The sequence below is a fragment of the Tardiphaga sp. genome, assembly GCF_044336785.1.
Taxonomy (GTDB): Bacteria; Pseudomonadota; Alphaproteobacteria; order Rhizobiales; family Xanthobacteraceae; genus Tardiphaga.
Genome location: NZ_JBIIOT010000021.1, coordinates 1 through 57,671 on the forward strand (window position 1 = coordinate 1; position 57,671 = coordinate 57,671).

A 57,671-nucleotide genomic window follows, 5' to 3' on the forward strand; every position below is an offset into this window, starting at 1 on the left:
GGTCATGATTGTAGTGTTCGACAAAGTCGCCGATCTGCCGTTCGAGATCACCGGGCAGATAGTAGTTGTCGAGCAGAATGCGGTTCTTCAGCGTCTGGTGCCAGCGCTCGATCTTGCCCTGGGTTTGAGGATGATACGGCGCGCCGCGTACATGCTGCATGTCCTTTCCCTTGAGCCACGTTGCCAGATCGTCCGCGACGTAACTCGATCCGTTGTCGCTGAGAAGTCGGGGCCGCTGTCTGACGTTGACGTGATCCAGACCAGAGGCTGCCAGCGCCCGATCGAGCGTGGCCGTGACGTCTGAGGCACACATCGTAGGACCAAGCCTCCAGGCGACAATGTAACGCGAGAAGTCGTCGAGCACCGTCGATAGTTAGTACCAACCCCAGCCAGTGATCTTGAGGTAGGTGAAGTCGGTCTGCCAGAGCTCGTTGATGGCGGTGGTTTTATCCTTGAACTCGTTCGCCGCCTTGATCACCACATAAGCCGGACTGGTGATTAGGTCGTGCGCCTTCAGCAGTCGATAGACCGAAGCCTCAGAGACAAAGTATTTTCTCTCGTCGGTGAACCGCACGGCCAACTCTCGCGGCGATAGTTGCGGAAGTTCCAGCGCCAGGTCGATGATCTGACCGCGGACGTCATCCGGGATACGATTCCAGACCCGATCCGGTCGAGAGCGGTGATCTGCCAGGGCCTCAATGCCGCCCTCGCGGAAGCGATCGTACCACCTATAAAATGTGGCACGGGGGATGCCGAGCTTGTCCAGCGTGCGTTTGGCCGGCAAGTGCGACTGCTCCACCAACGCGATGATCTCGGCTTTCTCGGACGCAGGGTGCCTCATGCCTCGTCCTCCCCATCCCCGTTCATGCTTTTTTTAAGCAGATGGTTTTCGAGGGTGAGGTCGGCGACAACCTCCTTCAAGGCCGAGGCCTCACGACGAAGGTCTTTAACTTCGCCGGAGGTGGCGGCGCGGGCCGTGTCGCCTGCCAATCGGCGCTTGCCAGCTTCCAGGAACTCCTTGGACCAGCCGTAATACATCGAGGCGGCAATGCCTTCGCGGCGGCAAAGCTCGGAGATGTTCTCCTCGCCACGCAGCCCCTCCAGCACAATGCGGATCTTCTCCTCCGCCGAATAATGCCGGCGTGTCTGCCGTCGGATGTCCTTCAGCACTTGTTCTGCCGACGCTTTGCCCGGCCCGGATTTCTGCTTCATCTTCGCTCCTTGCGGCTACGATGAACCAGAAATCCTCCCTTCGTGAAGTCCCTCAATTTGTCTCAAGAGTGCTGACGGGGAACAAAGGTGCCGTATACATTCTGGAGTTACTGGCGAAACCGCTTCGAGCGAGATGCCGGACTGCGGATCGACCATCTGTTGCTCGACCCTTCGCTTGCAGCGCGCCTGAGCAGCGCTGGCGTGGATCGATACGTGCGCGAGGCTCCGGAAGCAAGCGACCACGCGCCCGCATGGATCGTTCTGCGCTAGGCAATCGCTCGCGGAACACGACACCCTCCATGCCGTTGGCTATGAAACAAAGGAGCGTCTCATGAGCAACAAAACCCTGAGCGAAATCGCAAAGGACATGGCGGGTATCGATATCGCCATTCTCTCGACCCACACCGAGGGCGGCCAGATTGCCAACCGGCCAATGAGCAACAATGGCGACGTAACCTATAACGGGACGTCGTATTATTTCACCTACGAGCAGGCTCGCGTGGTCTCCGATATCGCACAGAATCCGAAGGTCGCTTTGGGATTTTCGTCCGAAGGCGGCATATTCTCTGATGGTGTCTATGTCGCGGTCGAAGGTGATGCCGAGCTCATTCGCGACAAGACGGCATTCAAACAGCATTGGACATCCGATCTCGACGAGTGGTTCGACCGCGGCGTAGACACGCCAGGCATTGTGCTCATCAAGGTGCGTGCGAAGCGCATTACGTATTGGAAGGGTCGGGAAGAAGGGGAAGTCACGCTTTAGCGAACAATTTCATTTCGGAAGCTTGATAGCCGTCGAAGATTTTTACGTCGGGCGGGGGGCTGACCGACATTAACGTGTCGGCAGCTCCGCTGGTCCGGGCTCGATTGGACTGTGCAGAGGGTTTTAGCCTGCTAGGCGCTACTTAAAGAGCCGCCGCGATGATCGTATCGTGCGCGACAACAACATTAAGAAACAAGCGCACGCGCTGGGAACGGGTCAGATTGCCACGCGTACCGATGCGTTGCTGTCGCGGCGAGAAACCGGCAAAATCGTCGCGTCCACCATCTCCGTTACGGCCGGTTGGCACCCAGCGCATGCAAGGTCCAACGAACAATGTCGGACTTGGTTCACCCCATTCGGAACTAGGGTATCCGGGCATCGTTCATCTTTCGGATCAAAACGGAGAAGGACGTATGAAGGGTCAAATTGTTTCCAACGACGATGGCGTAAAGACCCATGTGGTCGTGCTGGAAACGGGCGAGGAAGCATTTGAGACGCTCACGAAATATGTCAACGACGCCGGCATTGAAGCTGCCTCGGTGACGGCGATTGGCGCATTCGAGCGCGCGACGGTCGCATTCTATGAATACGAGAAAAAGAATTACAAAAATATCCCGGTCGCCGAAGCAAGCGAGGTTCTGAGTCTTCTCGGCGATGTCGCAGTAGATGATTCAGGCAAGGCCAGCCTGCATCTTCATGCGGTGCTTGGCTTGGCCGACGGATCTGTCCGCGGCGGGCACTTCGTTAAGGGCACGGTGCGGCCAACCCTCGAGGTTGTTGTGACGGAATCGCCAGCATGCCTGCGGCGCAAGAAAAGGGCCGAACTCGGCCTTGCTCTCATCGACCTTCAGGAGAGCCGCGCCTGAGCCATTCCTTGAATCTGTGATGTGTGTTTTCCGTACGGCTGTTGATGCTTCATGCCACAACGGTGGGCTTTGGCGGATGGGCCGTCCGGGGATGATAGTCGTGCAGATAGGTCCCAAGCGCGTTTGCGATGACGCCATCATCAGTGGCGGCTTTGAATAACATTTCCTGAGCCTCCGGAGGCAACTGAGGCCAAACCTTCAAAGCAGCACGTCCAAGTAGAATTGAAATCTGGATGTCGTCCATGGTGCATTCCCTGGTCGTGCTGCAGCGGATCCGGTCGGTCTTAAAGAACTTTGTCCAACGTTATCGGCAAATCGCGCACGCGCTTGCCTGTAGCATTGAAAATGGCATTGGCGACCGCCGCACCGACGCCAGTGATGCCGATCTCGCCGATCCCGCGCGCGCCCATCGGTGTGTGTGGGTCCGGCTCGTCGGTCCATATCACCTCGATCTCCGGCACATCCATATGAACCGGCACGTGATATTCGGCCAGCGACGGGTTCATGATGCGGCCTGATCGTTCATCGAACTGAGCTTCTTCCATCAGCGCCAGGCCGAGGCCCATGACAATACCTCCGCGGAACTGGCTCGCAGCCGTCTTCGGATTGATGATGCGGCCGCAATCGAACGAGCCTAGGAAGCGGCTTATCCTGATCTCCCCGGTCACAGTGTTGACGCGTGCTTCACAAAACATCGCGCCGTGGCTGTGCATCGACCAATGCTGGATTTCCATCGGCATCGGAGCCTCGGCTTCGACGGTGACTTCGTCGCGCTGCGCGCGTGACAGGATCGAAGAATAGCTCTCGCGCCGATCGGGATCGGCAAGGGCGCAAAGAGCTCCGTCCATGCCTCCAATCTCATTTGGCCTTAGACCAGCGAGCGGCGAGTCGTTGCCGGCGAGCTTCAACAGCTCGGTCAGGAGGGCACGATGCGCGGCTGCAACGCTGGCGCCAACCGCTGCGGTCTGCTGTGAGCCACCCGCGAGCACGACGCCTGGCAGCGTCGTGTCGCCATAGCGGAAATCGACCTGATCAAGCGACAGGCCAAGCCGGTCCGCTGCGACCTGCGTATGTGCGGTCGCAGTTCCCATGCCCATCTCATGCGCCGCCACGGACACAGTCGCGCGCCCATCGGAATGGACCGTCATCCGGGCCGCGCCGCCGGGCATGCGGTAGTAGGGATATGTCGCTGTCGCGCAACCGAGGCCGACCAGCCACTCGCCGTCCTGACAGGTCCGTGGCGTCGTGCTTCGCTCGTCCCAACCAAATTTGGCGGCACCAGTACGCCAAGCCTCGACGATTCCGCGTTGGGAGAATGGAAGACCCATGGTCGGGTCTTCCTTCGGCTCGTTGCGCAACCGAAGGGCGATCGGGTCGATGCCGAGCTCGGCCGCGAGTTCATCAATCGCGCTTTCGAGCGCAAAGGTGCCGACGGCCTCGCCGGGGGCACGCATGAATGTGTTGGCGACCATGTTGAGCTTCACAGTCTCAACCTCGAGCTTGAAGCTCTTGGCCGCGTAGAGGCTACGTGTGGCGACAATAAATGGTTCGGTCATCGTATTGTGCGGCGTCATGGCCGTCAGACCGGTATGGATGATGGCGTCGAATTCGCCATCCTGTTGGGCACCGATGGCGACGCGTTGCTCGGTGATCGCTCGACCGCCGACGGTGCGGAAGACGCCTTCGCGCGAGAGCACCACCCGCACCGGGCGTTTCGCCACTTTCGCAGCGGCGGCGGCCAGAATTTGATGGCGCCACAATGTCTTGCTGCCAAAACCACCGCCTACGAAAGGCGATGTGACCTGAACCTGTTTTTCGTCGATTCCGAATACCTTGGCCAAGGTCCAGGCCGCATGCGCGACCGCCTGCGTCGCGTCGTGAATGCGCAGTTCGTCGCCGTTCCAAACGAGCGTTGCCGCATGGAGCTCGATCGGGTTGTGATTGTGGCCAGGGGTCCGGTAAACGGCGTCGGTCTTGACGGGGGCAGCGGCAAACAGCTTCTCGGCATTCTTGATTTCAAGCTTGAGCGGCTCGCCCTGGAACTGGCCTGGCTCAGCACCCTTCGCACGTGCTTCTTCCAGCGAAGTAAACCCTGGCTCCGCCTCATAGCGTATACGGATCAGGGATTCCGCATAATCTGCCTGTTCCTGCGTCTCGGCCAGCACAACAGCTACGGGTTGCCCATTCCAATGGATGCGGTCGTCCTGCATCACCGCGAGATCATCGCCACTCGCCGCTTTTGCATCGGTGCCGAAAGCTGGTGCGTGATGAAGGCGTGGCGCATTCAGATGGGTCATGACGAGAACGACGCCCGGTGCGGCCTCTGCCTCGGTAGTGATGATCTCGGCGATGCGGCCGCGCGCAATGGTCGAGAAGTGGATCGCGGCATAAGTCAGGCCCTGCATGGGGTACTCGGCGGCGAATTTTGCCTGACCGGACACTTTCAACGGGCCGTCGATCCGGGAGACCGGCTTGCCAATGTGGCCATGCTTCGCATGGATCAGCGGATCCGGCTCACCGCCGGGCATCCAGCTGTCGGGAGCAAGCGCAATGCCTCTTTTCATTAAGGTCTGAACGGCGTCCTGAACCAGGCTCATTTTGCGGTCTCCTTGTTCGTCGCGAGCTTGACGAAGGCATCCACGATGACGCGCTTTGCCAGGTCGATCTTGAAGGCATTGTCATGCAGGCCCTTGGCCTCTGCCAGTTCGGCCTCGGCGGCGTCGCGAAAGGTGGCATCCGTTGCCGGTCGGCCTTCCAACGCCGCTTCTGCGGCGTGTGCACGCCAAGGCTTGTGGGCAACGCCGCCAAGCGCTAGCCGAGCGTCGCGGATGATCGAGCCGTCGAGCTCCAGCGCCGAGGCGACGGAGATCAGGGCAAACGCGTAACTCGCGCGGTCACGGACCTTGCGGTAATTCGAGCGCACGGCGAAGCCGTTGGCGGGCAGGATAACAGCTGTGATGAGGTCGCCCGGCACGAGCACGGTCTCGATCTCAGGCGTATCGCCTGGCAGACGATGCAAATCGGTCAATGACACCGTTCGCGCGCCGTTTTGACCCTGTATTTCGACCGACGCATCCAGCGCCGCAAGCGCGACGCACATATCCGATGGGTGGGTGGCGATGCAGTGCGACGAGGCGCCGAGGATTGCGTGATAGCGGTTAAAACCGCCAATGGCGTCACAACCGTCGCCGGGTTGCCGCTTGTTGCAGGCCGCTGCGTCATCATAGAAATATGCGCAGCGGGTTCGCTGCAGCACGTTGCCGCCGACCGTGGCCATGTTGCGGATCTGCGCCGACGCACCGGCGAGAATGGCCTGGCTCAGCATCGGATAGCGGTCTCGTACACGCCGATCCGCAGCGACCGCAGTGTTTGTCGCGCCGGCGCCGATCTTTAGGCCGCCGTCATCAAGATCTTCGATCTCGCCCGACAAGCTCGTGACATCCACCAGCAATGTCGGGCGGGCGATAGTCTCTCGCATGAGATCGACAAGATTGGTCCCGCCGCCGAGGAAACTGGCACCGGTGCGCCCGCCCAATGCGACGGCTTTTTGCGAGTCAGAGGCGCGCTCATAGAGGAAAGGGGTCATTTGGCGCGCTCCCGGGCTTCTGCCTTCGTGCTGCGCGCGCCAAATGTTTCACTGATGGCGTCCACAATCCCGTTGTAGGCACCACAGCGGCAGATATTTCCGCTCATGCGTTCGCGCAATTCGTCACTGGTGAGCTCGATGGTCTCGGCATGGAGGTCTTCGGTGACGTGGCTGGGAATGCCACGTTCGAGTTCGCTGGCCATACCGATCGCCGAGCAGATTTGCCCGGGCGTGCAATAACCGCACTGAAAACCGTCATGGGCGACGAAGGCTTCCTGCAATGGGTGCAGCGATCCGGGCGCGGACAGGCCCTCGATGGTCGTGATCGATCGCCCCTCATACTGAACGGCAAGGGCAAGGCAGCTATTGATGCGCTCGCCGTCAACGAGGACAGTGCATGCGCCGCACGCACCTTGGTTGCAGCCCTTTTTGGTGCCGGTGAGGTCGAGGTGATCACGCAGCAAATCCAGGAGCGACGTCCGGATATCGACCTCGGCTGCGAGCTGACGCCCATTGATTGTGAAACGCATGAGTGTCTCCGCTAAAACATATCGACGGCAGACATGCCGCTCTGCATCTGCAGAATAAGACGAAGATCGAGCAGCTCAGTTCCAGGGCAACGACCACAGGAGCGCTACGGCTGCTGCGGGATCGCGGCGTTGGCGTCGATCAACTGCTGATCCCTGAGCGCCGCCCAGAAATCAGGCGCAATCTTGGTTTGCATTGAATTGTAGTTTTCCGATACCTGCTGCGGGCTTCGTGCGCCCACCACCAACGCGACGGCCACATCGGGGGCGGCTGAGAACTGCAGTGCGGCGGTGCGCAGATCGACGCCGAAACGCGCCGCAACGGCGCGAATCTTTTCGCGTTTGTCGATGGCTGAGACAGGGATCTTGAAGTTCTCCGCACCGTAGTTGAAACGGCCGCTCCCCGACACGAAGCCAGCATTAAGCGCGGAACCGATGACGAGGGAGACCTTATTCTCGCGTACAGCTGGAAAGAGCTCGTTCACGGCCGTGGCATGATCGATTAATGAATACTGCCTCGCGCAGAGGCAAACATCGGGGTCAGCATCTTCGAGGACTTTCAAGATTGGCTCAGGTGTATTCACGCCGATGCCCCAGGCCCGAATGATTCCTTCGTCGCGCATTTTGGAGAGTGCCGGAAACGCGCCCTTGCGCGCGATTTCGTACTGCTCTTCCCAGCCATTCGGGAAGTATGCGAAGTCCGGCGAGATGTCGTGCACAAAGGCGATGTCCAGGGCATCCACACCGAGGCGCTGCAGGCTATCCTCGATTGAGCGGCGGACGCCATCGGCGGTGTAGTCAAACACCACGTCATTGGGGGAGTCGGAGAACGGGAAGATCTCCGCATGCCTGTTGGTCTTCGACGCCTTGAACAGTTTTCCGACTTTGGACGAGAGGATGTAGTCACTTCTATTCTTATTGTGGAGGAAATGGCCAAAGCGACGCTCGGAAAGGCCGAACCCGTACCATGGCGCGACATCGAAGTAGCGTATTCCAACGTCCCATGCCGCATCCAGAGTGGCTTCGGCTTCTTTGTCGGTATGTTTGTTAAACTCGTTTCCGAGTGAAACGCCGCCGAGGCCGAAGCGAAACTCGGGTTTGAAAATCTGCTGCGCACGATTGGGCATTGGTCGAGACCTTGAGTGAACATGAATATTTTGACGAGCCAGCCGTCACATTTAGGGCAGGGCAGGGACGATCAGGCCACAGGATCCGCCGATGAAATGCGGACCGGCACGCCTTTCGCTGCTGGCGTCTTCGACATCTTGTCGTGGTACCAGAGCGGAATTAGTGGATTGGCCTCCGGGTAGTAGGCACCGAGGCAACCACGCGGCAGATCGAACGGCGTGACCACAAGACCATCAAGACGCCGTTCGATTCCATCATCGGCATCAGAAAACAACGAGACCTTCTGTCCAGACACCAGATCGTGGCGCCGGATATCATCGGGGCACATCAGGAGCACGTCGCGCGTGCCTTCAATGCCGCGCAATCGGTCCGACATGCCATAAATGGTGGTGTTGAACTGATCGTTAGACCGCATGGTGATGAGGCGAAAACGACGATCCCTGTCTGGTACGCCCATCGACGTCAGCGACTGCGGACGCGTGAAGTCGGCCTTGCCGGATTTGGTCAGCCAGATGCGGTCGCGCACCTCGTTGCCGCGGTAAAAGCCGCCGGGCGTGAACATGCGCGCGTTGAAGTCCTTGAACTGATCGGGATAGGTTTCCTCGATTAGGTCTCGAACCTGGGCGTAATCGGCCGTCCAATCGTCCCAGGCCACGGCGGCATTGCTCGGCAGGGTCGCTTTTGCGATGCCTGCAACGATGGCAAGCTCGGACCGCAGCATAGCGCTGGCCGGCGCACGGTGGCCGCGGGATCCATGCACGCAGCTCAAGGAGTCTTCCATGGTCACGGTTTGCGGGCCTCCCGCCTGCTCGTCGATTTCCGACCGGCCGAGGCAGGGAAGGAGATAAGCGACACGACCGTTGATCAGATGGCTGCGATTGAGCTTGGTGGCAATCTGGACTGTCAGCTGCATGGTCGGCCAAGCAGCTTCCATGCGCTCCCGTTCCGGAATGGCGCGCAGGAAATTGCCGCCGAGTCCGATAAAGGCTTTCACGCTGCCGTCGAGAATGCCTTCGCAAACCTCGACTGTGTTACGGCCCTTGTCGCGGGGAGCCTTGAAGGAGAAACGTTTTTCGAGATGGTCGAGCGGCACCAGCTCGGGTTTTTCAGAGATGCCGACGGTACGCTGTCCCTGCACATTGGAATGCCCACGTACGGGCGAGATGCCTGCGCCTGGACGGCCAAGATTGCCGCGGAGCATCAGCAGGTTGACCAGCATTCCGATCGTCTGCGCGCCGTGAACATGCTGAGTGACACCCATACCGTAGACGCCGATCACATTATTGGCGTTGCAATAGATCTCCGCGGCTTCCGCAAGATCATCGCGGCTCAAGCCGGATTCGCGCTCGATATCCGCCCAATCGGACGCTGTCGCCTGGGTCACGAAGTCGTCGAAACCGTGCGTGTGTTCAGCGATGAACGCTGCATCGAGCACGCGTTGGCCCGCGCCATGGGCCAGTTCGTCCGCTGCAAGCACATGTTTGATAATGCCCATGATGGCGGCGATGTCACCGCCCGGACGGACTTGAAAATACAGGCTGGAGAGCTTGGTCGGCTTGCCGATTGTCATCTGAATCGGGTTTTGTGGATCGACGAATTCGATCAGGCCCTTTTCACGTACGGGATTGAAGGTGACGATCTTGCAGCCGCGCTCGACGGCATCCTTGAGGGTGTGCAGGAAACGAGGGCTATTCGAGCCGGTGTTCTGGCCAAAGAAAAACAGAGCGTCGCAATCGTTGAAATCCTTCAGAACGCAGGTGCCGACGGGAGAGCCGATGACCTTTTTTAGACCAACCGACGTGGTCTCGTGGCACATGTTCGAGCTGTCGGGCAGGTTGTTGTGGCCGTACAGGCGCGCGAACAGCGCGTAGAGATAGGCGGTTTCCAGGCTGGCACGCCCGGATGCGTAGAAGGTCGTCGATTTCGGATCGAGAGCCTTCAATTCTTCTCCGATAGCGGCAAAGGCATCGTCCCATCGCACCGGCACATATCTGTCGGTTTTCGGGTCGAGGCGCATCGGATGTGTAAGGCGCCCAGTCTGCTCAAGATCAAAATCGCTCCATCCGCGCAGCTCACTCACGCTGTGCTGTGCGAAGAAATCAGGATCGCAACGGCGTGACGTTAGTTCCCACAGCGTGGCCTTGGCGCCGTTTTCGCAAAACTCTAGTGGGTGCGGGTGCTCCGGTTTTGTCCACGCGCATGATACGCACATGAAACCGCCTGGCTTGTTTTGGCGGGCGAGCGTTTCCAGCGCGGCGGGCGTCGCCCATTCCTTGCCGAACACGCTTGCAATGCCGCGGAGCGAGCCCCAGCCGCCGGATGGACCGTCATAAGCAACTTCTTCAAGAGAGGAATCTTCCATGGGCGCGTGCTTCCGGGTCAATGCCGGTGACTCAGGCTGGGTGCCGGCTGGTCCGGCCGCGAGGCGCTTTCAGCTTCCGAAAGTGAGGCGGATGGTTCATGGAAAGGACAACCATTGAAGCGCGAGCGAAATTCCGCGGAATGGCGGTAGGGTGCGCGGCGGGCGCGATTGATATTGCCAAGCGACTGATGTGCGGTGATGCCGGTCCAGACGCTGAAACGCATCTTTTCATCCACCGCCTGAACGAGTTCGGGGCTCCAGCTATCCTGCGGGCGCACGTGGATTGTTGCCACACGCTGAAACGGAGCGTTCTGCTCGTCCCATTTCACCGTCGGATCTTCGACGGGCTGCTTTTCTAAATCGCGGCAGAGCTGCACGCGAAACTCCCAAGTACCGTCGATCGCATGCATTTCCTGCTGCACGGTTTCGCGGATCGCATTTGGGCGGTCCGATGCGTCGATAATCTTGCCGGTACGTTCGGTCAGCGATGGCGATATGGGAGCAATCGAAAACTTGGCGATGTAGTCGCCATAGCGGAATGGCGTCGTGCTGTAATAGGTCTCACCCAGTGGGTCCACATTCGGGGCACCACCGAGGGAGTTGACTGCGGGACTTTCGATGCCGACAGCACCCAATGCTGCATTGACGCCGCGCAGGACCGCGGAGAGCGTCTGTTTGGTGCCTTCGAGACGGTCGGTCGTTTTGGCCAGAAGTTTCAGGTTGCCAAGGAATTTGTCAGCCGTCGGGGCCTGGAAGATCGGCCCATTGACCATGACGAAGTCCTGGGTTTCGCCTTCGGCGCCGGGAAGGCGTTCGCCGCCGACATCGAGCACCTTCATCGCAAGTCCGCGAGGCAGGCTAATGTCGTCGGGAAGGATATCGCCGGCGTTTGTGGATAGCCGCAAATAGACTTGGTGCTTGCCCGTGGTAGCAAACAGACCTTGGGCAAGTTCCGGCGCGAGTCCATCGTCCACGACCATTTCGCCGATGAGAATACCGTGCGACTTCGCGTGGACGGATCTGACTGCGTGCCCGTAGTCTTTCGATGTTCGGTCAAGGATCACATCGAAGGTCTCGATCAATCCCTGAACTGTTTCCTGCTCGTCCGGCTGGATGGTTTCAACATTAGCGGTGAAGCGCAGCGGCGGGCCCAGGGTCATCGAACACTCCATCAGGCGAGCCGATGGGCTCACTTTATGTGGAGCAAACGCCGGAAACTTAAGAAGGTTTCTAGATTGCGTGACAGACGCGAACTTTCCATGAGTAGCGATGTCAGCGGCAGCGATTGTTGCACTACCGAGGTGAGGAACACCCTATGACAAACCCGGATATCCAGCTGATTTGAGAAGGCGAGCGAGATGCGCGGCATTCGAAGCGAGCATCGAGGTGGTCTGGACTGTCTTTTCAAAGGGCTTTTGAAGGTCGTTGTAATCGACCGATGCCATCGCTTCACCGACCCAATAAGTCCCGCCGCCCGCCGGAATCGTAAAGCCGACATCGTTGAGCGCTTGAAAAATCTCCGCATGCGAATGATGGGCACCGTCTTCATTGCCAACCACGGCGGCGATGGCGATTTTGCCAAAGGAAGGCATGCGGCCGTTGTCGTCCGTCTCTTGCAGGAAAGCGTCCATGCGTTCGAGGACGCGCTTAGCTACGCTTGATGGCTGGCCAAGCCAGATTGGGGGACCGATGATGAGAATGTCCGCCGCAAGAACTTGTGCACGCAGCGCTGGCCAGTCGTCACCTTTGCCTTCGTCTGATCTTACGCCTGGCAGGATATTGTAGTTTGCCGCGCGAATCGATGTGCCGGTCACGCCGTGAGCCTTTAATGCCTCGAGCAACTCGCCGATAAGCTTCTCGGTCGAGGAAGGGGCGTTACCGCTTTTCAGCGTGCAGTTGAAGGCCAATGCGGTGAGAGCAGTATCAGTCATGCAGATCTCACGATGGTCAACGTGTCGGGGGTGCTCGAACTTCACCATCAAGAAGAACGAAGCCGCGCTTTGGGCGCGGCTTCGATGATTACTTCTTCATTCCGTCTTTGGACATTCCGTCCTTCGCCATGCCGTCTTTCTTCATACCGGTGGTTCCCGACATCCCATCTTTCTTCATCGAGTCCTGGCGATCAACAGCTGTGCCGGTGCTGGTCGTTCCTGGTTGATTGACGCCGGCGCCGGTCGAGCTGGGCTGTGGAGCGCTCGGATTTGCGCCCGACTGGGCGAACGAAGCAGATGCTGTGAGACCAAGAATTGCGACTGCGGTAATGAATGTCTTCATATTGTTGTTCCTCCGGGCGAGATGCCGCCGCTTTAAGTCGCAGCTAGAAGCGTCGTTCCGTTTCACTGCCACATTTGGAAATTGAATTTCGTGATCAGGTCGATTCACGGGATGTTGGGTTTGCAGTCGAGTTGCTCAACGCAGAGAGCATGGACATGCCCGGATGATGACCGCAGCGCACAGCCCGGAGGCATCAGAAGTGCTGATCAGCCGGTGGTGGCCAAGGAGACGACGAACAATCATAGAAGCGCGGAATAGGTTTGAGCTGCGCGCGGCAGTCCCGGCGTGGCGATGTGGCGATCGAAATCATGATCCCACCGCTTGATCTGCGGCTTCACGGGCTTTCTGGCCGGTTTTTTTGACGGTCTTTTCTCCGACCTTTTCAGCGGCCGCCCGTGCCTCGCATTTGGTGCGGATGTCTTCGAGCTCCTCATCGGTAAGATGCTCGATGCCTACGAAGGAGTTGTGGGCAGCGCTTGTCCGGATCAGTTCGTCTAGCTTGACCTGGATGGCGGCGCTGTCGCGGTTTTGAGAGTTCTGGATCAGGAACACCATCAAGAAAGTGACGATCGTCGTCCCGGTATTGATGACGAGTTGCCAGGTGTCGGAATACCCGAAAAATGGACCTGACACGGCCCAGACCACCACAACGGTCAATGCGATCACGAAGGTCGATGCCCGCCCAGCGAGGAGCGATGTTTTATTGGCGAGATCTCCAAAGAACCGCGCAAAACCCTGCACATGTTGATCTCTTGCGCCGTCGGGCATAACTGTGTCCTCTTCTAGGGTGCGACATTCGACCACATGCGAGGCAGGCAAGGAAGGTAATTTTTCACCTCGCAATGTCGGGTGGGCGACTTCGGCACTCGTTGGCCCTTGTTAGTTTCGAGATTTGAGCGGGAGATACGATGCCGATCACAAAGCCCTGGACCCCAGATGATGTCGCTAAACTCACTGCCTTGGCTGAGACGGGCGCCAGCTTGATGCGAGCCAGCGCGGCGTTGGGCAGGAAGACATCCGCGGTGCAAAAGAAGGCGCGAGAAATCGGCAGGCCACTCGCTGGCGTCCGAAAGATCAAAGCAGGCCTACGCGCCAGTGGAGTTATCGACACTAGACAGAAATAGTGTGTCGCCTGGATCGGTCTCAGGCAGTGACAAGATGCCGATTGTCATGTGCTATCAGGCGTGCGGTGATTTCGATGATGGTCTGCGATAGCTTGGATATCGTCCTGAATTTGAGGCGCGAGAAGTGATCGACAAATCGGCGGAACGCACACTGCGCGACCGTGAGAATGAGCTTGCCGAAGTTCAGCGGATAGCGAAGGTCGGCGGGGTTCTCGTCGATCTGAGAGACGGTTTCAAAAATCGGCGCTCGCCAGAATATTTGGCGATCCACGGGCTGCCGGCGGATGCTGTCAACGAGAGCCACGAAGACTGGGTGAGGCGCTTGCACCCGGACGATCGCGAGCGTGCTGAGATCCAGTTTCTCGACGTACTACGCGGCGAGGCGGAGCGTTATTCATCCGAGTATCGCATCATTCGTCCTAACGATGGCGAGGTTCGCTGGATCGCCGCGGAAGGCCGGATCGAGAGGGATGCGGAAGGGCGCGCAATTCGTATGATTGGCGCGCATATCGATATTACTGAACGTGCCCTCTCTCGCGAAATGTTGAGAGAAAGCGAGGAGCGTTTCAGGCTGATCGCCGATAGTGCTCCCGTGCCGATCTGGGTTACCCAGATGGACCGGACAAGAAGTTTCGCCAACCGCGCCTACGTCGAGTTTGTCGGCGTTCCTTACGAACAGGCGCTCGCCTTCGATTGGCGCACGATCTTGCATTCAGATGACATCGAACGCGTCGTGAAAGAAAGCATTGCGGGCGAGGCGTCCTTAAAGCCGTTTGTCTTGGAGGCACGCTATCGACGTTCCGATGGCGAGCTCCGATGGATACGTTCGGAATCGCAACCCCGTTGGGATCCGGCTGGCAGGCACATCGGGTTCATAGGCGTGGCACACGATATTACGGCCGCGAAGCAAGCCGAGATCGACCTGCGCAGTGTCAATGACCGTCTCGAAACGTTGGTTGGCGACCGTACAAGCCAACTTCGCGCTCGTGAATCTCAGCTTCGCGCAATTCTTGAGACAACGAACCAGCATCACGGCTTGCTCGATCGGGCCGGACGGCTGTTATATGCCAACGCCACCGCGCTGACGGCTGCGAATGTCGCCCTTGAGGGCGTCGTCGGCAGGGCGTTTTGGGAAGGCCCATGGTTCACGGCAACGCCGGGGGCCGCTGAAGTCGTCGAGCGTGCGTTCAATGTAGCTATTGGTGGGAAGACTGCGCGGAGCGAGATTGAACTCCAGCTGCCTGTCGGGAGCCGAAGCTTTGACCTTGCGCTGCGACCTGTGAGCGACGAGACCGGCCAGATCACAGCGGTTCTTGCCGAAGCAGTCGATACGACGGATCGGCGTTTGAATGAGGAAGCTCTGCGACAGGCCCAGAAGATGGAGGCCGTAGGCCAGCTGACTGGCGGCGTTGCCCACGACTTCAACAATCTACTCACCATTATCAGGTCGGCGACTGATTTCCTTCGTCGTCGTGATCTTCCGGAAGAACGGAGACGTCGCTACGTTGATGCGATTTCGGATACGACTGATCGTGCGTCGCGCCTGACAGGTCAACTTTTGGCGTTTGCGCGACGACAGCCATTGGCGCCCGTGACGTTTGACGTAGCTGCCCAAGTGGCGAGCATCGCCAATCTGATCCGACCGCTTGTCGGCAGTCGCATCAATATCGAGGTGGACGCCTCGCCTGAAGAGCTGTTCGCCAATGCGGACGTCGGTCAATTTGAAACGACGCTGGTCAACCTTGCAGTCAATGCCCGAGATGCCATGAACGGCGAAGGGCGCCTTCTCGTATCGGCATATCCTGCAAACGAGATTCCTGCTGTCCGATCGCATGGGGCCAAGCCAGGCGACTTTGTGGCCGTTTCGATTGAGGACTCTGGAACCGGAATTGCGGCCGAGCTGCTGCAGACGATCTTCGAGCCTTTCTTCACGACAAAGGAAGTCGGTCGCGGAACGGGGCTCGGACTCAGTCAGGTCTTTGGATTCGCCAAGCAGTCCGGCGGTGACATCTTGGTCAACAGCAAGTTGGGAGAGGGGACCGTCTTCACACTATATCTCCCGCGCTCTCAAGCTCTCTCTGTAGCACCTCCTGCGACTGCTCAGCGAGCCGATCCGGCGAGCGGTGTAGGCCACCGAATTCTTGTCGTCGAAGATAATGCGGATGTGGGGACTTTCTCGACCGAGTTGCTCGAAGATCTGGGTTACGTGACGGAGTGGGCAAGGTCTGCCGATGCTGCTCTCGATCTGCTTGCCAAAGACGAGTTTGTATTCGATCTCGTCTTTTCCGACGTGATCATGCCTGGAATGAATGGCGTCGAACTTGCGACAGTAGTTCGGAATAGATATCCGGGATTGCCTGTCGTCCTAACGTCGGGCTACAGCAGCGTTCTGGCAGAAAACGCGCATCGGGGCTTCGAGCTTGTTCAAAAACCGTATTCGGTAGAGGTTTTGTCTCGTGTTCTTCGGCGCTCGATTGCGGACCGGCGCGGTATGACCGCCGTCTCCAATGGAGAAGCATGAGCAGTTGCGATCGGGGAATTCCGACGTCGTCAGGCTAGTGTCTACTAGCTACGTCCAGAGCGGTCAGCATGTCGGTCGATAGATAGGGTTTTGGCAGGAACACCGAATTCGATGGCATTTCACCAGCAACCGGACGGTGTTTGCCACTCGCCACTACGATGCTGAGCGGCGGCCACCGATCTTTGACAACGGCTGCCAAACGCAGACCATCCATAGAACCCGGCATATCGATGTCGGTAAAAAGCAGATCGACATCTTCAGTATGTTCTAGGGTATCGATCGCTTCATCTGCTGATGCCGCTGTTAACACCGAGTGACCGGCGTCACGCAAAGCATCTTCAACCCACATCATGATGAGGAAATCGTCCTCAACAACCAAGATCTTCATTCATTCCCCCCTCCATCCCGTCACCAGAACCGGATTATTTGGGCATCGTTCCAGTTTCAGGTGTTTTTTGTCGCGGCACACCTCTTAAGGGAACCCATCATGGTTATGCGCGGGTACTTCTAACGGCACAGAAATGTCCCGCCTCGTTGTTCTGAAACGCCCGCACAAACTCTGCGTTAGAGAACGTCCTCTTGGGTATAGCTATTCTGAAGGGTATTATTTTACGTGAGCACTGGCGAATTGCATTCTTGGAGCCGTGAAAATCTGGAGGCCGAAGTGGCTCTACTGCGCGCTGCGCTGATTGAGGCAGGCGTTGATCCTTCGCACTTCAAAGGTAGGTTTATGGGAGTTAGTTCCCAGTGTGATGGGGACGTGGCGGAAACACCTGATGCGAAAGCGCAGCGTCCTGACAATCAACACCCGGCATTTGACCAGCGACAGGCAGCACAGCGGTTCGAACGAAGCGAAGATGCTTCGCAAAGCCTAATTGACGCGCTGAATGCCAGTCGTAAAGCTCTTGCAAGTAGTGAAGCCCGACAGCGCGCAATTTTCGAAAGCGCTGCAGATTTCGCAATGATCATCACAGATCCCGCCGGTATCATCACCGACTGGAATCCAGGTGCCGAGCGCGCGATGGGGTGGACCGCTGCAGAGATGCGCGGGAGGGATGCCTCGCGCGTCTTCACACCGGAAGATCAAGACGACGACCGTGTGTCGTACGAGATGCGTCAAGCGCTCGCCGAGGGGCGAGCGTCGGATGAACGTTGGCATATGCGGAAGGATGGCCAGCGCTTTTGGGCTTCCGGCGAGATGATGCCGCTTTTTGACGGGGGCACCCATCTCGGTTTCGTCAAGATCTTGCGCGATCGCACCAGTGAACACTTATCAGGCGTCACTCTGGCCGAAACGCAGGAGCGTTATCGCCTTGCTGGCAAAGCCACCAACGATGCAGTCTGGGACTGGGATTTAACAAATAATCGCGCTCACTGGAACGAATCTCTCGAACGAACCTACGGACACGTGCTCACGCGCGCCGAAATGACCGGTGAATGGTGGATTTCCCAGATACACCCTGATGACCGGTCTCGTATCGATAGCTCCATTCATGCCGTTATCGATGGAAACGATGATGCTTGGACGGACGGATACCGTTTCCGACGATCTGACGGCTCGTACGCCGAGGTTCTTGATCGGGGACATGTTATCCGCGACGCCGATGGCCGAGCTGTTCGGATGATCGGCGCGATGCTCGATCTTACCAAGATGCGAAGCGCTGAGGCAGCGCTCAGCCGGAGTGAAGCGCGGTTTCGTACTGTGCTAGAAACAATCGATGTCGCTTTCGCAATTGTTCAGGTCAAGTTCGATGCTGATGATCGGCCGGTAAATTATCGATTTGTCGAGGCTAACCCAGCTTTCGAAAGGCAAGCCGGTGTAAATCTGCGCGGGAAGTGGGTGACCGAGTTTGCACCGGACTTGGAGCGTTTCTGGTTCGAAACGTATGGCCACGTGGCCAAAACTGGTGAACCGGCTACATTCGAAAATTATGCAAAGAATTTTGAACGCTGGTTTGATGTGCGTGCGATTCGTGTTGGCGAGCCGTTTGAACGGCAAATCGCAATCTTGTTCAACGATACGACAGAGCGACGCTCCGCTGAGGAACGGCTGCGTGCCAGTGAAGCATTGGCGCGGGAAAATGTTGAGCGAGTTCAGTTGGCCCTGGCTGCAGGTGCCATCATTGGGACTTGGCATTGGGACATACCCAGTGATCGCTTTACGGTTGATGAGGCCTTCGCCCGAGCCTTTGGCCTTGATCCCTCGCTGGGCCGCAAAGGCTTAAGCCTTGAACAGGTGGTCGCGACGGTTCATCCGGATGATCAGAAAGACTTGGCGGCGGCGATCGGGGAGGCGGTTGCACGCGGCGGAGCCTATGCCCATCAATATCGAGTTCTGCGAACGGATGGCGAGTATCACTGGATCGAGGCAAACGGTCGTATAGACCACTCTCCGGAGGGTAAGCCGATCAGCTTTCCCGGTGTGTTGATCGATGTCGCGGAACGACGCGCTTTGCTTGAGGAGCGCGATCGGGCGCTCAACGAACTGCGTGAACTTAATGAAACTCTAGAGCAGCGCGTCACGGAGCGTTCAAGTGAACTCTTGAGAGCAGAGGAAGCACTTCGCCAATCGCAGAAAATGGAGGCAGTTGGGCAGCTGACTGGTGGCCTCGCGCACGACTTTAACAATTTGCTGGCTGGCATATCTGGAGCGCTTGAACTGATCCAGACCCGCTTGGCGCAGGCGCGGTAAACGACGTCGAAAAATACGTTTTTGCCGCGCAGGGGGCGTCAAAACGGGCAGCAGCTTTGACGCACAGATTGCTCGCTTTTTCCAGGCGTCAAACTCTTGACCCCAAACCGACGAACGTCAATTCGCTGATTGGCGGCATGACTGACCTTATTCAGCGTACAGTGGGTCCGGCCATCCAAGTCGAGACCGTCGGCGCTTCGGGTCTTTGGCCAGCGCTGGTTGATGCCAGCCAACTTGAAAATTCTCTTTTGAATCTGTGCATCAACGCGCGTGATGCGATGCCGGATGGCGGGAGGATCACGATCGAAACCGCCAATAAATGGCTCGATCTCGAAGCCGCCCGAGCCCATGACGTACCGTCCGGGCAGTATCTTTCCTTGTGTGTCACCGATACGGGAACGGGCATGTCACCCGACATCGTGGCGAAGGTATTTGATCCATTCTTCACAACTAAGCCGATCGGGCAGGGCACCGGCCTTGGATTGTCGATGATCTACGGTTTTGCCAAGCAGTCCGGCGGTCAGGTGCGCATCTATTCAGAGCTTGGGCACGGCTCCACGATTTGCATCTATTTGCCGCGTCACTATGGCGATGCGGAAACCGCCGGCGACATGCCTAAGATCCCGATCGAGTTTGCGCGTGAAGGTGAAACAGTCCTCGTGGTTGATGATGAACCCACGGTGCGTATGCTGATCACTGACGTTCTGAAAGATCTTGGATATGCGGCCATTGAAGCGGCTGACAGCGCCTCAGGGCTCAAGGTTTTGCAGTCTGATGTGCGGATCGACCTGCTGATCTCCGACGTCGGTCTTCCCGGTGGCATGAATGGCCGGCAGATGGCCGATGCCGGACGCGAGCGCCGCCGCGATCTCAAGGTGCTTTTTATAACCGGCTACGCAGAAAATTCCGCAATTGGAAACGGCCACCTCGCACCGGGGATGGAAGTGTTGACCAAGCCTTTCGCGGTGGACGTGCTGGCTGCAAGGATCCGTGAACTCTTGTCAAAATGAGTTGGCCCGGTCGCACCACGATCTGCGGTTTTCGATTATGTCGAGCGCTCTCGCGCGTACAGAAGGATATGATGAACCCAATCAGGCGAGCGGACCGATGATACTTTTGGTCGCCTTCGGCGCGTTGATCCTACTGACAGCATGGCTTCCGATGGTCTTGAAGGAGGCACCGCTCTCGCTTCCGATCGTTTGTGTAATGATCGGATCGCTCGCGTTTTGGTGGGCACCCGAGCTCAAAATACCAAATCCCGTGACCCGCCTATCGGTGGTAGAGAAGGTCACCGAACTCGTCGTCATCATCTCGCTCATGGGCGCTGCCCTCAAGATCGATCGTAAGGTCGGATGGCGCACTTGGATGATCACTTGGCGATTGCTGCTGGTCGCGATGCCGCTGACGATCGCAGCGTTGTGGGGAATGGGCTACGTGTTTCTCGGTCTGTCTGGGGCATCGTCGCTTCTGCTCGCAGCCGCGCTGGCACCGACCGATCCGGTCCTTGCCAGCGATGTTCAGGTGGGCCCGCCCAAATCAGGCGAAGAGGACGACACGCGTTTCGCTTTGACATCTGAGGCGGGTCTGAATGATGGACTGGCATTTCCATTCGTCATGTTGGCGATCGCTATGACGCAGACTCACCACGCCACGATGGATTGGGCAATGCGTTGGTTTGCAATTGACGTTCTGTGGCGCCTTGGTGTGGGCGTCGCCGTCGGGGCCGCCCTTGGTTACGGTTTGGGATGGCTAGTCTTTCGCATACCAAATCGCGCGAAACTGTCGCGTACCGGCGATGGCTTTGTAGCACTTGGTATAACCATCATCGTTTTCGGTGTTTCGGAAGAGATCCATGGTTATGGCTTCGTATCAGTGTTCGTTGCCGGATTGGCGCTACGAGCGGCGGAGCGCAACAATCAATATCACCAAACCCTGCACGACTTTTCTGAGCAACTCGAACGGTTGCTTATGATGATTCTTCTGGTCATGTTCGGGGCCGCTATTGTCTCGGGCGATTTGCTGCAAAAATTGACCTGGAGTTCGATCGCCTACGCACTCGTTGCGATCGTGGTCGTGCGTCCCATTTCTGCATGGTTATCGCTTGTTGGCACTTTGTGCCCGCCCATCGAAAGAGCCGCAATTAGTTTCTTTGGCATCCGCGGCATAGGTTCGGTCTATTATCTTGCGTTTGCGCTACAGAAACCAGGTTTCGATGAAGCCGAAATCTTGCTGAGTACAGCTGCTCTCATCATTCTCATATCAATCGTACTCCACGGAATCACGGTTACGCCTGCCATGGGCTTAATTGATCGCCGGCGACAAAGGGGCACGACCGAACGCGAAACCAGGCGCATTGCTGAGTCTACGCGTCGCGAAAGCAAGTAAAGACGCTCGCCTATGCGGCGAGCGTCTGGTCTAATCTACTTGTCTGGATGGCCCGAGCCGGGTGGAGTGGTTTTCGGGGCCTTGCCATCTTCGATCCTGCCCTCGTTACGAAGATCACGGCCTTCCTGGGCCTTCTTCTTGCTCTCCGGATCCTTGCCATGCTCGTAGAGCTCTTCCTTCACAAAGCCGGCACCTTCTTTGACTTTTCCTTCGACGCTCATAGTGACCTCCGGTTTTTCCATGTGGGGACGTGCAACGTCGTGTTTTGTGATTTGATCCATTGGGAGGCACGGGAACTAAGCGAGAACCGGCAGGTTCATCAGCGACAAAACCCAGGGAGGCGTAAAATGAAAAAGTTTCTCTCCGTCCTTGCCGTCGCCACGATCGCTGCGGGATTGACCGTGAGCGTCGCGGACGCTAAGCCGCGCAAATCGTCATCGAAGATGATGAGCACCAAGGCTGGCGGCACGAATAGCGCTAATTCGATGGGTGGCAAGAATAGCCCTGCGAGCAATGCCAAGGGCTCGGCCAGCTCGGCCGGAGGCGGCGAAAAGTAATTGGCAACAGCTGTAGGAAGACAGTTCTGATCGCCCAGGCTGGTGCCTTCGCTGGATTTGGTGGCCGAAGGGAAGCCGACCAAAGCTCTCTCATACCGCAGGGCCATCACAAAGGTGGCCCTTCTATTGTTGGCGCACACTGAGCTGCAAGAAACGTCATTTCTGTCTTGATGCCGCTTCTCTATTCAGACGCTCGCTCTTCAATCGCTCGCGGTTCTTGTCGAATGCTTGTTTTCCAACGCTTGCTCACTTAGCGCCGCTGTCTTTGGGATACCAGGCTTAAAGGCGGCTTCGGCTTTCGCTGCATTAGCCAACTTGTCGCTTGATATTCCATTCATCGCTTGTTCCGATCTTTCCGCACTTCGCGAAACTCTGACGGCCCTTTCAGTAGGCGGTGCTTACGCGTCTCTTGTTCTGCCACAGTGGCGGATCTGTCCGACATCCGATCAAGTTGATCTCCCGCGAGCTGCGCCGATTTTGAAGAAGTCGCAGATCTCTTCGCACGCGCCGGATCTACGCCAGCAAGAGCAATTGCAACGAGTCGTCGTATTGCCTCTGGACGAGACAAGCCTCGTTCTTCCTGGCTCGCGATCCATGAATCGACCTGCGCCAACGGCTCATTTGCCATTGGGACGGCGACAACGGTGCCTTTTGCTGCCTTGGTTTTCGGCTTATGCGGCATCACGTGTGGAAGAAGGTTAGGAAAATGATCGCGAATGCCACGATCGCCAATCCCAGGCTTGCCACCAGCACGTTTCTAACCGTCGGTCCGCGCTCAGCGCCCCGTGCTTTCGTTGCTGACTTCACTGGAATTGTGTCTTGCTCAGCCATCGCCGGTTCTTTCATGGAAGAGGCCGCCCGGGATTTATGTCGGGCGGCCTCTTTGACGACTGCTGTTTCCAGATCCACCGCCACACAGTAAAGCGCGCTGGGACGTCAACGTTCCAAGGCAATCTCGGCGACATCTGCGTGACGTCGGGACAGACTTAATTTTGTTGAGTAGGCGAGATGGCGGCGCATCACTTAGTGCCAGACTTTAAGCGGCCCATCACGAGTTGGGAGAGCACCGGCTGGACGGGAAATGCTAATGGTGAGGGCAACCTGCGTTGGCTGATCTTTTCCTCTCACGGCTTACGGTCGAGAATAATCGGCTGACCCCGACCGCGAAGAAGATAGCGTACCGTCTCTTCGCATGCTCCGCAGCGGAACGAACGGATCTCACCTTTACCCTCGGAATCCTGTTTGATTGCAATAAGATCACGCCTGTGGCTACAAGCTGGGCACGGAACTAGGCTCGCGGATGACACGTTTCACTCTATAATTGTTATATCAAATCTATACTTTAGTCTACGGAGGGCAACTTGAGGTGTCCGTCCGCTACCGGACATAGCGCCGCGTGACGTCGTGTTAAATTCCCTACTGTATCGAGAGAGCTTCACCTGAACAGGTGAGAGGCATCTCGGTCGTTGGTTGGAAGGATGGCGCAAATGCCTCATCCAGAGTTCGACATCGCGCCCCGCGGTGAGGGCTACATCATCGAAGTGCGATGGCCGGATAGCAACATTGAACAGATGCTGGGCCTATTCAGCACAGAGCAAGCCGCCCAAGACTGCCTGGCCTCCGAAAGTTTCATTCGATGGTTGCGAGAGCGATCGCTGAACCGGCGTCAGGACATCGACGAGTAGCGCCGCCGCTTCGATTCGGGCGAGGTCAGGGCGCGTATGTCCTGCTCAGTTCGCTCAGAGTAAAAAGCCGAGTCTTACGGCCGGGCTTTCTTTCCATACGTTTCGATACTTACCAGCTCACTTGCCCATCCAGGCGCGCTCGATACCGCCGCCGACGGTGCAGCCACTGCGGCTATCGCGACTGCTGCCAGCGAATTTCGCAACGTTCGCTGGAGCCGAAGGCGAGGCAAGACGGCTCTTCCACGGACAACTCGCGGGGAAGGAGAACAGCCTGACGCCGCCGCGTAAGCAATATGTGTGGTTAAGTGCGAGCAAAGACCTCGTTCAACGGCGTGATGTGAGTGGAACTTTGGCTGTCTCTGCCGTGTTCGAGGTAATAGCGCAGGCCAACTGAGAGATATTATGCCCAATCCGCATCCAACCCCGCCCCCAAAGGGTACGAGCAAGTTTTTTCTCCTGGCCGGCGTTGTCGTCGGACTGGTTGTCATCGTCGCGTTCATAGGCATGAACGCACAGCACGCTCAGGATTCAAAAGCTCAGCAGAGCGGGCAGGTGAAGCCGAGCGAGACGCCGATGCATGAGAAAGACCTCGGCAAAGCGCCGGTTCAACCGAAATGAGCCAAACGTCACCTGTCGGCGTGACAGCACACGATTTGCCATTGCAGACGCAGGATTTCCAGACCCCCGCGATACTGCTGTCGGGCAATGTTGACTACGACATGTACAAAAACTTCCGGGCGCAGCTTGATGCAGCGCTCGATAGACCGCTGGTCGTTGTCGAAATTTCCACCTTAGGGGGAGATCCGGAAGTTGCCCGCATGATGGGCGAAGATATACGCTTTCACAGCGAGATCTTTCCCGATCGGCACATTGTCTTTCTAGGCAAAGCAGTCATCTATTCGGCGGGCGTGACCTTCATGAGCTTCTTTGCACGGGAGAACCGCTACGTCACCCGCGGCAGCCGGTTGATGATCCACGAGCGCAAGCTGAGCAAGACCCTGACCATTGATGGGCCATTGACCATGTGTCTGGCGTCTGTTGAAGCGACCTTGAACGAGATCAAATGCTCGATTGCCATCCAGAATGAAGGTTTTGAAAATCTCATTCGTGGGTCGCAGATCGCGATGGACGATCTTCTGTTGAAAGCGCCCAGCAACTGGTACCTTGAAGCTCAGGAAGCGCAAAAGCTCGGCTTGGTCCGCGCCGTTCTTTAGCGCGGATCAGCAGAGAAGAACGTGTCACCTCCCTAGGATGGCGAAAGCGTCACCCAGACATCACCTCGATTGAGGGATGTCAATGTCGCTACGTCTCAGCAGATAATCTAGCCCGCCAGTTCTGAACCAGCGATAGCCGTAGCCCTCCAGCATGAGGTGATGCTTGCCGTGATCGTCAGCGTGGCTGTGGCTTTCGGACAGCAAGTTGATGAGATGCAGATCCCGCTCGTCGTCCAGTCCGATGGCAAGAGTGACCTCGCGCGGCTCCTCGTTGAAGTTGTGGACGAATACAACCGAATTGTTGCGCCAGTCGTAGCGGATTGCCAACACAGACGGATCGCGCGTTGCAACAATCGCAAAATCGCCCCAACCGATTTCAGGCACTTCCTTGCGCATTCGGATCATGCGCTCTGTCCAGTTCAGCAGTGAATCCGGATCGCGCCGCTGCATGGCGACGTTGACATGATCGTAGCCGTAAGGCCCTTTGTCGATGACCGGGTTTTTCGAGCGCTCGCTTTTTGTAAAGCCGGCGTGAGGCTCGGTTGACCACTGCATGGGCGTGCGTGCGCAATTGCGTTCGGGGAGGGTGAGATCGTCGCCCATCGCGATTTCGTCGCCGTAACGCAGAACAGGGGTACCCGGCAGTGTGTACATCAGGCTGTAGGCGAGCTCGAGACGTCTGCGGTCACCGCCTAGCATCGGAGCGAGACGACGACGGATGCCCCGGTCGTATAGTTGCATCGACTTGTCTGGACCAAACGCCTCAAAAACGATCTTCCGCTGTTTTTCGGAGAGGCGACCAAGGTCGAGTTCGTCGTGGTTGCGCAGAAATAGTCCCCATTGTGCGGTAGCCGGCCGGGGTTTTGTGACTTTCATGGCTGCCGCCAGCGGACGGGCATCGCCCGCAGCCAGCGCGTAGAAGAGATGCTGATTGACGTGGAAGTTGAACATCATGTGCATCCGGTCACCATCGTCGCCGAAATATTCCATGTCGGTTTCCGGAAGCACATTGGCCTCTGCCAGCACGATCGCATCACCCTTGCGCCACTGCAGAAACTCGCGGAAGACGCGCAGCATATCGTATTGCTCGACCGGCTTGTTTACCTTGGGTCCTTTGGTGGCAATGATGAAGGGCACCGCATCCATGCGAAAGCCGGATACGCCAAGCTGTAACCAAAAGCCCATGATCTTGAGGATCTCGGCCTGGACGTGTGGATTGGACGTATTGAGATCAGGCTGAAAGTCGTAGAACCGGTGGAAGTACCACGATTTCGATGTCTTATCGTGAGTCCAGGTTGTCTTCTGCACCCCTGGAAACACCATGCCCTTGTTCGCATTGGCCGGTTTTTTGTCTGACCAGACGTACCAGTCCCGATAGGGCGACTCTTTCGAGCTGCGCGCGGCCTTGAACCATGGATGCTGATCAGACGTATGATTGACGACGAGGTCGATGATCACGCGGATGCCGCGCTGATGGCAGCCATGGGTGAATTCAACGAAGTCGCCTAGCGTGCCGTAGCGTTTATCGACGCTGTAATAATCGGAGATATCATAGCCATCATCTTTGCCCGGGGATGCCTGGAAAGGCATCAGCCATATAGCAGTAATGCCGAGGCCGTGCAGATAGTCGAGGCGCCGCGTCACTCCCCGGAAGTCACCGATCCCATCGCCGTCGGAATCCATGAAGCTGCCGACTGACAGGCAATAGAAGACAGCGTTTTTGTACCAAAGGTCATCGATCATGGAGCACCTGTTAGGGCATGAAGACGCTCAATGTTTGCGCTAACCCCTATGTTCCACGACGGAACAGTGAAGTGCCGATGGGCACTCGCGTCTACGAGCCGCGCCGACGCGGCAAGTGTTCCTTGACATTCTCTCTGCGATTGAACAAAAAGTGAACATTTGTCCGATGGAGCTTAGAGAAGTCATTCACCAGACGCGACCTGAGCCCCACGCTGGAGCCGTAGCGGCAATCGATGAGTTTACCAAAACTTCCGACATATTATTATCTCGACCATTTCACGGAGATGCTCGGCTTCGTCGCGAAGGCTTATGCGTCGATACTGACCGAAGAGCATCATCGCTTCTCCCAATGTTTTCGTCGGATGTCGCGCGACGCGCAGTGTCTTCTTGTGCGCATGATCAATCGACGCGGCATGGTCTTCAATCGCGATCAATTCAGATATGCTGAGATTGGAGATACGCAGGCCGCATTGAACGAACTCGCGGCCATTGGGCATGCTCGTTCTCTCCTTGTGCAGGATTATGCGGCGTTGTTGTCGCGCCTTCCGAAGGCCCAGCTTCTGGCCTCAGCCAGGAGCGCCGGCTATTCGGATGCTCGCTCGTCATGGTCGAAACCCACGCTGATCGCGTTTTTCGTTGAACGTGTCCCGTTCGACGTTGCGATCGAATATTGCGACGGTGAGCGGTTTGTGGTGTTGGCCAACACCGCGCCGATCGATTTCCAGCTATATCTCTATTTCGGCAAAACCGAGGTCGATCTGAAGAACTTCGCGCTCCGTGATCTCGGGCTGCTCAGAACCAACGGTGCGACAGGTTTCAGCGCGCGCTTCGAGGATGCTGAAGAAGCGAGGGCCTGCTTCTACTACAGTCAGCTGGCGGACCGTATCGAGGAGAAAGGCCTCGACGTTTATCAGCAGGCAGCCGATGCAATCCTCACCGGACCGTCTTGCCCGACGGACTATGCGTCGGAGCTGCGTGGCCGTATTGCATGCCGTGTTGGCCAATATTTCGAGAAGTTCGGCGATCTTGATCTTGCAAGAAGGCTATATCAGGCCAGCGATTCCGCAGATTGTCGCGAGCGGTTGGTGCGGATCATTTATGCCGCGGGTGAGAAAACCGAGGCAGAGGCGCTCATCCGGCAGATGATCGACGATCCGGTGTCGGACGACGAGTTTACATTCGCCACGGATTTTCATGCGCGCAAATTTGGTGGCCGCCGAACAGGCGCATGCACCGAAATGCTGCGAGCTGCGGCGACAATTTTGATCGATGATGCCCATCGCGGCAATCCGGAAGCGGGCGTTGCGGCTTACAAGCGGCGACAGGGGTTCCGCGTGTTCTTCGCGGAAAACACCCTCTGGCTTTCGTTGTTCGGCCTCATGTTCTGGGATGAACTGTTCGAAACCGATCAGCTGAACAGCGGTTTTGACTGGGTGCCGCGCTGTCTCAAAGACGGCAGCTTTGCCCATCGCTTCGCGCCTCAAATCGAGGCCAAGCTGCAAGCTGTTCGGTCCGGTTCGGCTTTGAGCTTCGTTCTGAAGTCAGTTGCAGCGAGATGGGGACGACCGAACGGTCTCTTCGCTTGGGATCACGTCAGTCTCGAAGCCCTGCAACTGCTTTTGACGGGTGTCGATCTCGCGGGACTGGCGAGCATTATGGAAGCGATGTGCCGAGATTTCCGCTCAATGCGTGATGGCTTCCCGGACCTGATGCTTGCGAAAGACGGCAAAGTGTCTTTTAGCGAGGTAAAAGCCGAGGGGGACGTAATCCGTCGTAACCAGCTGACCCGTCTTCGACAGCTCGGCAAGGCGCAGATCGCTGTCGAGATCGACCGCGTCGGCTACAGCTTCGATCCTGATCAGGACTATGTTGTCGTGGACGTCGAGACCACGGGTGGAATGGCGTCGTATGATCGCATCACCGAGATTGGCGCCGTCAAGATCCGAAACCATCAAGTCGTTGGCGAGTGGCATTCCTTGGTCAATCCGCAACGGTCGATACCTGCGCGCATCGTGCAACTGACAGGAATCACGAACGCGATGGTGCGCGACGCCCCGGTATTCGGAACGGTCGCAGATAGCTTCATGGAGTTCATGGCAGACGGCATCTTCGTCGCGCACAATGTGAATTTCGACTACGGGTTCATATCCAGCGAGTTCGAGCGGCTGGAGCGTCGCTTCAGATGTCCGAAGGTGTGCACGTGCGCGGGTATGCGGAAGACACATCCGGGTCTTGAATCCTATGGCCTCGGCAACCTCAGTCGCGTCTTCGACATCGATCTGGAAAGCCATCACCGCGCGCTCAGCGACGCACGAGCGGCCGCCGGCCTTCTCAATCTCATGAACGCAAAGCGGCAGAAAAGTCTTCTCGACGATCGCGCCGCTTAGTGGGCGCGCCGCACAAATGCAGGCTGCGGTCCGGTCCAAACCTCGCGCGACGAACACAATCTAGCCGATTTTCTTCGTTAGCTGAGTGACTTAGCGAGCGGGGTCCGAATTTTAAGAGCCGGATCCGGGGGGCGCACGCTGGCCACCACATTTCATGACTTTTGAAACGGGACTGACCCATGCCCCTTTCCGCGCCTCGTGTCACCGCGCCTGTCGCTTCGGTATCCGCAATTCTCTCCAAGGGCGTCGCCCGCCTCGAAGTGACCCTGCGGTTGACCACTGCCATCCTCGCTCTCGCTGCCGGCGTCTATACGTATCTCGGCGTCCGCGAACTTCTAAACGGCAGCCCGACGACAGTGTTCTTCGCCGCCGTCATCTATGCGGTCGCCGTCTCGGTTGGCATCTATGCCTTCTGGGTGTTCCTGATGCACTTCATGCCGCATGTGGTCGACCGCCGGGGGCGCGCGCTGATGTTTGGCTGCATGGCGCTCGGCTCGCTCATGATTGTGGCCATGTCGTCCTGGCTCAACGCCTCGGCACTGGCCGGCGCGGCGGCGGTTCAGCAGCATCTCGCCATTACTGTGCAGAATTACACCCGCGATCTCGACACGGCGAACAGCAACGCCATCGCCGCGCAGAGCCTGCTGCCGGATATCCAGCTTGCGTCGTCGCGGTTCGCCAAACTGGCAGATGCCGAGCGCACCGGATCGCTGACGGGCACGTCGGGTTCCGGCACCGTTGTGCAGCTCCTGACCCAGATGTCCGGCCAGCTCGAAGGGCTCGGTCAGGAGGTTCAAAACTCCGGCAAGCGCGTCTCCACGCTGTTCGAGCAAGGCGGCAAGCATCTCGCCAAGATGCGCGAACTGATCTCCGATCGCGGCCCGATCGCAAGCCGCAGCGATGCATTTGCCACCGAGTCGCTGGCGCTGATGGGCGTGATCGCCAATTTGCAGCAGACCTCGGTCGCGCCCGCAGTGAAACGCGCCGCGACCTCACTGACCTCCGGCTTCATCGCGCCCGCTGCTGGCGGACGCGGTGATCTCGCGGACCGACAGACTGCTGTCGTGAGCAAGGTCGAAGGATCGATCGCGGCGCAGGCCAACTCGCTGGCTGACGCCGCGGACAAGATCCTGGCGCTGCCGAAGATCGAGCCGGTGCGCTTCCAGGCCATGTCGCCGGCGGAAGCCGTGCTACGCTATGCCAGCGACTTCATCCCGAGCTGGGCCGGCGCGATTTCTATCGACCTGATGCCGGCGGTGCTGGTGCTGATCCTCTGCGTGGTGCATGCTGCCATCCGCCGTGAAGGCGCTCCCACCGTTGCTGTGAGCGAGATGACCGTTGGCGAGATGATGGCGGCATTGCAGATGGCCAAGGAAGTCGCGGCGGCGCGCGAGGGCACCCCCAATCCGGTGCCGCCGGATGAGCCTGCGCGCGTCTCCGAAGTCGCCAGCGACGAGAACGTTACCCCGCTGTCCACCGCACGTCAGGGCAAGTGAGCGTCATGGGACGCACCACATTGCAGCAACGGTTCTCTGCGTGGCTCGCGGACTATCCCGACGACGCAATCCTGCGAACAATTTTTCGCGGCGTCGTCGGCGTCACCATCGCGGTCCTGGCGCTTGATCTCGCCGGCATGAATGACTTGTTGAAGCCGACAGACCCTGCATCGTCGCCAGCAGATACCAAACAAGCAACGCCTGGATTGAGCGTGCCGGCGATATTGGCACCGTTACTTCCGGGCAACGATCGGCGCGGCGTACCGATGCCACAACCGGATGGGGCGCTTGCCAAGGCGATGACCTTCGAACTTGTTGGCGGCGGACGGCTATTGGCCACGGGGATGATCACACCCGGTGTCTCGGAAGCGTTTGCCGCCGAGATCGGCAAGCGTGGCGACTATGTAAAGACGGTCGTGCTCAACTCGCCGGGCGGATCCGTCGGCGATGCCTTAGCGATGGGCCGGCTGATCCGCGAAAGGAAGCTGGCCACCGAGGTCGATGCCGGCAAGCTTTGCGCTTCGTCTTGTCCCTTGATGTTCTTCGGGGGTGTCGAGCGCCGTGCCGGCGACAAGGCGGCGATCGGCGTGCATCAGGTGTTTTCTCCCAACCAGCCGGATCCGATCGCTCCACGCGACGATATGAGCGATGCGCAGCGCATTTCGGCACGTTGTCAACGCTACCTTGGCGATATGGGGATCAATCTCCAGGTGTGGGTGCATGCAATGGAAACGCCGAAAGACCGACTGTTCGTGTTCAAACAGGACGAGTTGAAGAGCTTAAACATTCTGACCATGGCGCCGGCTGCCGATTCCACGTCTCTGCCAGTCGGGAGAACCCGTTCGTAAGTGACTTCCGAATGTGCGCCGCTGAAGTAGCTATTCTTAGCTCCGACCGAACACTTCGAGAGGGGCGAAAATCGCTGATCGCGTTTTGATGCGTCCCTGCATAATAAGGGAAATTCCCTGATCAGTTTCCAGGGAAATTTTCAAAATGGCGCTTAGAGGAAGCCAAAAATGGTGGCGACAGGGGCGCGGCCTCTGCTGCTTAGCGCATTTTCCCTGTAAAATTCCCTGTTTGCAGTGAAAATCTCTGGAGACAGTTTCGAACAGCACTCCCGCCCCAGCCAGGCAGTCCGGGCGTTTAGCCGGATCGCCGATCTGACAAGAAAGGCCGGTATTTGGCTGGCTTCCGTATATCTGGATAAGTCTCTGGCTTGCGTAATCTGCCCTGCGCTCCGCCAAACTGCCGAAAGTCTCCGGCCGGCAGTTCAGAAATTACCATTTTGGTGAGATTGCGGGTGGAGACATGGTTCGATGCCACTGCCGCCCGACCTTTGCACTCAGTGCTGGCCTTGCGCTGACGTCACCGTCTCGAAGCTATTGCTCGCTTCCATCTGGACCGACCGCGCCTCTCAGGCAACCGAATATCGCAAGGGGCGTGGCTGCTGGCCAAAGACGCTGCGCATATCCATTCGCCGCTAGGCGGCCAGGGTCTGAACCGCGGACTCGGCGACGCGATGAATCTCGGCTGGAAGCTCGCCGCAACGATCAGAGGAGGTGCTCCGGAAGGCTTGCTTGACAGCTATGCGCAGGAACGGCATCCGGCGCGGCGCGCAGATACTCGATTGGTCACGAGCCCAAGCCGCAGTCATGCGGCCGAGCGCTCCTGCGCGATTGAAGCCATCATCCGTGACCTCATGGATACACGCGACGGCACAACCTATTTCGCCGGACGGGTGTGGGGTGTCGGGATCCGCTATGATCTGGGCGGGCACCATTCGCCAGCCGGCCGCAGCGTGCCGGACTTCCAATTGGGCAACGGCGATAGGGTCAAACGGCATCTGCGAACGGACGTGGCTTTCTGCTTGATAGCAGGTCCGACGTATCACTGATGGCGCTCTTGGCCGCTGGGGCTGTTGCATCGACTATGTCGCACAAGACGCGACAGACGCGCTCGGCGCAAAGTTTGCACTCGTCAGGCCCGATGGCGTTACCGCCTGGGCGACCGGAAGGGCGGCCGATCTCGGTGAGGCCGCCTTCATTGTAGCGCGGTGGTTGGGCAAACCCACGCAACACGTGAGCCCCTGGATATCGCTCTCTTGCGGTATGCATATAAATGCCAGAATGCGCGATGGCAGCTTCTGGAGCTAAGCGGACGAAGAAAGTTAGGCAGTCGGCTATGAGGCAAAAGTGCGGTGGAATGTCGGTGGAACATGCCGAAGGGCTTCGAGCAGAAAGTTCCGCTGCGTGAGACGCTGGATCAAGAAAAAACTAAAGTTCAAATCCAGTTTGACGAATTTGCCTATCAGCTATGCTGAAGGACACGTTAAAGAGAGCGGTCTCCATTCGACTGCGACACTTCGCGCCAATGATCGAAGCACCAGACGAGTGAGATCAGTTCATCGATGAACTGGTGTTTCTGGTTGGTATTTGGTTCGGGGAAGCGCCTTGGTCGATAGTGTTATTTTCTACGGTAATATTATCCCTCTTGATCGTGATAATCACCGTCAACTCGCCTTCGATGTCGCTGACAACCGCTTCGGCTTCGCGGCAGGTTCGCATGTCGTGCCGGCGGTATTCGACGAATTCGTCGCTGCGGCTCCACATCTGCCGATCGTTTTTTTGCCGGGCGTGGGTGCGCCGGTGCCAGTGTTCCTTGTCGGGCTGCGTTCGGGCAAGAATGCGCTGGTGAACGAAGGCCGATGGCAGGGCAATTACATTCCAGCCTATCTGCGCCGCTATCCGCTGATGTTCGGCGAGATCGAAGGCCGCGACCCGATCACCTGCATCGATCAGACTTATGCGCTGCCCGAAGGCAAAGAGGGCGAACGTATCTTCACTGATGAAGGTACCGAGCGCCCGGTCCTCACCGACCGCATCAATCTGATGAATGAGTTCTTCCTCGCCGCCAAACGCGGCGAGGCTGCGATGGCGACTTTGGTGCAGCTCGATCTGCTGCGACCGGTCACCATCGATGCGAAGTTCGAGTCCGGCGAGACGCTGGCCCTGCACGGCATTCTCACCGTGGATGCCGGGCGGCTGAACGAATTGTCGGACGAGGATTTTCTACGCCTGCGCAAGGAAGGTCTCCTGCAGGCGATCTACGCTCATATTTCGAGCCTGACTGCGATCGACGCCATTCGAAAATTGAGCTGAACGACGCTGTTTGGGCGAGACGCGCGCAAACGCTTCTCGCTTAACGGTCCCAGTTTCGTAGCGGTTCACCGCCCGCGAGCACGGCTTGCGCGCGAACGGTGGCGCGCGCCAGATTGCCGAGAAGAAACGATATGATTGCCAGTGCTCATCGTGCCAGCCGCTCCACGCGCTCCCGCCGGTTGTCGCTGATGCGCGGCGCATCCTGGCTGCCGCTGGCGGCGATGGCGTTGGTGTCCTACGCACCGAAGGCGCATGCGCAGGCGGTCAATCTTGGCGGCATGCAGGCGCGGATGCCCACAGCGCCGCAGGCGCGTGCCACGGTCCCCGCCGGCGTGCAGCGTCAGTCGCCCGGCAACAGCATCGTGACCGATGGGCAGACCGCGACCAATGTGCGCGTCAACGGCAGCACGACCACCATCACCACCCAGACGATGAGCGGCGGCAACGCGTTCAATTCGTTCAAGACGTTTTCGGCGGCCGAAGGCAACACCGTCAACCTGATCGTGCCCGATCAGGCCGGCAAGCTCGTCAACATCGTGCGCGAGGGCCAGGTTAATATCCAGGGCACGCTGAATTCGTATCAGAACGGCCGCATCGGCGGCAATGTGGTGTTCGCCGACAGCTACGGCCTCGTGGTCGGGGCACGCGGCAGCGTCAATGTCGGCAGCCTCACCGTCGTCACGCCGAACAAGGCGACCATCGATGCGATGATCGTGAACGGCAAGGTCAATGACGGGCTTGTCGCGCGTGTGGTCACCGGCGACGTGCCGCTGTCGCCGGATGGTTCGGTGGTCATCAATGGCCGCGTCAATGCCACGCAATCGATCAAGATCACCGCGACTGATATCAAGATCGCAGGTTCGTTGCAGGCCGCACAACGCGCGGCGGAGCAGCGCGCGCAGTTCAACGCCACCGTCAATACCAAGGGCTGGAAGGGCGGCGGCCAGCTTGTCGCCCATGGCGGCAGCATTTCCATCAGCGGTGCCAATAGTGTGGCGATCTCCGGTACGGTGCGCGCCGGCGCCGGTCGCAGCGGCGCCGGCACGATTTCCGTTGCATCCGGTAAATCGGTCCATGTCACCGGTTCGCTCAAGGCCAACGGCGCTGCCGGCGTCAATGGCGGCAAGATCACCGTAACCTCGGGCGGCGATATCGCCATCGGCGGCACCGCAAAGATGAGCGTCGCGGGTGTCGGCAAGAATTCCAATGCCGGCGAGATCATCGCCAAGGCCGACAACAATCTTGCGGTGGCCGATGGCGCGAAGTTCAGCGCGGCGGCCGGCAGCACCGGCAATGGCGGCTTCGTCGAGCTCAGTGCGGTCAAGACGGTGGCGCTCGGCAAGATCGACGTCGATCTTGGTGCGAGCGCCGGCAAGGCCGGCACGCTGTTGATTGATCCGGATGAGCTGATTGTCGGCAATTTCGCGTCCGAAGATGCGGGGCACAAGCCGAACATCACGACCAACGGCGGTAGCGTTATCCTGGTCGCGGACAAGCTGATCACGATTGCCGCGGATGGCTTTATCGATACCACCGCGGCCAGCGGCTCCGGCGACGTCACGCTCACGGCACCGCACCTCGTCCTCCAGGGTGGTGCGAAAATCCTCGCCGGCTCGGTGGGCGGCGGCGCGGCCGGTACGGTGACATTGAACGCCATCGCGAAGAACGGCCTCGATGCCTCCGTGCTGATCGGCGATGCGTCCAACAAGCGGGCGGTGATCACGGCCGGCGATCTCAAGATCATTGCCGATGCCACTGCGGCCAATGCGACGCCTCAGGCTTCGGTGACCGTACAGAATGCGGACGTAACGCTGTCGGGCAAGTTTGATGTCGCAGCGTTGGCGACAGTGAACAAGTCCGCCAGTGTGCTCGGCATTAGCGATGTCGCTGCCACAATCGATGTGCTCAGCGGCGCCAAGATTGCCGCGGCTTCGGCGACGCTGGCCGCAAAGGCGACGACCACGCTGGAATTTACCATGTCCGGCAGTGCCGCTGCAGCGCTGGTGGATGTTACCAGCACCGCGCGTGCGCGCATCGGCGGTGATGCCGAGATGAAGGTCACCGGCGCGCTGAAACTCACCGCCGACAATATCGTCAGCAGCACCGCGAAGGCTGATGCCAGCAGCTCGTCTGCGGTCGGCGCAAGTGTCGCGGTCAATATCCTCAATGTCACCACGTCTGCGGTGATCACCGATACGGCGAAGATCGAAGCGGGCTCGCTGACGCTTGCGGCGACCTCCAGCGTCGTGGCCACCACCAGTGCAAAAGCCTCCGCCCAGGGCGGCAAGGAAGGCGACAGCAACAGCGACAAATATCTGACCGACGCAAAATACAAGGATCAGGCCGAGACCAGCGGTGGCAGCGTCAAGGCGGTGGGCGCGCTTGCCATCGCGGACGTGACCTCCACCACGCTGGCGCAGATGGCGTCCTCCACCCAGGCGGTGGTCACCGGCGCCACGGCGATCAAGAGCCTCACCGGCAATGCCTCCACCGTGATTGCCGATGGATCCAGCGCCAGTGGCAACAATGGTGTCGGTGTGGCCGTCGGCATTGGCTTGTCGCATATTTCGAACAAGTCGCTGCTGGACCAGAAGATCCAGACCGGCGCGCTCGATATCTCGGCGACCATGAGTGGCACCGCTGCCGACAATACATTCTCGGTGAGCGCAACGTCTGGCGCCGCGGCTAGCAATGTCGGCGTAGCCGGCGCACTGGCGACAAACCTGCTGGATTCCGAAAGCCTCGCCCGCATCGGCGGCGCCGTCGCGATCCTGAACAATAACCGCGTTTCGGTGACGGCGGGCGATCTCTCCACGGCGACAGCGCTCGCCGGTCCATCCGGCACCGGCGTGCAGGGAGCCAAGGTCGGCATCGGCGCCTCGGTGGCGCTCAATATCGTTGCCACGCGGTCCACAGCGGAACTTGCCGATGGCTCTTCGCTCGCGGGCGCAGGAGCCGTCGCATTGAAGGCGAGCGGCGAGCACGCGATCGACACCAAGGCCGAGCAGGGCTCTGAAGGCGGTGTGTCGGTCACGCCCGCTTTGGCACTCACTATGGCCTCGGATCGCACGCGCGCATCGATCGGCCAGTTGACCAATGGGCTCGTTACCGGCGGCGACATCAGCGTCGAGGCGACGCAGCTCACCACCGCGCTTACACAGGCGAGTGGCACGGCAGCCGGCGGCAAGGCCGGCATCGGCGCCGCACTGGCCGTTGCAGTGCTGGACGAGCAAACCCTCGCCACCACCTCGTCCAATATCAATAGCGGCGGCTCGGTCAGCTTCACCGCCAAGGGCGCAGCGCTTGCCGCGACGGCGGCTGTGGCCAGCGCCTCCGGCGGCAAGGAGGCCGATGCGAACGGCAATTCCACCGATGGCGACGCTTCTGCCGATGCCAAGATCGGCAAGGAGACTCAGCTTGCCAGCGGCAAGCAGGCCAGCGCCAATATCGGCAAGGATGGCCAGCAAGAGGCGACGAAGAAGGCCGCCGAAGGCGAGAATGGCCAGGGCAAGACCAGCGAAGGCTCGGTCGCAGTCGCCGCCGCCATCGGCGCCACGGTGCTGCAGTCGAATGTGAAGGCCTATGTACCCGCCGCGATCGGAGTCACCGCCATAGGTGGACTGTCGATCACCTCGGTGTCCAATGTAGACGCGAAGACCACGGCCGATGGTTCGGCTGTCGGCAGCGATGATGCGACGGCCAAGGTCGGCATCGGTGTTGGCCTGTCCATCAATCTCGTGCGCACCAATAACGACGCACTGCTTGGCATCGGCTCGCCGCTGTCGTCCGGCCTAGCGGCGGCAGTTGCCGGCGTGACGGCCGGCCAGTATTCGGTTGCCTCGCTGGCGATGAAGGCAGCGCAGGACAATCTTGGCGTCACCGCGCCTGCGGTCACGGTGAAAAGCCCGGCGGCGGTGGATGCCGCCAAACAGGCCAAGCCGACCATCGCGGCAAATAGCGGTCAGCGCCTCAATGTGTTCGAGAGCAATGCCTCCGCGGGTGCCGGTGCGTCAAATGTCGGCTTTGCCGGCGCGGTGGCGCTCAATCTCGTCGATACGCAGAGCTCCGCTCAGGTGGGTGGTTCGGCGACCGTCCGCATCACCGGCCCCGCCGGTGCGATTTCCATCGTTAGCGACAATGAAAGCTCGACCATCGCGCGCGCGATGCCGGCCGGCGGTGGTGCCTCCGGTGACAAGGTTGGCGTCGGCGCCTCCGTGGCGCTCAATCTCGTTGCCACGCGCTCGACAGCCGAACTCATCGACAATGCGACGGTGACCGGCGCGGACGATGTGACGCTGCAGGCTTTTGGCTTGCACGGCGTCGTCACGCAGGCGGAGCAGGGCGCCAAGGGCGGCGTTGCCGTTACGCCGGTGATCGCCACGAGCCTTGTGTCGGATCGCACCAAGGCGTCGATCGGCGCCCTGAATGGCGGCCTCGAGGCGCATGGCGACGTATCGGTTGAAGCCACGCAGCTGACGAGTGCGCTCACCCAGGCAAGCGGATCGGCCGCTGGCGGCAAGGCCGCCGTGGGCGCAGCGCTGGCTATCGCCATCCTTGACGAACAGACGATCGCAACCACGTCGTCGAGCATCAAGACGGCCGGCTCTGTGAGTTTTGCCGCAAATGGTGCGTCGCTCGCGGCCACAGCGGCGATTGCCAGCGCGCAAGGCGGTAACGGCACCGATGACAGCGGCAAATCGACCGACAAGGATGGTTCGGTCGATCAGAAGGTGCAGAAGCAGTCCGGCGACAGCGCCCAGCGTATGACCGACGCCAAGATCGGCGACGACAGTCAGAAGTCCACCATCGCGGCCGGCAAGACCAGCGCCGATGGCAAGGCCACGACCAGTGAGGGTGGTGTCGCCGTCGCGGCGGCCATTGCCGTCGATGTATCCATGGTCACGGTCAAGGCCTTCGTGCCGTCATCGGTGGGCGTGCAGGCCGGCGGAGCGCTGTCGGTTGCGTCGATCTCGAATGTCGATGCCAAGACCAGCGCCGATGGTTCGGCCGGTGCCGCTTCAGGGAGCGGCTCGACACCCACCAAGGTCGGCGTTGGGGCCGCGGTGGCGGTGAATGTCGTCTCGGTGGACAACCGTGCCGAACTCGGCACAGCGGCAACGGCAACCACTGCCGGGCAGATCACCGGTGTGGCGGCCGGCACCTATGGCGCATCGGCGCTGAACGTTGCGGCGTTGAAGACCGATCTCGGCACGCCGTCGCCTGCTGTGGTCGGCGGCCCCACCATGCCGAAGGCAGCATCCGCTACTACGGCACTGGGGCGCCTCGATCAGATCGTTGCCGTGGCGAAATCGGGCGCCAGTGGCGCGAAGATCGGGATTGCCGGCTCGCTCGCCGTCAATGTGCTCACCAGCACCAGCAGTGCGAGCCTTGCGCCCAATGCGCATGTGGTCATTACACCGGTCGGTGCGATCGATGGCGTGACCATCGCCGCCGATAACGAAGCCTATGTGGCCGCGTCGGCGCTAGCCGCGCAGGACGGCAAGGATGCCAAGGTTGGCATTGGCGCCTCGGTGGGGCTCAACACGGTGCTGAACAGCAGCGAAGCGATTCTCGCGAAGGATGCCACCGTCACCGGCGCCAAGGCGGTGTCGGTGAAGGCCGACACGCGCCTCGACACCGACACGATGGCGGAGGCCGGCGCTAAAGGCGGCACTGCGCTCGATGCGGTGGTCGCTGTCACTGTGTTGCAGGAAAAGACGACCGCCGCGATCGAATCCGGTGCGCTGCTCAATGTCGGTGGCAATGTCTCGGTGAGCGCCGCGAGTGTCGGCTCGCACAGCGCGATCGCCTCGGGCTCCGCCACCGGCAACACCGCGATTGGCGGCGCGGTAGCGCTGATCACCGGCACCGGCCTGTTCAATCTCCTGTCCTCCGATGGCGGCCCCGTCACCACGGATACGACGGCGCGCATCGCACGCGACATCACCACTACCGCAGGCACGAGCACAAATACCGGCAAGCTGGCGATCACCGCGGCGGGCACCCACAGCTATGTGGCGTCGGCCACCGCCACCGCCAGCGGCGGCAGTGCTACCGATACTGGTGCAGGAAGCGGCAGCAATTCCACGAGTTCGAAGACGCTCGGCTCCGCGCCCGCCCAGGGCGCGATGGATCAGGAGCAGAAAGGCATTCAGAAAGACGGCGCGGGCAATGCCGATAGCGGCGGCAAGCTGTCGGTCGCAGCGGCTCTTGGTGCGGCCATTGTCGGCGATAGCGTCAAGGCGCAGGTCGTCGATGGGCTGACGCTGACAGTCGCAGACGGTCTGCTGGTGAAGGCCGCCAGCAAGGATCAGGTGCAGGCGCTCGGTAGTGCCGCGTCGGTGTCCGAGAAGCAGGACAATGGCATCGGCGTCGGCGCCGCGCTGGCCATTGTCGGCAACACGACGACGGCCAGCATCGGCAAATCGGTGAAGGTCCATGCCGGCGGCGACGTCACCGTGGCGGCAATCTCGGATGTCAATAACGGGCTCGGCGGTTTCACCGCGGAAGCCATGTCCGGCGCATCGGGCAAGAAGCTCGCAGTAGCGGGCGCGCTCGCCATCGGCATTTCGAATTCGAAGACCACGGCCAGCATCGGTGATCAGGTCACGATCGATGGCGTCGGAGCGGCCACCCATGCAGGCGCGCTCGAAGTCACGGCGCTGAACACCAGCGCGCTGACGGCGAAGGCCTGGTCGGGCAGCTATTCCACCGGCGGCACCGGCGTCGGCGCCTCGATCGCCGCGGTGATCTCCAACGACAGCTACAGCGCCAGCATCGGGAATGCGGCGACCATCAACGCCGCGAGCGTAGGGGTAAAGGCCACCAATGCGCGCGTCGATGATCTGTTCTCGTCGATCAAGGAACTGGTGAAAACCGGCTCCGCCGCGCTGGCCGACGTCAACAAGGATATGCAGGCACAGCTCGATAGCACCAAGACGCTGATCGGCGATATCGATAGCGCCGCCAAGGCGAAGGATGCCGTCGGCACCTTCAAGGACGATTTCGCCAGGCTGATTGCGACCGAGAAGACCAAGATTCTTGGTTCGCTGAAGGACATAGCGGATCAGGCGCGCGATCTGCCGCTGCTCGGCAGCAACAATTTCTACACCGAAGTGGTGGCGGGCTCGGCGTCCACCGACAAGCTTGCGATTTCCGGCGGCTTTGCGCTGCAGGTCATGCTGCAGGGGTCCAGCGCCTCGATCGGCACCGGCGCGAAGATGGACGCCACCGGCGCGGTGAGCGTGGCAGCTGCGGACAATGCGATTTCGCGCACGCTGGTCGGCGCGCTCGCAGGCTCCGGCGGCACCAATGCCGCCGGCATTTCGCTCGGCATCATCGTCAATTCCGGCAAGGTCGGTGCCTCGATTGGCGCTGGCAGCCAGATCACCAATTCGGGCTCGATCGGCGTGGTTGCCGGTGCGGATCACAATATCGATCTGTTCGGAATCGCCGCGGGCATCGCCAATTCCAACGGGATTGCCGGCATTCTCGGCGTCATCTATTCCAGTGCAGAAGTGACCGCTAAGACGGGCGCCGGGAGCGAGCTGACATCGGGTGGCCTCGTCAATGTCGCGGCCAGCAACACAGTCAATACACTCAATCTGGCCGGCGGCTTTGCCGGCGGCGGCAATAACGCCATCGGCGGCACGCTGATCAACACCACCGTGCGCAACAAGGCCATCGCGCATATTGAAACCGATTCTGGCAGCACCACCATCGTCGATGCCGGTTCGGTCAAGGTCTCCGCACAGACCAGCGAGCGGCTGATCGATGTCGCCGTGGCCGGCGCTGCCGCGGGCTCCAATGCCATTGCGGGCGTGGCCACGCCGCTGCTCCAGTTCATCACCAGCGATGCATCGATCGGCAATGGCGCGAAGATCACGGCCAAGACCGGCGATGTGTCGGTCAATGCGGCGGACAATACGCTGCTGGTCAATGTCGGCGGCGTCATTTCCATCGGCAGTAATAACGGCGTCGGCGGTGCGGCTGCGGTCAGCTTGATCAACAACACGATCTCGGCGTCCATCGGCGAACAAGCAGTTGTCGATGCCAAGGGCAGTGTGGAGGTGACGGCGAGCGACAAGGAGATCGTTGTCGATGCCGTCGTGTCCGGCTCGGGCGGTGGCAATGTCGGCGTCGCGGTGGCGCTCGCCTCGACTGTGCTGACAAACGATGTCAGCGCCACCATCGGCAAGAAAGCACAGATCACCACGACCGACAGCACCAGCACGGTGCGCGTCGCGGCCGAGGACTCGACGCTGGTCGTCGATCTCGCCGGCACCATCGGCGTCGGTGGCAATACCGGCGTTGGTGCCGGTGTCGATGCCAATGTGCTGCTCAAGCGCACCACGGCGCTGATCGCCGAACAGGCGATCATCCAGTCGGGCGGCGACGTGATCGTGGACGCTGCGAGCGCGCAAAACACATATTCGCTGGTGGCGGGCTTTGCGGCCGGCGGCGATGCCGGCGTGGCCGGCTCGGTCGGGTCCTTCACGCTCGACGGCAAGACGCTGGCCAGCGTCGCCGATGGCGCCGACATTCTCGCGCAGAACAATGTCGCCGTTCTCGCGCGCGACAGCAACGAACTCAACCGCCTGATCGGCAGCGGTGCTGTGGGCGGCAATGCCGGCGTCGGTGGCGCCATCGGCGTGTCGGTCGCGCTGCAGACCACCCAGGCCACCATCGGCAATGCGAGCGTCGAGGGCCTCGGCCGCTTCCGTGTGACGGATGTCGTCACCGGCATCAAGGGATCGTTCGTCGATTACGTGACGGATGCACTGTCGGTCATTCCCGGCGCGTCGTCGCTCACAAGCACGAACAAGTCCTTCGACGAGGTCAATCCCGTTACTGTTGTCGACGGTCTGCAAGCCGGTGCATCGCTAATCGGGCTGAAGCGCAACACCGAGCTCTTGACAACCGGCGTGCGTGGCGTGGCCGTATCGGCTGCCGCCACGGCCGAGTTCCGTTCGGTCGCGGTCAGCGGCTCGGCGGCGGGCACGGCCGGCGTTTCCATTTCGGGCGATCTTCCGGTGGTGATCAGCACCACGGAGGCCACCGTCGGCGGCGGTGCGCATATCAACAAGAGCGGCGTCGCAGCGGGCAATGCCGACCAGTCGGTTACCGTGGCGGCGAGCAGCGATCTCTATCATCTCGGCATTGCCGGCTCGGTCGCAGTGGGCGGCACCGCCGGCGTCGGCGCTGGCGCGCAGACGGCTATCTTCAAGAATAATACGACGGCGTCCATCGGTGTGGGTGCCACGCTCAATGCTGCGAACGATGTCGCGGTCACCGCGCGGGCGAGCGAGAACTATGCCGGCGCGGCCGTGAGCGTTGGCGCGGCGGGCACGGCCGGCGTCGCCGGAGGCCTCGCCGGCTTCGTCTCCACCAGCACCACCACAGCGCTGATCGACAGCGGCGCCACTGTCTTCGCGAACGGTAACGTCGTTGTTCTCGCTGACGACCAGACGCGTGCGGCCGTGACCGGCGGCACGCTCGCGGTGGGCATCGGCGGCGCCGGTGTCGGCATGGGCATTGGCTTCTCGGTTATCGTCAAGGACACCAGCGCCAGCATCGATGCCGGTGCCAAGGTCACCGGCCTCGGCAATGGTAGTGATCTCGACGAATATACCGGCACCGATTTCAGCAACACGCGGAAGGGCCGCGGGGTGCTGGTGCAGGCGAATTCGGGCCAGAGCGTCGCCGGCTTTGTGGTGGCGGGCGCGGGCGGTGCCTATGCAGGCGTCGCCGGCGCGGTCGCGGCCGAAGTGTTCGTCGATCAGACACGCGCGAGCATTGCGAGCGGTGCCGAGATCAACACGATCAATACCAACGCGAATGGCAATCAGGATGTCACCGTCACGGCGCGCAGCAGCACCGTGGTGTCGATGCAGGAAGCCGTGCTGGCTGGCGGCATCGCCGGGATTGGCGGCGCCGTTGATGTGGCTGTCATCGCCGATGCCACCAGCGCCTTCATCGGCGATGGCGCCATCGTCAATGCGGCGCGCGATGTCACCGTGAATGCGCTGAGCAACCGCCAGACCTCGTCCATCGTGGCGAGCGTGGCAGGCGGCGTCGCCGGTGTCGGTGCGGCGATCTCGGTGCTGGCTATCGCCAATGGTCCGGATGCGGATCAAAGCGCGAAGATGAACAGCAATGGCTCGTTCAATGGTAATGCCCAGCGGCAGCTATCGGACGACAGCATCGATAGCAAGTTCCTCTCGTCATCCACCAATAGCGACGTCAAGAAGGCGAGTGCAGACGCGCAAAAATACAAGGGCGCGCTGACCCTGCAGCAGACATTGCCGACCACGATTGCGCCGGGCAATTCGGCGACCATCGGCTCGGCGACGGTCAAGGCTGGCGGCAGCGTCAATGTGCGCGCCGTCGATGTCGTTGATTCCAAGATCGCCGATGGCGCGGTTGCGGCGGGCATCGGCGGCGGCGCCGGCATCGCGGTGGCCGTGGTCAATGTCAACAACACCGCGACCGTCACCAATGGCGCCGATATCGCCGCGGGTGCCATGAATGTTGCGGCGCTGTCGCAGCGCAAGATGGACGGCTATGGCGTCGCGGCCACCGCGGCCGGTGTCTCCGCCGCGCTGGTCAGCCTCACCGATGCGACCAAGACCGCAGCGACCATCACCGCTTCCACGGTGAAGGCCGATGGCGGCGTCCGCGTCCATGCGGAGAACAACGAGAAGATCATCATCGGCACGGCCACGCTGGCGCAGGGCGCCGCGGGCGGCCTCAATCTTGTCGTCCTCAAGCCGGATACCCAGGCGCGGATCGATGGCGGTTCGACTGTCGATGCGGCGCTTGAGAAAAACGGCACCGTCGAAGTCAGTTCGGCGAACAGCATCGACATCAATAGCGGCGCAGCCGGCATTGCGGCGGGTGGTGGCGGCGGTGTCGCCCTCACGGTAGTGACGGAACTCCCGACCACGATCGCTTTGGTCGATGCCGGCACCACGATCAATTCGGGTGTCTTGAGCAACAGCCAGGGTAACTTGGCGGCCGGCAATGTCGTCGTCAGCGCGACGACCACGGAGGCGATGCTGGGCCTTGCGGCCGGCGTGGCGCTCGGCGACGGATTTGGCGGTGCTGTCACCGTGTTGACCCGCAACGAGACCACCAAGGCGGAGGTCGCCGGAACGAAAACGACCTCGTCGGGAACGATCAAGGCGGCCGAGATCACGGCCACCGGCAATGTTGGTGTCATCGCCAATTCCACCGGTGAGGACAATCTGGCTCTCGGCGGCGGCGCCATCGGTCCCGCCGGCGGCGTCGGCGGCTCGATCGGTGTCACGGTGCTGAGCTCGACGGTCTCGGCAACGATTGGCGCTGACGCCGTGGTGACGGCGCTCGGCCTCGGCTCGAACAATGATTTCACCTATATCAAGGCGTATCAGACCGGGTTCAGCGACTATATCTCAGGCGACAAGATCGGCGTGCCCCAGCTGAACGGCGTGTCCAATGGCAAGCAGTCGCTGACGCCGCTGACCACCGGCGACGTCAAGGATATCGGCTCCTATCTGCTGCTGAAGAAGGGCACGATCAATGCGACGACGGCGACGTCGCGCGGCGTGATTGTCAATGCCGCAAAGGCGGATACCGTGCGTTCGGTGGTCGTCAGCGGTGCGGTCGGCGGTCTGGCCGGCGTCGGCCTGTCCGGTAATGTGCCGATCGTTCTCAACACCATCACAGCGACTATCGGCAGCAATGCCAAGATCAATCAGGATCCCACCAACGCCGGTACCGACCAGTCGGTCGTGGTGGCGGCCACCAGCGATACCTATTCGCTGAATGTCGTGGGCGCAGCGGGCGTCGGCGGCGCGGCGGGTGTCGGTGCCAGCATCAGCACGGCTGTCATCAGCAATCTCACGACGGCGACCATCGGTAACGGCGCCGAGGTGGCGGCGAAGAAGGACATCTTGGTCACGGCGCTCGCGGCCGAAGATCTGGCCATGATCGCTGCGGCCGGTGCGGCCGGCGGCTATGCCGGCATTGCCGGTGGCCTGTCGCTGACCTCCATCGACAACACCACGCGTGCACTGATCGACAGCAATGCCGTCGTCAAGGCCGGCAACAATGTCGTCGTCGTCGCCAGCGACAGCACGCGCGAAGCGACCTTCTCCGGCGGCATTGCACTGTCCGGCGGCGGCAGCGTGGGTGCTGCGGTGAGCGTCGGTCTGATCAAGAAGACCACCGAAGCCACCATTGCGTCCAATGCCAGGGTGACCGGCCTCGCCAATGGCAGCACCACCTTCAAGGCCCTCACCGGCGACGACCTCACGGCCACCCGCGATGGCCAGGGCGTGCTGGTCGATGCCGAGTCCGTCGAGAGCGCCTATATCTTCTCCGTCGGCGGCGGCGCCGGTGCCTTCGTGGCCGCGGCAGGTGCCATCACGGTCAATGTCTTCAACACCAACACCTTCGCGACGATCAATTCCGGTGCCATCATCAATGGCGACGGCACCGGCACCAATCAGGATGTGGTGGTCACCGCCCGCGATCTCACGGGCATCGTCTCGCAGAATTACGGGGCCTCGCTGTCCGGTCTCGCCAGCCTCGCCGGCGCGGTCGATGTCGGCGTGCTGAACAGCAATGTCGGCGCCTCCATTGGCGACGGCGCCAATGTGAAGGCCGGCCGTGATGTCATCCTCACGGCGCTCGCCAACAAGGCCATCGATTCCTCCGCCATGAGCGCGGCGGTCTCGCTGGTGTCCTTGTCGGCCGGCGTCTCGGTCTATTCGATCGGCGACGGCTTTGCGCCGAACAGCGATGCAATGGGCCGGCTGAACACGACGGACGGGTCCGGCGGCGTCACCAACTTCGCCGGCAGCAAATTGTCGGTGGGCAGCCAGCTCGGCGCCTCGGCCACCGGCACGGTCGCTGCCGCCAACAAGAAGAATGCGAGCGGCTCCGCCTCCACCACTGGTGCGAATGATGCCAATGCTGCGCTGACCGACAAGCTCGGCACGGTCAATGTCACCGGCCAGGTGACCAAGCCCAATGCCGCCGTGGCCGGCACCTCCGCCACCATCGGCAATGCCAATATCACCGCGGGCGGTACCGTTGCGCTCAACGGCCGCGATCAGGTCGGCTTCAATGCGCTGACCGGCACGCTGGCCGTGGGCGGCATCGGCGCCGGCGCGGGCGTCGGCATCCTCACCAATAGCAGCACCACGACGGCCACCATCACCGGCAGCGGTACCGGCACCATTGACGCGGCATCGGTGTCCGTTGCGGCGAATACGGTTCACGCCGCGACCGTCAAATCCTATGCCGGCAGTGCCGGCCTCGTCGCCGCGTTGCAGGCCGATGTCGCGATCATCAACGACAATTCGGTCACGCGCGCCGGCGTCACGAACTTCGCCATCAACATGACGAATGGCCTGTCCGCCGAGGCCAACGCGCAGCGCGCGCTCGATGCCCGCGCCGCCGGCCTCTCCATCGCCGGTCTCGGTGCCGCCGGTGTGTCGGTAGCCTCCGCCGTGGTGGGCGGCTCGGTCAACACCACGCTGGAAAACCTCACGGTCGATGGCGGTACATCGACTTCGGGCAAGGTCTCCGCCAAGGCGGCCTCGCGCGACACCGCCAATGCCGAAGCCAAGGCTGTCGCTGGCGGCATCGGCATTGCAGCCAATGGCGCGGACGCGACCGCCAAGGTCGAACTGCCAGTCCTGGTCACCATCAAGAACGACAGAATCACCACCGGCGGCGACATCACGCTGAACGCCTATGCCGCCAACAGCGCCACCGCCAACGCCCAGGGCTTCGCGCTTGCGGGCGGCATTGCCGGTGGCGGCTCGGTTGCCACGGCCAGCCTGGCGCCGAATGTGAAGATCGATCTCACCGGCGGCAGCCTCACGGGCGGCTCGTTGAATGCCAATGCACAGGTGGAATCCGGCGGCGCCAAAGCGACGGCCGGCGGCACATCGGCGGCCATTTTCGCCGGCATCACCGCCACCTCCGCCAATGCCACCGACGCATCGCAGGCGATCGCCAACGGCAACAGCGGCAAGATTGATGTCGATGGCGCGCTAACCTTCAACGCCAGCAACAAGAGCCAGGCCAGCGCTGGCGCGGATGGCCGCGCTTTCGGCATCGTCGCCGCGGGTGCCAACAACGCCAACGCCACGACCAATACGACCACCAGCACCACCTTCACCAATATGGTGTCGGTGCAAGGCGGCTCGGTCAGCCTCGCTGCGACCAGTAGCCACGACACCTCGGCGAGTTCGGCGACGGGCAGCGGCGGCCTGGTGGCCGGCGCGTCGTCCGATGCGCGCACCACATCGCTCGCGACCACTATTGCGCAGATCGCCAACCCATCGGGATCTGGCAAGACGCTGGTGCAAGCGACTAGCGGCGCCTTGTCGCTTGCTGCGAGCCACACCGATGTGTTCTCCGGCACTGCCGACAGCTCCCAGGCAGCGGTGGCCGGCAAGACCGGCGCGCGGCTCACGCAATTCACCAACAGCACCGTGATCGCGGGCCTCGGCAACAATGTCACCGCCTATGCGCAGAACCTGAACATCGATGCGATGAATGCGGTGCGGCGCTATTTCGTCTGCGAGACCGGCTGCAATGTCACCTCGGTCGATCAGATGGGCTGGGACGTCAAGGCCGGCGCAGGTGGCTTCCTTAACGCGGCGGCGGCGGTCGGCAGCACCGAGGTGCGGGCCACCACAATGGCCGGCATCGGCGAGAACAGCAGCGTTCACCTGTTGGCGCCGGCCACCGGCGTCAGCCTGGCCAAGATCAATGCCAGCAACGACATCATCGTTCATCAGAAGACGAAGGTCGACGCCCTCGGTGCGATCCAGCTGCCGCGCGGCGAGTCGAATGTCCTGGTTACGCCCAAGGCCAGCGTGACATTCGGTGACTCCAGCAGCCTCATCGTCGATGTCGGCGACGTGAAGGCAGCAGCCTGGAACAATGCCAATGTGGATGCGCGCACCAGCGTCACCACCGGCGGCCTTGCCGGCGCAGCCGAAGGTGCGGCGAACGCCACGGTCAATGCTATTGCAATGCTCTCCGTCGGCAGCAATGCGCAGGTCGAAGCCAGCAACGGTACCTCACCATCAGACGGTTCGCTGCCGAAAAGCGGTACGGTCACGCTGCTGGCCGGCCGCAGCCAGCTCGATCAGGCGCAGGCGATGTCGGTCAACACGGTGGTCGATGTCTATAACGACACCGCGCTGCCTGTGAAGACCTCGCCGGATGCGGTCTCGACGCTGACCAGCGATGCCTCTCTCACCATTTTCGCCGTGCCTGACAGTAACGTCAGCCCCACGGCCGGCGTGCATGCCGCCGGCGATATCGCTCTGTTTGCCGACAAGGGCGTGTTGAGCGCGACCGCCGCCGGCACCGGCAAAGACATCTATCGCGAAGGCGCCAGCAAGTTCCTCTCCTTCTTCAGCAACCTGTTCGGCGGCGGCGACGTCACCCTTGATATCAAGGGCGGCAGTGCTTCCCAGACCGGCCAGAGCACGATGATCATCGACAGCCTCGTCGATACCGGCATCTCGCGCTCCAAGTCGCTGCTGATCACCTACAAGGACGGCTGCAGCTTCTCTGGCGGAAACCTGTGCATCGAGACATCAGGCAATATCGCCATTCCAGCTGCGAATATCGGCACCTTCCAGGCCGGCGGCGCGATCCTCGATCGGCTCGGCCAGATCGATTCGTTGATCGCGCTCTATGACAAGGACACGATCGCCAAGGCTGCCTATCAGAGCGAGCGCGTGTTCCTGCAGGACAAGCTGGTGTCGCTCGGTCTTGCTTTCATGGATACCACCACGGATCCGAAAGGTGTCTTCACCCTGAAGAACGGCGTCACTGCGGGCGCGCCGGCTGGCAGCAATGCGGTGACGGTGAAGGCGCTCACCGATGCACTCGCCACGTTCCAGGGCGAGGTGACGACCAATATCGGCACCTATCTGACATCCGGATTGAGCAATGTGGCTCTGTCCTGGGATGGCAGCAAGCTCGACCCGAACTCGCTGACGGCGACGATCGATGCTACGGCTGCAAATTACGCGGTCAAGAAGAACGCCCAGTCTGCGCTTCTCAGCCTCGGTGGGCTTCTCAACTACGACACCCTGATGGGGGGCTCTGACCAAACCGCGCGGGATTTCCAGGGCAAGGTTTCGAGCATCGACTCGCTGCTGATCACCGGCAGCACGGCGTTAAAAAATGCGATTGATTCCCTTAAGGATGTGAAGAAGGCGGCGGACGATATCAACAATAGCGTCCGCGCCATCGTCAGCATCCAGAACGATGTCGCACAAGGCGCCAAGCCGTTCGACTCGGTCAGCTTCGATATCGCGACCGCGTTCAGCGGCGTCTCTACTGGCCAGAGCACGATCGTCCAGAGCAACAGCTCTCTGCTGACATCGGTTAATGCCGTAAGGGACTCGGCGGCGACAATCGGCAAGAACCTCACTGACATCCAAAATGCCGCGACGACGGGGACGACCGACGAAAAGACGCTGATTGCCACGCTCAATGTGGCATTGGCTGATGACAAGGCGAATCTGGGCAGCACCGGAACCATCACCCGCGTCAACAATAGCGCGGACTACATCAAGACACAGATCGATGGCGGCACGCTGACCGGTATGGATTCCGGCGGCAACAAGACGACCACCACCGTCATCGGCATGGCGTCCCGCATAGCGGACTACAAGGCCGCGGTCATGACGCCCGCCTCGGGCAAGACCGTCGCCGCGTGGCAGACCGACCTCAACGACAAGGCCAAGGCCGCAGCCGCCGGCACGCCGGGATCGGTGGGCAACAAGAGCACCTATATCGAGATCCCCGATGTCACAGTGCAGCTCGGCAACATCTATCTCGGCGCCGACACGATCAAGACCGGCGACGGCAAGACGACCGGCCCCGGCCAGCTCATCGCGCCGGGCGATGCGCAGATCAAGATCATCAACGAAACAGCGGCCACGCTGAAGCTCAACAACCTCAATATTCCAATCGCTAATTCCGGCCGGATCATCGTCAACAATGTCGAAGTGTCGTCGGCAGCGGGCATTTCCGCGGCCACCGGCAAGGCGGCCAATTTCGCGACCGGTAACGTCGTCACCTCGGGCGGCTTCAGCACGGGCCGCGTGACGATCGAAAGCAATTACAATCCGGAGAGCGATACCTACTACAATCCGCGCGACACCCAAAATAGAGACTATATCAAAACGCTGCAGATGGCGCCGGACATCATTCTGCAGACCGGAAAGATGATCAACAATCCGACCGGCGCGGTGGACATCACCAGCGCTGCCGGCAACATCTATATCCAGGGCAAGATCACCGCCGCCTCGATCTCCATCGTCGCCCGCAATGGCGATCTGGTGACGAGCTATGTGAACGGCTTCTATCATGTGGGCGGCGACCCGGCGAGCCAGACGCTGGTGCCTGGCGGCACCATCACGCCGGAGGGACTGGTCCCGACCGGCCTCGGCATGATCGCCAATGGTCAGATCTTCCTGTCGGCGCGCTATCTCAACATCAACAGCACAGTGCAGAGCGGCATCGCCGAATGGCAGCTGACGCTCGAACAGACCACCAAGCTCGTCACCACGGACGCCGGCAAGATCACCGGCGTGAGCGGCCTCACTTCGACGACGGTATCCCAGAAGCTGGCTGAATATGGCCGTGCCGACAAAACCAAGAACCCGCCGACGACCTATGATTTCGTGGTCGATGCCAGCGATCCCAGCAAGAACATCACGCTCAATCTGGTCACGGGCCAGCTCAGCTTCTCGATCGCGACGGCGAACTATCTCGGCCTGAAGGAAACCTACAAATTCGCCGATACCGAAAGCGCGCGCAACAGCCAGGGCATCTACACCGCCCAGGTCGGCGCCAGCTATGACGCGGATGCCAAGCAGGTGGTGGTCGATGCCACCACCGTGCGCGGCGGCTATATCAAGATCTTTGGGCAGATCATCAATACGTCGCCAAACAGCGGCAGCCTGAATGTGCTGGACGGTTTCGGCACCATCAACATCACCAACAACATCAATGTTCCGGTGGTGCTCTCCACGCTGAATGCGGGCGCCGATCAGAAGGGGGACGGCCGCGGCACCGCGGGCAAGATCGATATCACCGATGTGCATCTGCATGCCGGAAATTCAGCCATCGTCGATGCCACGCATACGGTGATCACCCGGAATAACGGCCTCGTGAATATCGACCAGCAGCAGGGCATCATCGATGCGGTGACCGGCCAGTTCGTGCCGGGCGGCTTCGACAAAGACGGCAAATTCATCAAGGACCAGATCGATCCGCTCACAAGCCTGACCCAGATTACGGGCGATGGCACGCGCACGGCGGTCTACAATCCGATGCAGGGCCAGCGCTATATCTGGCAGACCGTGGCGGATTACACGATCACTAACGCCTTCGGCGTGTCGGCGAACAATTCCTACACCAGCGCTGACGGCGCGCTGGCCGGCCAGGCGCAGTGGAGCGGCAGCGGCAAATCGCAAACGCCGTCCATGAACATGCTGCCGGGCGCCTATGTCTCGGTGGACAAGACGCGGCAGACGGTTCAGACCATCGACCCGAAGACGGGGCTCATCACCGGCGATACCACGACCAGCAGCGTGTCCAACAAGGACATTACGCTTCAGGAGGTCGTCGATACGCTGCTGATCGCCAATGGTGACACCAAGCTGACGCAGACGGCGCTCACCAATAGCTGCAGCTGGACCTCGTCTTGCGACGACAAGAGCCAGACGTCCTTCTATACGCTGTCGTCCGATTACCGGCAGATCACCACGCATTCGCTGAAGGCCGATAACCAGATCAAGATCAACTTCATCGGTTCCGACAAGGGCACGATCAACGTTACCTCAGGTACCGACATCACCCTGCGCGGCAGCGTTACCAATGTCTCCGGTGACGTGTCGATCAAGGCGAACAATTCGTCCATCATCCAAGCTTCGACCGATCCGACCATCACCGCGCAGTCGATCAAGCTCGAATCGGGCAAGTCGATCGGCGGCGTGGCAGAGCAGGGCGGCTCGGCGATTGGTGCGCCGGTGTCGGTGATGCTCACCAGCTTCAAGGGCGTGCGCGGCCAGCTCGATGCGGTGGCCAATAATGGCGTCGTGTCGATCAAGACGCTGGGCGATCTCGTCATTGGCAAGGTCACGGCGGACAATGAAGTGGCCGGCAAGGGCAGCGTCACGCTGCTCGCCAATGGCAGCATCAGCGGCGCTTCGTCATCGTCGCTGATCCAGGCGGATCGCGTGGCGCTGACCTCGCTCACCGGCTCGATCGGCTCGGTGGCCAACAATGTCGCTCTGCACGTCAATACCGGTTTCACCACTGACCAGTCGCAGCGCCCGTTTGGCGATCCGGCCACCACGCCTGCGAACCAGTTGCTGGCCTCTTACGGCATCAGCGCCAGCGCGCTCGGCGATATCAATATCTATTCGACCGACTGGACCAGCAAATATACGACCGGCGGAAAGAACAGCGACGGCACCATCCTCGCCAATTCCATCGTGTCGGCCGGCGGCGACGTCAAGCTGAAGACCGCGGGGCAGGTGCTCGACGGCAATCCGGTGGAGCAGATCGACAAGCGCACTGCCGACCAGTTGATCGCCTATTGGGAATCGCTCGGCCTGATCAAGGGGCAGGGCACGCAGAACCAGGATCGCCAGAATGCGGCCATCGCTGCCTTCGAGCAGAGTCAGACCTTGGCCTATCGCCAATACTGGCAGCTTCGTGTCGGCCAGGCGGATAGTGGCGCGAGTTACGACCCGAACTACCAGATCACCTACAAGCCCGGGACTACGCTGTATCAGAGTCTGTCCGCCTATTATCGCAATATCGAGATCGTCAATAACGGCGGCGTCGAACCGGCCGATATCGCCACGCGCATCGCCAACGACATCGCCAATCAGGCGGCGGCAGACACGGCGCGCTATCGCGAGCTTAATGCGCAGGTCGGTTCGTTCACCACGAGCTACGACGCCGGTTACAGCTATGCCGCGTCGGCGGCGGACAAGACCAGCCTGACCCAGGGCGCCACCTGGAGTTCCACGGCGCTCGGCTTCCCGCTTAATGCCGGTGCGCTGAAGACCGTGACCAACACCAATCCGGTGCTGAAGGATCCGAACGTTTCCGGCCGCAACGTCACCATCCTTGCCGATCGTGGCATCGGTGAAACGATGATCGTCAACGGCAAGCCGGGCATTGTGGTGACCCCGGTCAACGATCCGGTGAAGGAGCTCAGCAATGCGCAGAAGATCGCACTTGCCACGGCGGAGCGCTCGGACCTGGTGATCACCATTGGTGGCCTGTCGCTGCCAACCAATGCGTCGGCGGCGCAGATCGCGGCCTATAATGCCGCGGTGGCGCTCGGGCTGAAAAACACGGCTGTCGATATTCCGGCGGGCCTCGACGAGGCTAACATGACCGCCGTGCAGCGCGCGGCGCTCGATGCGGCGGCAGCCGGCGTATTCGATCGCACCTCCACCTATCTCACGGTGCTGTCGAAGCGTCCGCTCAATGTAGCGAGCACCTCGAGCTTCAATGCCACGGTTACGGATCAGGTGACCACCACGGGCAATATCGACCAGGGGCAGGCCTTCATCGCGTCGCGCGGCAGCCTTGCGCTGGGCGAGATCGCGGTGCCCGGCGAGACCCGCATCAAGGCGCTGGGCACTTTGACCAATGCCGATCTCGCGTCGATCGATCCCGGCCGCGTGTCATCGATCAAGACCGGCAATATCGTGCTGGAATCCGCCTATAGTTCCATCGGCCTCGGCTCGCCGTTGCTGCTCAACCTGCAGCAGGGCGCGACCATCACAGCGCGCGCGCTCAATGCGGTTAATCTCTACGCCCTGCCGGGCAGTGTGAACGGCTCACCCGATGCGTTCATCGATACGGTCTATTCGCCGAACCGCGTGGATATCCGCGCCGCCGGTTCGATCTTCAATGCGAATAAGGATCGCCAGGTCAATGTGCTCGGCGCCAATATCGTGCTCACCGCCGAAAGCGGTTCCATCGGCACGCTCGGCAATGCGCTCAATGTCGGCACCTCGCCGGGTGGCACCATCCGCGCGACGGCCGATTTCGGCCTGATCAATCTCTACGGCGTCGCCGGTCTCGATTTCACCATCGGCGCGGCGCTGTCCGGCACCTCCACCACGCTGGTCGCCGCCAATGACGGCACCATTGCCGGCCCGGTCACCGCCGGCACCGACATTCTGATGTCGGCCGGCCAGCGCTGGGTGATTACCGCCAGCGGCAATGTGATTTCCGCCGCCGGTAATATTGATGTCGCCGCCGATACGCTGAAGATGCTGCGCGGCGCACGGGTCACGGCGCAGCTCGGCTCGGTGCGCGTCGATACCGTGCATAATGCGCTGGTCAGCGGCATCGTCGCCGGCAGCGGCAGCGCGGCGGCCATCGACATCACCGCCGGCGGTCATGTGATCGGCGGTGAGAATCCGGACCGGCTGGTGGATCTCACGACCACCGCGGCCGGCGCGGGCATCCGCATCGTCGCTGCGCTCGGCATAGGCGATGTCACCCAGGCCGATCGCTATGCGGTGGACCAGAAGGGCATGCCCGTCGGCAGCGCCAATCTGATCACCAATGTCGCCAATCCGCTGCGCATCCGCACCAACGCCATCGATGCCTCGGCCACGGTCGGCGACATCAACCTGGTCACGCTCGCCAGCATCAATGCGGGTTCCGTCGTCACCGGCAATGGCAGCATCGATGTGGATGCGCGGCAGGATTTCCGCGTCTCCAACCTCACCGCCCTGCATGGCGACATCCTCGTCACCGCGGTCGGCGCACTCGCCTCTGCCAATGTGCTGGCGACGCGCGATAGCGCCGATGATCGCGGCCATGTGGATCTCAGCGCCGGCGCGGATATCGATATCGGAACCTCGCGCTCGGCCAGCCTGTTCGCGCAGACGCCGGCCGCGGCCCGGTTCCGCGATGCCACGGTCGATAATCCCTTCACCATCGCTGCGCAGGTGACAGAGATTGATGCGCTGCATGCCAGCGGTTATAAATCGACACCGCTGATCTTCACGCTGACCGGTTATCGCGGCGGCTTGGGTGAACGCGCCCGCGTCTATGTGGATGCGCCAATGGGCGTCGTGATGCCGCTGCTGCGCGAGAACGAGGTGGATATCCGCACCAACGCGCTCGATTACGCCATGCCCGATGCCTATATCGGCCGCTGGATGAAGTTCACCGCGCCGTTGGCAGTGGTCTGGGCCGATAATCGCACGCCGAAGCCGGTGCTCGGTTTCGACGTGCAGCTGTTCCAGCCGTCGAAGCAGTTCTACATGTTCCAGAACGGCGTCCGCACCTTCACCAATGCGGCAGTCGTTCAATATAGCGAGCGTGCGGAAGTCATCGAATGGCGTAACGGCCTGACCATGCCGGGCGGCAGCATGGTGCGCGACTTCGATCGCATTGGTACTTTCACCGGCGTCGGCTCGGTTCTGCTGCGTGATGACTCGCCGGATTACAGCGGCGCGTTCTTCCGCGGTGATGCGTTCGTGCACTTCATGGAAGCCTTGCGCGATCGTCGCGTCCGCAGGCCGATCAAGGGGCCCGTTGTCAATCTGAAAGGCCTTGCATCCACAACATCTCTCGGCGATTGATGTGAATCAAACGTCGGGAGCGATTCGTGATTCGTAGAGCGAGATCACTATCGGCAGTCGCCGGTTTCGTTGTTGCTTGCGTATCATCTTCGTCAGTCTGGTCTCAGAATCTCCCGCCGTTGCCGGATCCCGGCAGCGTGTCGAATGAGAATCTGCGCGGCCAGCAATTGCTCCGTCGCGAGACCGATCCGGATCCGAACATACCTGGCGTGATCGGCCCCGCTGCATCGCCCACGGTGATTGGGCCGAGCGGCGGTCCGACTTTCGTGCTCAAGAAAGTGGTGTTCGACAAATCCGAGTTCCTCTCGCAGCAGGAACTCGATGCGATTGCTGCGCCCTATATCGGCCGCCGCGTCGATAATGCCGAATTGCAGCGCCTGTTGAAGGCGGTGAACGATGTCTATGCCGAGCGTCGCCAGATCACGGCGATTGCCTTCTTGCCCAAGCAGGATCTCAAATCCGGCACGTTGCGCATCGGCATTGTGGAAGGGCGCGTCGGCGCAGTGAACGTTCAGGGCGGCAAAAGCGTCAAGCCGGAAGCGATCACCGACGCAGTGAAGCTTGTTCCGGGGACGGTCGTCGATGTGCCAAAACTCGAGGATCAGGTTGCTTGGTACAATCGCGGTCACCTGTCGCAATTGCAGGCGGCGCTGCAGCCAGGCGTGAGCTTCGGCCTTACCAATATCGATCTGTCGGTGCTGGAACCGCCGAAGAACGTGTTGCAGATGTTTGTCGACAATCAGGGCATCTATTCGGTCGGCGAATTCCAGGGCGGCGCCAATTTCCAGCATTACAACATGCTCGGCATCGACGATCGGCTGACGGTCTATGGCATCTACGCGCAAGGCAACAAGAACATCAATGTCGCCTATGACATGCCGGTCAATCCATGGAGCGGCCGCGCCGGCGTGAGCTACTCCACCGGCCGCATCGGCGTTTACAAAGGCGCCTATCGCGATCTCAACATCACCGGCCGGTCGCAGACCGTGGCCGTGAATATGAGCCAGCCGCTCGTGGTAACCTCCGCTTTCGCGTTTTTGCTCAATGGCGCGCTGTCGCAGTCGAATTCGGCGTCGAGCCAGGCCGAGGTGCAGATCACCGACAATGAGACGCGCAAGCAGACTGTCGGTTTCACGATGGCCTATACCAGCGAGAAATTCTCATCGACCTTCTCGCCGAGCTTCTCCTTCGCTCATACAAATTTCAAAGTGGTGGAAACAGCGCAGGATTTCCACACCGTTAACGCGACTTATTCTGCGGCGCTGCGGCTGCCATATGATTTTATCGCAACGACGTTCAATTACGGCCAGTGGGCCGACACCAAGCTGCTCGC

Annotated in this window: 27 protein-coding genes and 4 pseudogenes (1 of these 31 running past the window's edge); 16 read left to right on the plus strand and 15 right to left on the minus strand. The window is 60.4% G+C overall.

The window, feature by feature from the left end; all coding sequences use genetic code 11:
* Positions 1-1,212 (minus strand): annotated as a pseudogene (locus ACIQ2A_RS08805) (IS3 family transposase); the annotation flags it as partial.
* Between the two features lie 93 nt (positions 1,213-1,305).
* Here ACIQ2A_RS08805 and ACIQ2A_RS08810 point away from each other — a divergent pair.
* Positions 1,306-1,482, plus strand: a pseudogene (locus ACIQ2A_RS08810) (exodeoxyribonuclease III); the annotation flags it as partial.
* A gap of 61 nt (positions 1,483-1,543) precedes the next feature.
* Positions 1,544-1,975, plus strand: a complete 432-nt coding sequence (locus ACIQ2A_RS08815; RefSeq protein ID WP_398477976.1) for a pyridoxamine 5'-phosphate oxidase family protein — start codon at positions 1,544-1,546, stop codon at positions 1,973-1,975.
* Between the two features lie 142 nt (positions 1,976-2,117).
* Here the strand turns inward: ACIQ2A_RS08815 and ACIQ2A_RS08820 are convergent, their stop codons facing one another.
* Positions 2,118-2,291: a hypothetical protein gene (locus ACIQ2A_RS08820; protein WP_398477978.1), complete on the minus strand. Its 174-nt coding sequence runs from the start codon at positions 2,289-2,291 to the stop codon at positions 2,118-2,120.
* Positions 2,292-2,388: 97 nt separating this feature from the next.
* Between ACIQ2A_RS08820 and ACIQ2A_RS08825 the strand changes: the two genes are divergently transcribed.
* The gene (locus ACIQ2A_RS08825; protein ID WP_398477980.1) at positions 2,389-2,841 is read left to right on the plus strand and encodes a PPC domain-containing DNA-binding protein; all 453 of its coding nucleotides are present in this window, start codon (positions 2,389-2,391) and stop codon (positions 2,839-2,841) included.
* Between the two features lie 49 nt (positions 2,842-2,890).
* Here ACIQ2A_RS08825 and ACIQ2A_RS08830 read toward each other — a convergent pair whose 3' ends face one another.
* The 10 genes from ACIQ2A_RS08830 to ACIQ2A_RS08875 all read right to left on the minus strand — a co-directional run bounded on the left by ACIQ2A_RS08830 (position 2,891) and on the right by ACIQ2A_RS08875 (position 13,486).
* Positions 2,891-3,085, minus strand: coding sequence for a hypothetical protein (locus tag ACIQ2A_RS08830; protein WP_398477982.1), 195 nt, complete (start codon positions 3,083-3,085; stop codon positions 2,891-2,893).
* A gap of 40 nt (positions 3,086-3,125) precedes the next feature.
* A complete protein-coding gene (locus ACIQ2A_RS08835) occupies positions 3,126-5,438 on the minus strand; it encodes a xanthine dehydrogenase family protein molybdopterin-binding subunit (protein WP_398477985.1) in 2,313 nt (770 codons plus the stop codon).
* Complete coding sequence (locus tag ACIQ2A_RS08840; RefSeq protein ID WP_398477987.1) at positions 5,435-6,427, minus strand: FAD binding domain-containing protein; 993 nt, start codon at positions 6,425-6,427, stop codon at positions 5,435-5,437. The genes ACIQ2A_RS08835 and ACIQ2A_RS08840 overlap by 4 nt, the downstream gene beginning before the upstream one ends.
* The gene (locus tag ACIQ2A_RS08845) at positions 6,424-6,957 is read right to left on the minus strand and encodes a 2Fe-2S iron-sulfur cluster-binding protein (RefSeq protein WP_398477989.1); all 534 of its coding nucleotides are present in this window, start codon (positions 6,955-6,957) and stop codon (positions 6,424-6,426) included. Before ACIQ2A_RS08845 ends, ACIQ2A_RS08840 begins: the two co-directional genes overlap by 4 nt.
* Before the next feature lie 104 nt (positions 6,958-7,061).
* Complete coding sequence (locus tag ACIQ2A_RS08850; RefSeq protein ID WP_398477991.1) at positions 7,062-8,081, minus strand: aldo/keto reductase; 1,020 nt, start codon at positions 8,079-8,081, stop codon at positions 7,062-7,064.
* A 71-nt stretch (positions 8,082-8,152) separates the two neighbouring features.
* Positions 8,153-10,444, minus strand: a complete 2,292-nt coding sequence (locus tag ACIQ2A_RS08855) for an FdhF/YdeP family oxidoreductase (protein WP_398477993.1) — start codon at positions 10,442-10,444, stop codon at positions 8,153-8,155.
* Positions 10,445-10,461: 17 nt separating this feature from the next.
* On the minus strand, positions 10,462-11,604 hold the full coding sequence (locus tag ACIQ2A_RS08860; RefSeq protein WP_398477995.1) for a catalase family protein: 1,143 nt from the start codon (positions 11,602-11,604) through the stop codon (positions 10,462-10,464).
* Positions 11,605-11,757: 153 nt separating this feature from the next.
* Complete coding sequence (locus ACIQ2A_RS08865; RefSeq protein WP_398477997.1) at positions 11,758-12,375, minus strand: flavodoxin family protein; 618 nt, start codon at positions 12,373-12,375, stop codon at positions 11,758-11,760.
* A gap of 88 nt (positions 12,376-12,463) precedes the next feature.
* Positions 12,464-12,718, minus strand: a complete 255-nt coding sequence (locus tag ACIQ2A_RS08870; RefSeq protein WP_398477999.1) for a hypothetical protein — start codon at positions 12,716-12,718, stop codon at positions 12,464-12,466.
* A gap of 306 nt (positions 12,719-13,024) precedes the next feature.
* Complete coding sequence (locus tag ACIQ2A_RS08875) at positions 13,025-13,486, minus strand: low affinity iron permease family protein (protein ID WP_398478001.1); 462 nt, start codon at positions 13,484-13,486, stop codon at positions 13,025-13,027.
* 480 nt (positions 13,487-13,966) lie between these two features.
* On the opposite strand from ACIQ2A_RS08875, the gene ACIQ2A_RS08880 reads away from it, so the two are divergent.
* Positions 13,967-16,363 (plus strand): PAS domain S-box protein, encoded by a 2,397-nt coding sequence (locus ACIQ2A_RS08880; RefSeq protein ID WP_398478003.1) that lies wholly within the window; start codon positions 13,967-13,969, stop codon positions 16,361-16,363.
* Between the two features lie 34 nt (positions 16,364-16,397).
* On the opposite strand, the gene ACIQ2A_RS08885 is transcribed toward ACIQ2A_RS08880, so the two are convergent.
* Positions 16,398-16,751, minus strand: a complete 354-nt coding sequence (locus ACIQ2A_RS08885) for a response regulator (protein ID WP_398478005.1) — start codon at positions 16,749-16,751, stop codon at positions 16,398-16,400.
* Positions 16,752-17,237: 486 nt separating this feature from the next.
* On the opposite strand from ACIQ2A_RS08885, the pseudogene ACIQ2A_RS08890 reads away from it, so the two are divergent.
* Positions 17,238-20,065 (plus strand): annotated as a pseudogene (locus ACIQ2A_RS08890) (PAS domain S-box protein).
* A gap of 97 nt (positions 20,066-20,162) precedes the next feature.
* Positions 20,163-21,440, plus strand: a complete 1,278-nt coding sequence (locus tag ACIQ2A_RS08895) for a cation:proton antiporter (protein ID WP_398478007.1) — start codon at positions 20,163-20,165, stop codon at positions 21,438-21,440.
* Positions 21,441-21,475: 35 nt separating this feature from the next.
* Here ACIQ2A_RS08895 and ACIQ2A_RS08900 read toward each other — a convergent pair whose 3' ends face one another.
* Positions 21,476-21,661: a hypothetical protein gene (locus ACIQ2A_RS08900; protein ID WP_398478009.1), complete on the minus strand. Its 186-nt coding sequence runs from the start codon at positions 21,659-21,661 to the stop codon at positions 21,476-21,478.
* 126 nt (positions 21,662-21,787) lie between these two features.
* Here ACIQ2A_RS08900 and ACIQ2A_RS08905 point away from each other — a divergent pair, with 126 nt between their 5' ends.
* The 3 genes from ACIQ2A_RS08905 (at position 21,788) to ACIQ2A_RS08915 (ending at position 24,896) form a co-directional block, all read left to right on the plus strand.
* Positions 21,788-21,997 carry a hypothetical protein gene (locus tag ACIQ2A_RS08905; RefSeq protein ID WP_398478011.1) on the plus strand — a complete coding sequence of 70 codons (210 nt, stop codon included), beginning with the start codon at positions 21,788-21,790 and terminating at the stop codon, positions 21,995-21,997.
* Positions 21,998-24,084: 2,087 nt separating this feature from the next.
* Positions 24,085-24,300: a hypothetical protein gene (locus tag ACIQ2A_RS08910; protein WP_398478013.1), complete on the plus strand. Its 216-nt coding sequence runs from the start codon at positions 24,085-24,087 to the stop codon at positions 24,298-24,300.
* The gene (locus ACIQ2A_RS08915; protein WP_398478015.1) at positions 24,297-24,896 is read left to right on the plus strand and encodes a peptidase S14; all 600 of its coding nucleotides are present in this window, start codon (positions 24,297-24,299) and stop codon (positions 24,894-24,896) included. Before ACIQ2A_RS08910 ends, ACIQ2A_RS08915 begins: the two co-directional genes overlap by 4 nt.
* 60 nt (positions 24,897-24,956) lie before the next feature.
* Here ACIQ2A_RS08915 and ACIQ2A_RS08920 read toward each other — a convergent pair whose 3' ends face one another.
* Positions 24,957-26,639, minus strand: coding sequence for an alpha-amylase family protein (locus ACIQ2A_RS08920; protein ID WP_398478017.1), 1,683 nt, complete (start codon positions 26,637-26,639; stop codon positions 24,957-24,959).
* 233 nt (positions 26,640-26,872) lie between these two features.
* On the opposite strand from ACIQ2A_RS08920, the gene ACIQ2A_RS08925 reads away from it, so the two are divergent.
* From ACIQ2A_RS08925 to ACIQ2A_RS08955, 7 genes and pseudogenes are all read left to right on the plus strand, one after another.
* A complete protein-coding gene (locus ACIQ2A_RS08925) occupies positions 26,873-29,026 on the plus strand; it encodes an exonuclease domain-containing protein (protein WP_398478019.1) in 2,154 nt (717 codons plus the stop codon).
* Between the two features lie 179 nt (positions 29,027-29,205).
* Positions 29,206-30,522 carry a hypothetical protein gene (locus ACIQ2A_RS08930; RefSeq protein WP_398478021.1) on the plus strand — a complete coding sequence of 439 codons (1,317 nt, stop codon included), beginning with the start codon at positions 29,206-29,208 and terminating at the stop codon, positions 30,520-30,522.
* 5 nt (positions 30,523-30,527) lie between these two features.
* Positions 30,528-31,370: a hypothetical protein gene (locus ACIQ2A_RS08935; protein ID WP_398478023.1), complete on the plus strand. Its 843-nt coding sequence runs from the start codon at positions 30,528-30,530 to the stop codon at positions 31,368-31,370.
* Positions 31,371-31,883: 513 nt separating this feature from the next.
* Positions 31,884-32,675, plus strand: a pseudogene (locus ACIQ2A_RS08940) (FAD-dependent monooxygenase); the annotation flags it as partial.
* Positions 32,676-32,972: 297 nt separating this feature from the next.
* Positions 32,973-33,680, plus strand: a complete 708-nt coding sequence (locus ACIQ2A_RS08945; protein ID WP_398478025.1) for a SapC family protein — start codon at positions 32,973-32,975, stop codon at positions 33,678-33,680.
* Between the two features lie 131 nt (positions 33,681-33,811).
* Entirely contained in the window at positions 33,812-56,338 is a 22,527-nt protein-coding gene (locus ACIQ2A_RS08950; protein ID WP_398478027.1) for a leukotoxin LktA family filamentous adhesin, read from the plus strand.
* 137 nt (positions 56,339-56,475) lie between these two features.
* A protein-coding gene (locus ACIQ2A_RS08955) for a ShlB/FhaC/HecB family hemolysin secretion/activation protein (protein WP_398478029.1) crosses the window boundary here: on the plus strand, positions 56,476-57,671 show its 5' portion. The gene runs 352 nt beyond the window's last position; the window shows 1,196 of its 1,548 coding nt (coding positions 1-1,196); its start codon is at positions 56,476-56,478; the stop codon falls past the right edge of the window.

What these genes read in the sequence shown, in the direction of transcription:
- ACIQ2A_RS08815 (WP_398477976.1), top strand. Translation starts at nt 1,544, where the DNA reads ATGAGCAACAAAACCCTGAGCGAAATCGCAAAGGACATGGCGGGTATC.
- ACIQ2A_RS08820 (WP_398477978.1), bottom strand. Translation starts at nt 2,291, where the DNA reads ATGCGCTGGGTGCCAACCGGCCGTAACGGAGATGGTGGACGCGACGAT.
- ACIQ2A_RS08825 (WP_398477980.1), top strand. Translation starts at nt 2,389, where the DNA reads ATGAAGGGTCAAATTGTTTCCAACGACGATGGCGTAAAGACCCATGTG.
- ACIQ2A_RS08830 (WP_398477982.1), bottom strand. Translation starts at nt 3,085, where the DNA reads ATGGACGACATCCAGATTTCAATTCTACTTGGACGTGCTGCTTTGAAG.
- ACIQ2A_RS08835 (WP_398477985.1), bottom strand. Translation starts at nt 5,438, where the DNA reads ATGAGCCTGGTTCAGGACGCCGTTCAGACCTTAATGAAAAGAGGCATT.
- ACIQ2A_RS08840 (WP_398477987.1), bottom strand. Translation starts at nt 6,427, where the DNA reads ATGACCCCTTTCCTCTATGAGCGCGCCTCTGACTCGCAAAAAGCCGTC.
- ACIQ2A_RS08845 (WP_398477989.1), bottom strand. Translation starts at nt 6,957, where the DNA reads ATGCGTTTCACAATCAATGGGCGTCAGCTCGCAGCCGAGGTCGATATC.
- ACIQ2A_RS08850 (WP_398477991.1), bottom strand. Translation starts at nt 8,081, where the DNA reads ATGCCCAATCGTGCGCAGCAGATTTTCAAACCCGAGTTTCGCTTCGGC.
- ACIQ2A_RS08855 (WP_398477993.1), bottom strand. Translation starts at nt 10,444, where the DNA reads ATGGAAGATTCCTCTCTTGAAGAAGTTGCTTATGACGGTCCATCCGGC.
- ACIQ2A_RS08860 (WP_398477995.1), bottom strand. Translation starts at nt 11,604, where the DNA reads ATGACCCTGGGCCCGCCGCTGCGCTTCACCGCTAATGTTGAAACCATC.
- ACIQ2A_RS08865 (WP_398477997.1), bottom strand. Translation starts at nt 12,375, where the DNA reads ATGACTGATACTGCTCTCACCGCATTGGCCTTCAACTGCACGCTGAAA.
- ACIQ2A_RS08870 (WP_398477999.1), bottom strand. Translation starts at nt 12,718, where the DNA reads ATGAAGACATTCATTACCGCAGTCGCAATTCTTGGTCTCACAGCATCT.
- ACIQ2A_RS08875 (WP_398478001.1), bottom strand. Translation starts at nt 13,486, where the DNA reads ATGCCCGACGGCGCAAGAGATCAACATGTGCAGGGTTTTGCGCGGTTC.
- ACIQ2A_RS08885 (WP_398478005.1), bottom strand. Translation starts at nt 16,751, where the DNA reads ATGAAGATCTTGGTTGTTGAGGACGATTTCCTCATCATGATGTGGGTT.
- ACIQ2A_RS08895 (WP_398478007.1), top strand. Translation starts at nt 20,163, where the DNA reads ATGATACTTTTGGTCGCCTTCGGCGCGTTGATCCTACTGACAGCATGG.
- ACIQ2A_RS08900 (WP_398478009.1), bottom strand. Translation starts at nt 21,661, where the DNA reads ATGAGCGTCGAAGGAAAAGTCAAAGAAGGTGCCGGCTTTGTGAAGGAA.
- ACIQ2A_RS08905 (WP_398478011.1), top strand. Translation starts at nt 21,788, where the DNA reads ATGAAAAAGTTTCTCTCCGTCCTTGCCGTCGCCACGATCGCTGCGGGA.
- ACIQ2A_RS08910 (WP_398478013.1), top strand. Translation starts at nt 24,085, where the DNA reads ATGCCCAATCCGCATCCAACCCCGCCCCCAAAGGGTACGAGCAAGTTT.
- ACIQ2A_RS08915 (WP_398478015.1), top strand. Translation starts at nt 24,297, where the DNA reads ATGAGCCAAACGTCACCTGTCGGCGTGACAGCACACGATTTGCCATTG.
- ACIQ2A_RS08920 (WP_398478017.1), bottom strand. Translation starts at nt 26,639, where the DNA reads ATGATCGATGACCTTTGGTACAAAAACGCTGTCTTCTATTGCCTGTCA.
- ACIQ2A_RS08925 (WP_398478019.1), top strand. Translation starts at nt 26,873, where the DNA reads ATGAGTTTACCAAAACTTCCGACATATTATTATCTCGACCATTTCACG.
- ACIQ2A_RS08930 (WP_398478021.1), top strand. Translation starts at nt 29,206, where the DNA reads ATGCCCCTTTCCGCGCCTCGTGTCACCGCGCCTGTCGCTTCGGTATCC.
- ACIQ2A_RS08935 (WP_398478023.1), top strand. Translation starts at nt 30,528, where the DNA reads ATGGGACGCACCACATTGCAGCAACGGTTCTCTGCGTGGCTCGCGGAC.
- ACIQ2A_RS08950 (WP_398478027.1), top strand. Translation starts at nt 33,812, where the DNA reads ATGATTGCCAGTGCTCATCGTGCCAGCCGCTCCACGCGCTCCCGCCGG.